This window comes from Streptomyces sp. NPDC000134, from assembly GCF_042899225.1.
Lineage (GTDB): Bacteria > Actinomycetota > Actinomycetes > Streptomycetales > Streptomycetaceae > Streptomyces.
Window position 1 is genome coordinate 113540 of record NZ_JBIAZN010000014.1, and the last position, 55646, is coordinate 169185.

A 55646-nucleotide genomic window follows, 5' to 3' on the forward strand; every position below is an offset into this window, starting at 1 on the left:
CCGTGGTCGGGCGCGGGGGTGCGGACCACGGCGTCCGCCAGGGTGTGCAGTTTGATGTTCGACTGCTGCGAGACGGTCTTGAGCACCGTGAACGCCTCGTCGGTGCCGGACAGGGCGTACCGGCGGACCAGCAGGTCCTGGGCGCGGGCCACCCCGGCGTGGCCGAGGTGCCGGTTGCGCGCGTCGAGTTCTTCCTGCGGCCGGCGGAGGTCCTGCGGGGCGGCGGCTTCTTCGTCGGGGTGCGGGGGAAGCGGGCGCATAGAAAGGATCTCCAAAGCGGAACGGCGGACAGCGCGGTCCCCGCGGCCGGCCTACCGCTCCGGCCGCGGTCAGCACCTGCTTCCCAAGCGCTTCCACCGAGCCTAACCGGAGCCCCGCGCCGCACAAAGCCCCCCTCGCGCGGACCTCTTGATCGCGGAAGGGGGTTGGAACCGGGGCCCGACGTGCCTAGCCTTGCCCCGTGGATGCCCCGACACTGTTCGCGATCAGCGACCTGCACATCGCCTACGCGGAGAACCGCGAGATCGTCGAAGGACTACGGCCCGAGCACGACGGCGACTGGCTGATCGTCGCCGGTGACGTCGGGGAGGTCTTCGCCGACGTCGAGTGGGCGCTCGGCCTGCTCGCCGACCGGTTCGCCAAGGTGATCTGGGTACCGGGCAACCACGAGCTGTGGACGCCCCGCGAGGACCCGGTCCAGTCACGCGGCGAGGCCCGGTACCGGCAACTGGTGGCACGGTGCCGCGAACTCGGCGTGGTCACACCGGAGGACGAGTACCCGGTGTGGACGGGACCGGGCGGCCCGGTGGTGATCGCCCCGCTGTTCCTGCTGTACGACTACTCCTTCCGGATGCCGGGCCTGGCCACCAAGGAGGAGTCGCTGGCCCGCGCCTACGACGCGGGCGTGGTCTGCACCGACGAGTTCCTGCTCCACCCCGACCCGTATCCCGGCCGGGAGCACTGGTGCTGGGCACGGGTCGCGGAGTCGGAGCGACGACTGCGGGACATCGACCCGGCGCTGCGGACGGTGCTGGTCAACCACTGGCCGCTGGTCCGCGAACCCACGCAGGTGCTGCGCTACCCGGAGTTCGCCCAGTGGTGCGGCACCGACCGGACCGCCGACTGGCACGTCCGGTACCGGGCCGCGGCCGTCGTCTACGGGCATCTGCACATCCCGCGGACCACCTGGTACGACGGCGTCCGCTTCGAGGAGGTGTCGGTCGGCTACCCCCGCGAGTGGCGCCGCCGGACCACCCCGCCGGGCACCCTGCGCCCGGTACTGGACCGGGTCCTGGACTGACGTGTGCGGCACGGGGGCGCGGGCGGCGGGTTCGGCACCGGATGCCCGCGGTCGCCCGCACCATGACGTCGGACCGGCCGATGAACTGAGGAAGAGGCCATCGGTGTGGTGTGCGGACGGTTCCGCAACCGCGCGGGCGCCCCGGTGACTCTTCTCCGGTGTTCGGCACCCTCGTGGAAGGAGCCCCCGTGAGCACCACCGCCTTCGAGCACGGACCGGCGCACACCTACGTCGACCCGTACGCCTGCGACGACGCGGCGGACTACCTGCTGCCGCCGCCCCGCCCGGCCGACCGGATCGCCCCCGGCATCGCCCCGCGGGACCGCCGGAAGCTGGACCTGCACGCGGCGCTCACCGCCGCCGGGGTCCCGCCCCGCCCCGAGGACCGCGAGGCCATCGAGCGGCTCAGCGCCCTTCCCGGCGAGGTCAGCGACAGCATCCGGCGCTGGCTGCGGCACACCGCCCGGCAACCGGCCGTCTGAGCCCGCCGCACCACCAAAATCCGGTTGACCGCCATGGCGTACGACGGGTCGGATGACGCTCCATGGACAGTGAGCGGACACCCACGGTCGACGCCGGTCTCGTGCGGCGCCTGGTCGCGGGGCGGTTCCCCGGCTGGGCGGGGCTGCCGGTGGAGCGGTTCCCGTCCGGCGGCACGGTCAACGCGGTGTACCGGCTCGGCGAGGACCTGCTCGTACGGCTGCCGCTGTCGGCGGCGGGCGCCGGGGACGTGGCGCTGGACCGCAAGTGGCTGCCCAGGCTGGCGCCGCACCTGCCGACGGCCGTGCCCGAGGTGGTCGGGGCCGGGGAGCCCGCCGAGGGGTATCCGTGGCCGTGGTCGGTGTACCGGTGGCTGCCCGGGGAGCACCCGCGGGCCGGGGCGCTGAGCGATCCGGTCGCCCTCGCCCGGGACCTGGCCGGGTTCGTGTCGGCGATGCGGGACATCACCCTGCCGGGCGCGCCGCGGGCCCACCGGGGCGGACCGCTCGGCCTGCTGGACGCGGCGACCAGGGCGGCCGTCGACCGACTGCGGCTGCTCCCGGAGGAGGGCGTCGACTGCGACGCCGTGACCGCCGTGTGGGAAGAGGCCCTGCACGCCCCCGAGGGGGACGGGCGTGAGGTGTGGCTGCACGCCGACCTGATGCCGGGCAATCTGCTGGTGACCCGGGGCAGGCTGACGGCGGTCATCGACTTCGGCTGTACGGGGCGGGGCGACCCGGCGTGCGACCTGTTCCCGGCGTGGAACCTGCTGCCCGCCGGCGCCCGCGAGGTCTTCCGCGAGCGGCTCGGCGTCGACGGCCCGACCTGGCGACGCGGCCGGGCCCGCACCCTCTCGCAGGCCCTCGTGGCACTGCCGTACTACCGCACGGGCAACGAGGCGATGGCCGGTAACGCCCGCCATGTGATCCGGGAGGTACTGGCGGAAACGGGCTGAGACAGGCCGGGACCGCCGGGCCGGGCGGCCGGTTCACGGCTGCCGGTCCGGGCGGGCGGTCGAGACGGCCGGTCCCGGGCCGGGCGAACCGTCCCGGGCGGCGCGGACGTCAGTCCTCCCGGTCGAGGCCGGGTTCGGGGACGGCGCCGACCGCGCGGGCGGGTTCGGGGCGCGTGGCGCCCGCCGTCGCGACGGGGGCGTCGGCCAGTGCCACCGCGGCCCTCGTGCGCTTGCCCACCGATGCCGGCTCCGAGACGAAGTTCTCGCAGACGGCCATGACGATCTCCAGGCCGTGCTGACCCACCCGGCCGGGATCGGGGTCGCGTGCCACCGGCAGTGTGGGGGCGGTGTCCCAGACCGTGACCAGCACCTGTTCTCCGGTCAGCTCCAGGTCGAGCAGGGTCGGGCCCGGCGCGTGCTTGCAGGCGTTCGTCAGCAGCTCGCTGACGACCAACTGCACGACGTCCACGGCCCGGCGTGACACCGGCAGGCCGCGGTCCGACCGCAGCCGCAGCAAAAAGGCGCGCGCCATGTCCCGCGCACGCGCGATGTCACCCGGCACTCCCTCGTACGCCGCCGACATTCTGACCGGTCCCTCCTGGGGCCGGTCGTCATTCCGGGCAGCCTTGTCCATCCGATCCGCCCACTTCCCGAGCTACGACCGTTACGGCAGCCGTCTACCCAGAAAACCATGAACCAACGGACCCGGGCCCGTCCGATCGGGTGGCCCTGGTCACCCTGGGCCCGGCGGACCCCCGGGCGGGACGGCCCGAACGGTGGCCGCTCCACTGAACCATAACTAAACTTAACCGGTTTGGACACCACTGTTGTCAGCCCCCGGGTCTCGTCCTAGCCTCTTTTCCGATTGCCGGTCCGGGCGAATTACGGCGATCCGATCTCCCCTTTCCATTTTTTCGGCGCCATGGATTTCCGCTGCCCGCCCGGAAGAGGAACGCGCCGCATCGTGACGACCCTTCGGGAGCGACATTGAGAAAAAGACTGGCCACCCTGGCCGGGGCGCTGTTGACCCTGGCGGCCGCACTGACCGCCGCGCCCGCCGCCACCGGCGCCGCCGAGGTGCCGGGGTTCCGGGTGAGCGACGGAAGGCTGCTGGACGCGAACGGCAGCGACTTCGTCATGCGCGGGGTGAACCACGCGCACACCTGGTACCCCGACCGGACCACCAGGGCCCTGCAGGACGTCAAAGCGCTCGGCGCCAACTCGGTGCGGGTCGTGCTGAGTACCGGCGACCGCTGGACCAGGAACGACGCCGCGGACGTGGCGTCGGTCGTCGACCGCTGCAAGCAGAACCGCCTCATCTGCGTGCTGGAGGCGCACGACACCACCGGCTACGGCGAGCAGAGCGGCGCGGCCACCCTGTCCCGCGCGGTCGACTACTGGGTCTCCGTCCAGGACGCGCTGCGCGGGCAGGAGAAGTACGTCCTGATCAACCTCGGGAACGAGCCGTACGGAAATTCCGGGTATGCCGCGTGGACGGCGGACACCAAGAACGCGATCACCCGTATGCGCGCCGCCGGATTCGACCACACCCTCATGGTGGACGCACCGAACTGGGGACAGGACTGGACCTTTACGATGCGGGACAACGCGGAACAGGTCGCCGCCGCCGACCCCGACCGCAACACGGTGTTCTCGATCCATATGTACGGCGTCTTCGACACGGCGGCGGAGATAGAGGACTACCTGAACCGGTTCGTGTCCCGGAAGCTGCCGATCGTGGTCGGCGAGTTCGGGGACGCCCACTCCGACGGCAACCCGGACGAGGACGCGATCATGGCGACCGCGCGCCGGCTCGGCCTCGGCTACCTCGGCTGGTCCTGGAGCGGCAACGGCGGCGGTGTGGAGTACCTGGACATGGCCACCGGCTTCGACGCCTCCCGCCTCACCCCCTGGGGGCAGCGGATCTTCAACGGCACCGACGGCATCCGGCAGACCGCCCGGGAGGCCACCGTCTTCGGCACCGGGGGCGACACCCGGCCTCCCACCGCGCCCGGCACGCCGGCCGCCACCGACGTCGGCGCCACGAGCCTGCGGCTCACCTGGCCGGCCGCCACCGACGACACCGCCGTCACCGGCTACGACGTCGTCCGGGTGAACGGCACCCAGGAGACTCCGGTCACCACCAGCACCTCCACCGGCGCCACCCTCACCGGGCTGTCCCCGTCCACGGCGTACGTCTTCGCCGTCTACGCCCGCGACGCGGCCGGCAACCGTTCGCCGCGCTCGGGCGAGGTGCGGGTGACCACCGCCGCGGGACCGGACACGGGCAGTTGCGCGGTCGGCTACCGGCTGAGCGACTGGGGCACCTCGTTCAACGCGGACGTCACCGTCCGCAACACCGGCGGCACCGCCGTCAAGGGCTGGAAGCTGGAGTTCGCCTTCCCCGGCGACCAGAGGGTGAACTCGGCGTGGAACGCCAAGGTCACCCAGGAGGGCCGCCAGGTGCGGGCCACGCACGAGCCCTGGACGGAGACGATCCCGGCGGGCGGCTCGGTGAGCTTCGGCCTGAACGGCTCCTCCGGCTCGGCCAACGGCGTCCCGGCCGCCTTCACCCTCAACGGCGTCCGCTGCGCCACGCAGTGACACCACCGCCCCGCCGCGGGGGCCACGGCCTGCGGCGGGGCACGCGATCACGCGTCTCTCCCCCGTTTTCACCGGGCACAGGGCGGGAACCCGAGGCCACCGGTCCCCGACCAGGACCGCGAACGAGGAAGGCAGAGACCGTGAACCAGCCGCAGAACCCCGCCCACCGGCATCCCGAGCCCGAATTCCCCGCCCAGGACCAGCCGCATCCCGGCTGGACCGGACCGATGGACCCGCCCCCGGACCACGGCGAGGAGACCTACCGGGGCAGCGGCAAGCTGGAGGGCCGCAAGGCCGTCATCACCGGCGGCGACTCGGGGATCGGGCGGGCGGTGGCCCTCGCCTTCGCCCGCGAGGGGGCCGACGTGCTCTTCACCCACCTCGACGCGGAGAAGGAGGACGCCGAGGAGACCGTGCGGCTGGTGGAGGACGCCGGCCGGCGCGCGGTCCCGGTGTCCTGCGACATCCGCGAGGAGGCCAACTGCCGGTCCCTGATCGAGCGGGCCGTGGACGAGTTCGGCCGCATCGACATCCTGGTGAACAACGCCGCCTACCAGATGTCGCAGCCCGACGGCATCGAGGCGATCTCCACCGAGCAGTTCGACCGCGTGCTGCGCACCAACCTGTACGGCATGTTCTGGTTGACGAAGTTCGCCCTGCCGCACATGCCCGAGGGCGGCAGTGTCATCAACTCCGCGTCCGTGCAGGCGTACCAGCCGAGTCCGCACCTGCTGGACTACGCGATGACCAAGGGCGCCATCGTCACCTTCACCCAGGGGCTGGCCCAGATGCTGGCCGAGCGCGGCATCCGCGTCAACGCCGTCGCCCCGGGGCCAGTGTGGACGCCGCTGATCCCGGCGACGCTGCCGGACACCGTGGAGTTCGGCAAGCAGGCACCGCTCGGCCGGCCTGCCCAGCCCGCCGAGATGGCGCCCGCCTACGTGTTCCTGGCCTCGCAGGAGGCGTCCTTCATCACAGCGGAGATCGTCAACGCGACCGGTGGAACTCCGCTTCCCTGACGGGGCCGGTCCGATGGCGACGCTGTCCGAGACCGTCCTGGTGCCCACGGAGTCCGCCGCGCTGCCCGGCGACTTCGTCTCGCCCGAGCCCGCGCGGGCGGTCGTGCTGTTCGCGCACGGCCAAGGCAGCTCACGGCGGAGCCCGCGCGACCGGAGGGTCGCCGCGGAACTGCGCGAGGCCGGGTGCGGGACGCTGCTGGTGGATCTGCTCGGCGAGACCGAGGAAGGCCGAGGCCCGCGCCCGGCCGAGGAACCCGCCGGCATACCGCTGCTCGCCGGCCGGCTCGTCGCCACGATCGACTGGCTGGCCGACTGGTCGCACGGGCGGGGCCTGCCGGTGCTGCTCTTCGGGGCGGGCACCGGGGCGGCGGTCGCGCTGGCCGCCGCGGCCGACCGGCCGGAGCGGGTCCTGACCGTCGTCTGCCGGGGCGGGCGGCCCGATCTGGCCGGCCCCGCCCTGGAACGCGTACGGACCCCGGTCCTGCTGATCGCCGGCGGGGGTGACACCGAGGTGCTGCGGGCCAACCACGGGGCCGCCCGGCGCCTGCGCGTCCCGCACACGCTGCACGTGGTGCCGGACGCCACCCGCCGCTTCGAGGAACCCGGCGCGCTGGAGGAGGTCGCCGACACCGCCCGGCGCTGGTGCGAGCGGTTCCTTCCCGAGCCGGAAGGACTTCCCGGTCCGGGAGGACTTCCCGGTCCGCGATGAGAGGATGACGCCGATCCCGACGGACGGGGAGACAGGGGGATGGGCATGGCCGTGCTCGTCATGTGCGGGGTGGCCGCGGTGACCCCGGCGGCGGGCGAACCGGCCCGCGCCGGTTCGAGCCGGGCCGGACGCGACCGCGACGACGACGCCTAGATGGGCGGCGAGGGGCGGGAGACGCCGGCGCGTGTACTGGTGGTGCAGCACACGCCCGGCGGCGGGCCGGGCCGGCTCGGTGACTGGCTCACCGCCGACGGGGTCGGCCTCGACGTGGTCCGCGGATACGCCGGCCCGCCCCTCCCCCGGCGCCTGCGGCACGCGGGTGTCCTGGTGCTCGGGGGCGGCTACCTCCCGGACGACGACGCCTCGGCGCCCTGGCTCGCGCCCACCCGGGCGCTGGTCGCCGAGGCGCTGGAACGGGCCGTCCCGGTGCTGGGGATCTGCCTGGGCGGGCAGCTCCTCGCGCACGTCGCGGGCGGCACCGTACGGGCCCGGCACGGCCGGCCCGAGGTCGGCAGCACGCCGCTGACCCTGCGCGCCGAGGCGGAGTCGGACCCGCTGCTGCGGGGGCTGCCGCGCCCGGTGACCGCCGTGGAGCACCATGTGGACGCCGTCACCGCGCTGCCGCCGGGAGCGGTGTGGCTGGCCGAGAGCGAGCACTGCCCGTACCAGGCGTTCCGGGTGGGCGACGCGGCCTGGGGCGTGCAGTTCCACCCCGAGGCGGACGCGGCCCGGGTCCGGTCCTGGGACCCCGGGCGGCTCCGGGCGCGGGGGCTGGACCCGGCGGAACTGGTGCGCACCGCGGAGCGGGACGAGCCCGCGGCCGCGGTGGTGTGGCGCGAGACGGCCCGCCGGTTCGCCGGGCTGGTGCGCCACCGGGGGTGACGGCCGCCGGCGCATACCCGGTGGCGTGGGCGGGGACGCCGGTGGCAGGCTGGCCGGTCATGGCCGACCGACAGTTCTCCGAGGCGCGGCTCGCCGCGCTGTACGACCTCTTCTCGCCGTGGGAGGACCGCGACGACTTCGCGTTCTACCTGCCGCTGGTCATGTCCGCCCGGTCCGTCCTGGACGTCGGCTGCGGCACCGGCACCCTGCTGCGCCGGGCCCGGCGGGACGGGCACACCGGCCGGCTGTGCGGCCTGGACCCGGCGGCCGGGATGCTGGACGTCGCCCGGCGGGACCCCGCTGTCGAGTGGATTCACGGCGACCTGACCTCCGTACCCGGCTGGGACCGTGAGTTCGACCTGGTCGTGATGACCGGGCACGCCTTCCAGGTGCTGGTGACCGACGAGGAGCTGCGGGCCGCCCTCGCCGTGATCGCCGCGGCCCTCACCGACGACGGGCGCTTCGTGTTCGAGACCCGCAACCCGCTGGTGCGGGCGTGGGAGGAGTGGCACGTCCGCTACAGCGGCGAGGTCGTGGACGGCACCGGCGCGGTCGTCCGGGCGGTGTGCGAGGTGGACCGGCCGGTCCGCGGCGACCTGGTCTCCTTCACGCACACGTACACCAGCCCCGGCTGGGACGGCCCCGAACGCAGCTTCAGTACGCTGCGCTTCCTCGACCGGGCCGGGGTGGCGCGGTTCCTGGCCGGGGCGGGTCTGGCCGTGGTGGAGCAGTACGGGGACTGGGACCGCGGCCCGTGCACCGGATCGGCTCCGGAGATCATCACCGTGGCCCGTGCCGAACGGCCGCCGGTCACGGGCACGGGGTGACGCCGGGTCCCCGGTCGGGCTCGGCGCGCACGCCCGGCGGGCCGGCGGCCAGGTGGTCCGGGACCGGCTCGGGGTCGATCAGCCGGTTGAGGCGGCGCGGCACGTCCAGGCCGATGAGCAGGATCACCGTCAGGGTCAGCACGGAGGTGAGGACGGCCAGCGCCCGGCCCAGGGACATCACCGAGGCCAGTTCCGCGCCGAGCACCGGGGCCACGGCGCCGCCGAGCGCGCCCACGTTGTAGGTGAAGCCGAGCGACGCGGCCCGGTTCTCGGTCGGGAAGTGCCCGGCGATGTACCTGGGCAGCAGGCCGGAGATGCCCTGCATGCAGGCGAGCATCAGGAAGAGCAGCACGCCCAGGCCGACCAGGCTGTCGCGGACCGCGAAGACCGGGAACACGAAGGCGAGGCCGACCAGCAGGGTGCAGGCGTACGCCGTGCGGGTGCCGAACCGGTCGCCGAGGAACCCGGCGGCGACGCAGCCCGCCATGGTGCCGAACCCGGCCCAGTACAGCGCGTCGCTGACCTGCTCGGGCGTGAAGCCCAGCTCGGTCTTGAGGTAGGTGGGCAGCAGGGCCTGGACCGGCCAACTGTAGAGGAAGGCGCAGAAGACGGTGACGCAGAGCGCGACGAGCAGCAGCCACCGCCGGCGTCCGCCCGACTGCACGGCGAACGCCAGCAGACAGCCCGCCGCCAGCACGGACAGCACCGGTACCGCGCCCGCGCCGAGCGGGGTGAACACCGCGAACAGCGCGGCGGTGGCGACGGCCGCCAGCACGGAGTTGACGACCGCCCGGCGGCGGCCGGCGAACAGCGGCCGGAACGGGTTCGGCCGCTCGCCGGCGGTGCCCACCCGGGCCGCCCAGTCGTCGGCCTCGGGCAGCGCCCGGCGCACCCACAGGGCGACGACCACCGGGAAGAGGCCGATGTAGAACAGCCAGCGCCAGCCGTGGCCGGGCACCACGTGCTCGTACACCTCGGCGGCCAGCACACCGCCGAGGGAGAAGCCGGAGATGAGGAAGCCGGAGGCGCGGTTGCGCAGGCGGGCGGGCCAGCTCTCCAGGACGTAGGTGGCGCTGGCGCTGTACTCGCCGGCCATGCCCAGGCCGATGAGCAGCCGGGCGGTGAACAGGCTGGTGTAGTTCCAGGCGAAGCCGCAGGCGAAGGTGCCGACGGAGTACAGCAGGATGCTGGCCACCATGGCGCTTCTGCGGCCGAACCGGTCGCCGAGGGCGCCGAGGACGGCCCCGCCGAGCCAGCGGGTGATGAAGGCGCCGGAGACCAGGCTCGCGGACTGCACGGGCGTGAGCCGGAAGTCGTCGGCTATCTCGGTCAGGACGAGGGTGATCAGGACGAAGTCGAAGCCGTCCAGGAGGTAGCCGATCCAGGCGGCGAAGAAGGACTTCGCCTTCCGCCGGGTGATCTCGCGGTACCAGGGGGCGGTAACGGACGCGGTGGGCATGGCGGCTCCCATGCGGGGTGGGGGGCCGGGCGGTGGGCCCGGCGGGGGTCACAGGAGTCGGGCCTGGGTGAGGTGGGCGCGGACGCGGGCCACGTCCTGCTCGTCGAGGGGGATCTGCGGGGCGGCGGTGGCGGGGCAGTCGATGAGCCCGAGCAGATGGGCGGCGGTCTTGAACGCGCCGAGCGCCGAGGAGTTGGGGCCCATCCTGGCGGGGTCGCCCGCCTCGGTGAGGGCGAACAGGGCGGCGAGCCGGTCCTGTTCGGCCCTGGCGGCGGTCCAGTCGCCGGCCCGCGCGGCGGTGTACAGCCGTACGTAACCGCGGGGGTCGACGTTGCCGAGTCCGGGGACCACGCCGTCGGCGCCCGCCAGCAGGGCGGCGTCGACGGTGAGTTCGGAGCCGGTGAGCACCGAGAGGCCGGAGGTGGTGCGGCGCGGGTCGACCAGCAGGCGGCGCAGTGATCCCTCGTCGCCGCTGGAGTCCTTCAGCCCGGCGAGCGTGCCGTCGGCGGCGAGGCCGAGCACCGCCTCGCGGGGCAGCTTGGTGTGGACCGCGGCGGGGATGTCGTAGGCGAACAGCGGGAGGCCGGCGGCGGCGCGGACGCGCCGGAAGTGGGCAACCGTCTCGGCGGGGTGGGTGCGGGCGTAGAAGGGCGCCGTCGCCACCAGGGCGTCGGCGCCCGCCCGGACCGCGTCGGCGGCCCGGTCCAGTACCCGGGGTGTGGTGGTCTCGATGATCCCGGCCAGCACGGGGACGCGGCCCGCGACGGCGTCGACGGCCGTCTCCAGGACGGTGCGGCGCTGGGCGTCGGTGAGGTAGGCGGCCTCGCCGCTCGACCCGAGCAGGAACAGGCCGTGCGCCCCGGCCCCGATCAGATGGCCGACCAGGCGGCGCAGCGAGGCGGTGTCGACCTCGCCCGCCGGGGTGAGCGGGGTGATGACCGGCGGGACGACGCCTCTGAGGGGCGCGGGAAAGCTCATGCGGCCTCCAGGTCGTGCGGGTCGCGCGGGTCGTGCGGGTCCCTCCGCGGCCCGCGCGAAGGGGCGACAAACCGGACGTAGGACGTCCTGCGTCCGGTTTAGAGTGATTCACGGCCCAGCAGCGGTGTCAAGCGTGGAGAGGGGTCGGCGGATGCGATCGGTCGCCGCCAGCGCCGAGGAGAAGATCAAGGAACTGATCGTCGAGCGGGGCCTCGGTCCCGGCGACCCGCTGCCCGCCGAACCGGAGCTGATGGCCCGGTTCGGCGTCAGCCGCAACTCGCTGCGCGAGGCGCTGAAGTCCCTCCAGGCCATGCGGATCGTGGAGGTCCGGCGCGGCTTCGGCACCTATGTCGGCAGCATGTCGCTGGAGCCGCTGACCGAGGCCCTGGCGTTCCGTACGGTGGCCGGTCACCGGCGCGGCCGGGGCAGCCTGCTCGAACTGCTGCAACTGCGCGAGGCGCTGGAGGCGGGGCTGATGTACCGGCTCGCGGGCCGACTGCCCGAGGAGGACCTCGCCGAACTCGACGCGCTGGTGGCGCGGATGCGCTCGGAGGTGCGCGAGGGCGGCGGGATCGCGGCCCGCACCGACCGCGCCTTCCACCGCGTCCTGCACCGCAGCCTGGGCAACGAGTTGCTCAGCGAACTCCTCGACGCGTTCTGGAGCGCCTTCCACCAGGCGCGGGCGCGAGGGCTGGGCACGGCCGCCGACGGGGAGGAGCTGACCCGGATGCACGCCCGGATCGTGGACGCCGTCCGCGCGGGTGACGCGGAGGCCGCGGAACGGGCCGTGCACCGGCACTTCGACGACATCCGCGGACGGCTGTCCGGCGACTGAGCGGAGCCGCGACGGCCCCGCGGCCGGCCGTTCCGTCGGCGAGCCGTCCTGCGGCGCCGCGCGGGGCCGGCCGGCCCGGGAGGCGCCGCGCGCCCGGCCCGTGAGGTTCCCCGGCGCCGGGCATTGACCCCGGCGCTCCCGCCCGTTGATCATCTTCTCGGACCCAGGGCGGCAACCCGGCTCCCCTCCCCCGGCGCGCCGGGGCGGCGGGGCAGGTGCCGACCCGTCATCAGAGAGGACTCCACCATGTCCCGGACCGTTCCCTCCCGGACCGTCGCCGTACTCGGCCCCGGCGGCGTCGGCGGCCTGCTCGCCGCGCTGCTCTCCCGGGCCGGCCACCGCGTGATCTGCCTGGCCGGCGAGGACACCGCCCGCACGCTGCGCGAGGACGGCGTCAGGGTGACCAGCCGTCAGTACGGCACCTTCGAGGCCCGTGTCGAGGCGGACACCGTGCTGCGCGAGCCGGCCGGCCTGTGCCTGGTGTCGGTCAAGCACGGCGCGCTCGGCGCGGCCCTGGAGCGGGTACCGGCGCCGCTCCTCGGCGACGGGCTCGTACTCCCCTTCCTCAACGGCGTGGACCACATGGCCGTACTGCGTGGGCACTTCGGCGCGGACCGGGTCGCGGCGGCGGTGATCCGCGTCGAGTCCGCCCGCACCGCGCCGGGCGTGATCGAGCACCGCAGCCCGTTCACCGACATCGACCTGGCCGGGTCCGCCGAGCGCCTCGACCCGACGGTCGCGCTGCTCTCGGCCGCCGGGACGCGGGCCCGGGTGCTGCCCGACGAGGACGCCGTGCTGTGGGGCAAGCTGGCCTTCCTGGCCCCCTTCGCGCTGCTGACCACCCGGTACCGGCTGCCCATCGGCGCGCTGCGCACCGAGCGGCGCGGGGAGCTGGTCGCCCTGGTGGAGGAGACCTGCGCCGTCGCCCGCGCCTGCGGCGGCACCACCGGCGCCGACCGGGTGCTGGCGGGCTACGACGGCTTCCCGGCCGACGGCAGGTCGTCGATGCTGCGCGACGCCGAGGCGGGCCGGCCGCTGGAACTCGACGCGATCGGCGGGGCCGTCCTGCGGGCCGCCGCCCGGCACGGCGTCCCGGCCCCGGTGACGGAACGGCTGGTGGCCGAACTCGCCGCCGGCTGAGCACGCCGGGCGGCGACAGGCGGGCCCCGGAACGACCCCGGCCCGCCCTGTCCGGCCCGGCGGCGGGCCGGTCCCGACCCGCCCTCGGGGCGCTCCCGGTCGACCCGTACGCCCGATCCCGCTCCCGGGCGTACGGGTCGCCCCTCGCGTCAGTCCACGATCACCCCGCCCCGCGGCGCCGGGGCGGAATTCGCCGTGAGGACGCCGCCGAAGTTGGCCTCGACCTCGGCGCGTTCCGCCGCGTCCGGGTAGGGGTTCGTGCACGCGGTGCCCGCGCTGGACCCGGACATCAGGCTGGAGCAGGGGCCGGGCTTGCGGTCCGGCAGGCCGAGGATGTGGCCCAGTTCGTGGGACGAGATCCGGACCGTGTTGTAGCCCTGGTTCACGGCCTGCCGTCCTATGTAGACGGTCCCACTGCCGAGCGAGGTGGGCAGGGCGCGGGGCCAGCCGTTGTCCGCCAGGACCCGGACGTTGGCGCGCTGTCCGGCCGCCACCGGGCGCAGTTCGACGGCGTCGACGCTCTCGTTCCAGATCGCCGCTCCCCGGTCCACGGCGGACCGGAACTCCGCGGCACCGCTCGCGTCGTAGGTGACGACCCGGGCGGCCGCCGCGGCGGGCTCGGCGGGGGCGGCCAGGGCCTGGCCGCCCACCAGCGGGAACGTCACCACCACGGCGGCGGCGAGTCCTCTGGTCAGGGTACGGATGTGCATGGTCGACCTCCTTGTGGGGGAAGGCAGTCGTGCTCATGACAGTTCAGGTTCCAGAGCACCCTGCCCGCCGGAGCCGGACGCCAATCCGTCAGTCCGGACGACCGTCGTATCGCGTACGGCGGTTCCGGCCGCCGGCGGGCACACCGCTGCCCGGCGCCGTCGGGTCCGTGGACCGACCGCGCCGGGCAGGAGCCGGGGCCACTCAGTCCCGGTCGGTGTGCTCGCGTACGACATCGCCCTTGGCGGCGTCGATGTCGTACGTGGTCTTGTTCCAGTTGCCGGTGTCGACGATGTCGACGGACCAGACCAGGCGCTTGTCGTCGTTCTCGTCGAGTTCGACGGAGGTGACGGTGCCCTTGGTCTTGCCGGTGGCCGTCTTCACGGCCTGCTGCGGGGTCTGCCGGGCCTTGCCGAGCCGGTCGGCGATCTCGCGCTTGTCGTCCGCGTCCTGGTCGGCGAGCTGGGAGCGGAAGACCTTGCCGGTGACCGCGTCGATGTCGATGTCGTGCACGGTGCCGTCGGGGGCGGCCACCTTGGCCGCCCATTCCGGGGCGCCCGAGGACGGGGCGGGGTTGGGGGTGGACGGACTGGCCGTGCCGGACGCCGAGGGCGACTCGTCCGGGACGCGTTGCAGCTCCAGCTCGGTGAGCTTGCCTTTCGGTACCTCCTTGACGGCGGTGTCGGCCGCCTTGTCCCAGGTCACCTTGGCCTGGGGAACCAGGGCCTTGCGCTCGGCCCGGTCCTCGGTCATCGAGGATTCACCGGCCGACGGACTGCTGGACGAGGGACTGGCGGTGGACGATCCGCTGGCGGACATGCCGCTCGCGGAGGGGCTGGTGGGGGCGGCGGCGGCCACGTCGGCGCGGGTCGTTTCCGCGTTCCCGCAAGCGGTCAGCAGCAGGGCGGAACTTCCCAGGGCGCAGATCAGGGCCGCCGGACGGGCGGAGAGGAGACGTCGCACGTAACTCATGTGATGGTCGTTAACCGTGCTGTCCAGTCGTCACGCCGGGCGCCGCCGGAAACCACCTCAATGGCCGGGTGGGGACCACCCGGCCGGTCCTCAGGCGCAGGCCCAGGCGGACATGCCCTGGATCGCGGCGAGTCGCTCGGCCACCGCGATCTGCTCCGCGCGGGTGGCCAGATCGGCCCGCGGGGCGTACTTCAGCCCGCCGGCCGCGGCCCAACTGGAGGGCTTGAACTGGAGCCCGCCGTAGTGGCCGTTGCCGGTGTTGGCCTTCCAGTTGCCGCTCGACTCGCACGCCGCGATGGCGTCCCAGTCGGTGCCGCGGTACCCCGGCGGCGAGGCGGCCGAGGCCACGGCCGGGGCGGTGCCGAGCGCGATCGCGGTCGTGACGGTGACCAGGACCGTGCGGACGGAGCGGCGGACGAGGGCGCCGCACTGGGTCGTCTCAGGGTTGTGTGACCACATCATGGACAGACTGTTGCACGGCGTGACGTAGAGTGCGGGGACGGGAGAGGCGGTGGTACGCCGGATGGCGGCACGGCACACCGGAACCTGTCGGCGCGGGCCGAGACGTACGTCCGGCAGCGTCCCGTCCATGCGGATCACATCCAGGGCCTGTCGTGGCCCCGGACCCCGGCCATGACGCCCCTGGAAATGACCGCCGTCCTCCTCTCCGGCGCGGTCGGCGGCGCCCTCAACACCGTCGTCGGCTCCGGGACGCTCGTCACCTTCCCCGTGCTGCTCGCCGTCGGGCTGCCGCCGGTCACCGCGACGGTCTCCAACGCCCTGGGCCTGGTGCCCGGTTCGGTCGGCGGGGCGATCGGCTACCACCGGGAGCTGACCGGCCAGCGGCGGCGGGTGCTGCGGCTCGGTGCCTGTGTGCTGCCGGGCGGACTGGCGGGTGCGGGGCTGCTGCTGGCACTGCCCAGCACGGCGTTCGACCTGATCGTGCCGGTCCTGGTGGGCCTGGCGCTGCTGCTGGTCGCGTTCCAGCCGCTGATCAACGCACGGGTGCGGCGGCGACGCGGACGGACCGGCCGTGCCGTACGCCGTGACGGCGGTCCGGCGCTCGGGGCCGGGCTGGCGCTGGCCAGCGTCTACGGCGGGTACTTCTCCGCCGCGCAGGGCACGGTGTACCTGTCCCTGATGGGCGTGTTCCTCGACGAGTCCCTGCAGCGGCTCAACGCCGTCAAGACCGTCCTGGTCGGCGGCGTGAACGCGGTCGCGGCGGTGTTCTTCCTGTTCGCCGCCGAGTTCGACTGGACGGCCGTGGTGCTGGTCGCGGCCGGGTCGGCGGTCGGCGGGCGACTGGGGGCGGGACTCGGCCGCAGGCTGCGCCCGGCCGTGCTGCGGGGCGTGGTGGTGGGGTGGGGGATCGTCGCGCTGGTGCTGCTGACGCGCTGACCGGACGGCCGGCGGTCGTGACAGATGCCGGTCGTGGGGGCCACACTGGTCGTGGCCACACTGGTGGGCCGAAGAGGGGGTGGTCCGGTGGGCGACGGCCGGGAATCCGCGCGGAAGGTGGACCGGGGCCGGGAGCGGCCGGGCTGTCCGGTCGGCCGGGCGCCGGACGGGACGTGGCAGGTGCGGGACTACGCCGTGGCGCGGGAGGTGCTGCGCGCGCCGGGCACCGTGCAGGCCGGGCTCGGCATCGAGACCATAGAGAAGATGCCGTCGCGCATCCGCCGGCCGGTGCTGTACCGCGACGGGCCCGAGCACCGCGAACACCGCCGCCAGACCGCGCGGTTCTTCACCCCCCGCCGGGTCGACGAGCACTACCGCGGCCTGATGGTCCGGGTCGCCGAGGAGCAGGTGGCGCGGTTGCGGGCGGCGGGCGAGGCCTCGTTGTCGGACCTCGCGTTCGACATGGCGGTCCGGGTGGCCAGCGAGATCCTCGGGCTGCGGTACGGCCGGCCCGGTATCCACCGCAGGCTGGAGCGGTTCTTCCCCGAGGAGTTCGGCGAGCCGGGGTTCACCAGCGTGCGCGGCCTGTACTGGTTCTTCCGGCAGAACGCCAACTGGCTGCGCATCCACCTCGCCGACGTCCGCCCGGCCATCCGCGCGCACCGCCGGACGGAGCACGACGACCTGATCTCCCATCTGCTCGCCGAGGGCTGCTCGGACGCCGAGATCCTCAATGAGTGCCTGACGTTCGCCGCGGCCGGGATGATCACCACCCGGGAGTTCATCTCGCTGGCCGCCTGGCACCTGTTCACCGACGAGGCGCTCATGGCGCGCTACCGGGCGGCGGCGGAGCCCGAACGGCTGGTGATCCTCCAGGAGTTGCTGCGGCTGGAGCCGGTGGTCGGCACGCTGCGCCGCCGGGCGACCACCGCCCTGCGGCTGCCGACGCCCGACGGGCCCGCCGAGATCCGCCCCGGCGAGTACGTCGAGGTACTCCTCGACGACGCCAACACCGACCCGGAGGCGGTCGGCGCCGATCCCCTGCTGGTCCGCCCGGACCGGGACATCGAGTCCGGGCCGGGGCGGGCGGGGCTGTCGTTCGGTGACGGGCCCCACCGGTGTCCCGGGGCGCACATCGCCGTACTGGAGACCGATGTCCTGCTCAGCCGGCTGACCGCCCTGGACGGCGTACGGATGGCGGCACCGCCGCGCGTCACCTTCCTGAAGCCCATCGGCGGCTACGAGATCCGGGGCCTGACCGTGGCGCTGGGCTGAGCGCCACGGCCGGGGCCCGGTTCAGCGCGCCGGTTCCCGCTCCACCGGGAGCCACAGCTCGGCGTCGGCGTGCGAGCCGTCCGCCGACAGGACCGTGCGCAGGATCTCGGGGCCGGGACGGCCCCGGTAGGGATTGGACGGGAACCACTGGGTGAACACGTCCGCCCACAGAGCCTGGATCGCCCGCGGCGCCGGTCCCGAGGTGGTGAAGACCGCCCAGGTGCCGGCCGGGACGGACAGCGCGGCGGTGCCCTCGGGCGGGTCCGCGGCGGTGATCACCCCGTGGTAGTAGTCGAGTTCGGTGCCCTCCGCCCGGCTCGGGTCGAGGTCGTCGCAGACGGCGACGATCCCGTGCGGCTCCTGGTCCGACAGCTTCTCCAGCCGTTCCAGGGTTTCCGGTCCGATGCCGCGGACGAAGTCGATGATGGCCTGGTTGGGCCCCGAGTGCACCAGGGGCACCCTGGCCCTGGGGCCGACGACGGTGAAGGCCGGCTTGTCGGTGACGCGGTACTTCATGCTGCTGCTCCCTTCGACGGTGAGGCGGAAGGCCATCCGGGGCTGGGAGCTGAGCGCGGCTCCGGTGCGGCGGGCCTCGCCGGGCCCGACGCCGTGCACGGCACGGAACGCCCGCGCGAACGCCTCCCCCGAGCCGTAGCCGTAGCGCACCGCGATCTCCAGCAGTGTCCTGTCGCCCGCGAGCACCTCCGCGCCCGCCAGGGTCAGCCGGCGCCGCCGGACGTACTCCGACAGCGGCATGCCCGCCAGCGCGGAGAACATCCTGCGGAAGTGGTACTCCGAGGTGGCCGCGACACGGGCCAGCGCGGCCGCGTCGAGGGTCCCGTCGAGGTGCTCCTCGATGTGCTCCATCGCCTGATTGAGCCGCTCCAGCATGCCCGTCCCCTTCTCCTTCTCGCCGTCCGCCACGCTAGGCGGCGGGCATGACGGCGGACCCGACATTCTGTGCCGGGTCCGGTCGGGTGGCCGGGGCGGGGCCGGGAGGTGGGTGGCGGGGTGCGCAGGTGGCGGCGCGGCCGTCCCTTGCCGCGCCGCCACGCCCCTGCACCTTCCCGCGGCAGGCGAGTGCCCACCGCACGGCCGCGCACACCCGTGTTTCCGAGGGACTCGGCGGACGACCGTCCGATGGGCGAGGGCGCGGGACGCGCCCGGATTCCCGGCGGCCTCGCACGAGCACCCGGGCCGGTCCGCGGCGCTCGTCGCCGAGTCCGGCCCGGAGGGCGGCTCCGGGCAGATCCACCGGCTGACGACCGGTTGCCGACCGGCTGAGCCGGGTCGCGGGGACGCCGCCCGACGGCGAACGCCCCGCCGGGGACGGCGGGGCGTTCGAGGGGGTGCCGGATCAGGCGTTCAGGGCGGCGAGTACGACTTCCTTGGCCTCGTCCTGCACCTGGCGGAGGTGGTCCGGTCCCCGGAAGGACTCGGCGTAGATCTTGTAGACGTCCTCGGTGCCGGACGGGCGGGCCGCGAACCAGGCGTTCTCGGTGCCCACCTTGATGCCGCCGATGGACGCGCCGTTGCCCGGCGCCTCGGTGAGCACCGTGGTGACCGGCTCGCCCGCCAGGGTGTCGGCGGTGACCTGCGCCGGGGAGAGCTTGGCCAGCTTCGCCTTCTCCTCCCGGGTCGCGGGCGCGTCGATGCGCGCGTACGCCGGTTCGCCGAACCGGGCGGTGAGGGCGGCGTAGTGCTCGGAGGGCGTCTTGTCGGTGACGGCGGTGATCTCCGAGGCGAGCAGCGCCAGGATGATGCCGTCCTTGTCGGTGGTCCACACCGAACCGTCCCGCCGCAGGAAGGACGCCCCGGCGGACTCCTCGCCGCCGAACCCGAGCGAGCCGTCGACCAGCCCGTCCACGAACCACTTGAATCCCACGGGCACCTCGACCAGCCGGCGGCCGAGGTCGGCGGCGACCCGGTCGATCATCCCGGAGGAGACCAGCGTCTTGCCGACGCCCGCGTCGGCGGGCCAGTCGGTGCGGTGGGCGTAGAGGTAGGAGATCGCGGTCGCGAGATAGTGGTTGGGGTTCATCAGCCCGGCGTCCGGGGTGACGATGCCGTGCCGGTCGGCGTCGGCGTCGTTGCCGGTGGCGATCCGGAACCGGTCCCGCTGCTCGATCAGCGAGGCCATCGCGTACGGCGACGAGCAGTCCATACGGATCTTGCCGTCCCAGTCCAGCGTCATGAACCGCCAGGTCGGGTCGGTCAGCGGATTGACCACGGTCAGGTCGAGGCGGTGCTGCTCGGCGATCCGGCCCCAGTAGGCGACGGACGCCCCGCCCAGCGGGTCGGCGCCGATGCGCACGCCGGCGGACCGGATCGCGTCCAGGTCGAGCACGGCGGGCAGGTCCGAGACGTAGGTACCGAGGAAGTCGTAGCGGCCGATGCCGGGCGCGGCGAGCGCCTTGGCGTACGGCAGACGGCGTACGTCCTTCAGGCCGCCCGCGATGATCTCGTTGGCCCGGTCCTGGACCCAGGAGGTGGCGTCCGAGCCGGCCGGGCCGCCGCTGGGCGGGTTGTACTTGAAGCCGCCGTCGGCGGGCGGGTTGTGCGAGGGGGTGACCACCACGCCGTCGGCGAGGCCGGAGGTGCGGCCCCGGTTGTGGGTGAGGATGGCGTGCGAGACGGCGGGGGTGGGCGTGTAGCCGTCCGCCTCGTCGATCAGGACGGTGACGTCGTTGGCCGCGAAGACCTCCAGGGCGGTGATCCTGGCCGGCTCCGACAGGGCGTGCGTGTCGGCGCCGAGGAACAGCGGACCCGTGGTGCCCTGGGCCGCGCGGTACTCGCAGATGGCCTGGCTGGTCGCCGCGATGTGGTCCTCGTTGAACGCCGCCGCCAGCGACGAGCCGCGGTGCCCCGAGGTGCCGAACGCCACGCGCTGTCCCGGCTCCGCCGGGTCCGGGTGCAGCGCGTAGTACGCCGTCACCAGCCGGGCGACGTCGATCAGGTCTTCGGCTCCGGCCGGCTTGCCGGCCCGGTCATGCTGCATGCGCCCACTCCTCCGCATCGTCGTACATTCGCTCGCTGCCCCATCTTCCCCGGACCGCCGGTCACCTGCGCGTCCGGGGGCCGGGGCCGGCCGGGGCGGGGCGGAGGCACGGACCCTGCCGGCGCCGGCCGCGCGCCGGCCGGCCGGCGCCCGTACCGGCGGGCGGACGCGTGCCGCGCGGGGCCGGTCCGCGGGTCAGATGCGGCCGCCGGTGAGCCGGGTGAGGGGACCCTGGGGCTGGCGTCCCGCGCGTCGCCCGGCCGCGTAGGAGGCGGCGGTGAGCACGGTCAGACCGGCACCGACACCGGCGGCGACGGCCTTGCGGTGGGCGATGACCGTCCAGGCCGTCTTGGCGGTGGCGGCGACCTGACCGGAGGTGGTGATGATCGCCTGCCGGCCCACCTCGACGCCCTTGGCGGCGGTCTGCACGGCACCGGTGGCCGCCTCGGCGGCACGGCCCGCGCCGGACCCGGCGGCTGACGCGGCGTCACCCGCGGTCGACGCCGTCTTGTCGGCCGCCTTGCCCGCGGTGTCCCCGGCCTTGCCCGCGGCGTTCCGCGCGGCGCGGGACGCCGGGGCGGTGGCCTTGTCGGCGGTCTTCTGCGCCTTGGACTCGGCGGTCCGCTCGGACTGCTGGCTGTTGTTCTTGGTCGGTTCAGTCATGGACATCGCGTTGCCCCTCACCGCGTACGCAAACGCCCGTGTCGACGAGTGTTTCGGCCGAAACCTGACCGGAAGACGGCCGGACCGCGCCGGGCCCGGCCGGGACGGGTAGAGGCCGGGCAGTGGATGCGCCCGCGTGTTCGCACCGGACCGCGGGCCAGGGGCAGGGGGCCGGCTCCGATGGCATCGTGGCGCGGCACGACCGGCGGGGACGGCTCGCCGCGCGCCCGACGGCGGCGCGCGGTGCGGCTGTTGCGGGCCGAGGGGCGGCAGGGGCGGCAGGGGCCACGGTTCCGCGAGGTGTTCCCCGCGCTGGCCGGGCTGGTGCTGGTGCTGTGCGCCGGGGTGGCGGGGCTCGCGGCGGGCTACCGCGCCCTCGGCATCGGCGTGCCGCTCGCCTTCCTCGCCCTGCTCGCCCTGGTCGTCCCGCTGGCCGCCCGGAAGCTGCGCCCACCGGCCCGGCGCCGGCGCGGCTACTACACCGCGCGGGAGATCGCCGAACTGGACGCGCAGCACCTGGCGTTGGCGGTGGCCCGGATGCTGCGCCGGGACGGCTGGTCCGTCCGCCCGCCGACCGGCGAAGGCGTACGCCCCCGGGTGCGGGCCCGCCACAGCCGGGGCCTCCGTCTGGAGGTGGCGTTCCGGCCCGTCGCCGAACCCCTGCCCGACGAGGAACCCCGTCCGCCACCCCCGGGCGCCGGGCCGCCATGCGTTCGACTCGTCGTCCACCGGGGCGTGTTCGCCGAGCGGGACCTGCGGTGGGCGAGCCGGAGGAGCGGGGTCCGGCTGATGGACGGGGCGGTGCTGCGCCGTTGGGCGCAGGGGACGCCGCTGGAGCGGCTGATCGATCTGGACGGGGAGCGGGGGGCGGGACAGGCGGGTGACGGGAGGTGAGCGGGGAGGGTGCGGATGGCGGCGGACCGGCCGGTGCGGGCCGGGCCGGGCCGGGCCGGCGTACCGCTCAGGTCGGCCGGGCGGGCGTGCGGGGCAGCGCGCGGTGGACGGCCCGGTGCACGGCTCGGGCCAGCCTGGCGCCCCACTCCGAGCGCGGCCCGGCGAAGGCGTGCGCCTCGGTGCCGGGACCCGGGGCGCGGGCCGCGACGCACACGGCGTCGGTGGGCGTGCCGGAGCAGTCGTACCCCGCCTCGACAAGTGCCTGCACCTTGGCCTCGGTGGCGGTCAGCACCGCGTTGACCAGCGCCGCGTCGGTGAGGGCCACGGGCACGGCGACGACGGTGTTGATCGTGCCGGGCGCGGGGACCCCGACGGCCCCCGGGGCCGGGGAGGCGGCCCAGTTGCGTACCGAGACGCCCGCGGTGACGACGGCCTCCACTCCCCCGTCGGCCGCGCGTCCGGGCCGGGTGACGTCGGCCGCGGTCATCAGGCCGACGCCGGGGCCGTCGGTACCCGCGGCGCGGGCCAGCGCCGCCAGGTGCCGCGCGGGGTCGGTACGCCGGTAGCCGTGCGCCACCTGGGCGTTGAGCACCCAGGCGCGGGCGCCGATGCCGCCGCCCAGGACGGCGCTGCTGACCATCCGCCAGGCGGGCCCGGCCCGCCACAGCAGGGCGTGCAGTTCCTCCCCGTCCTCCCGGCGGCCCAGGCACTCCCCTTCCAGCAGGCGCGGCGGGCCGGTACGGGCGGGCGGCAGGACGGCGGACACCGGGGACGGCTCCTTGCGACGGTCGGGCGACGAACCGGACGATCATACGGGGCCCGCGCGCACCGACCGGGAACAAGCCATTTCCGCCCCGGCGTAATCGAATTCATTGATCCCTTCATCGGTATTTCACCGGAATCGCTAACATTCACTCGCGCTCAGCACCCCACTCACCGACCACACCACCGGCTTTTCCCGCCCGCACGCGGGCGGGCCGGTCAAAGGGGGAAAACAACGATGCGTCGCATGACATCGACCGGCCGCTTCGGCAGAGGGCTCTTGGCCCTCACCGCCGCGGCCGCCTCCGCGACGGCCGCCATGGGCCTTTCCGCCTCACCGGCCACCGCGGCACCCACCAGCACGACGGCGCTGCGGCCCGGCGACAACTGCACGGCGGCCGACCTCGGCACACGCCACCCGTACATCAAGACGACCGAAGTCGTCCCGGAGATCACCCACTTCAAGGGCTGGTACGTCACCCAGGGCTCGACCGGCAACCAGAACGTCACCACCAGCACGCAGACCACGATCACGGTCGCCGTCGGCCTCAACGGCAACGTCCAGGGCAACTTCCCCGTCGAGGCCCTCGGTACCGTCGGCGCGACCCTCGGCCTGAACGTACAGGTCAACTACTCCTCCACCAGCAGCGAGTCGAACACCGTCACGTGGAATTTCGCCCAGCCCGGCTACTACGGCGTCTACAAGGGCACCAAGAAGGTCACCGGCACGTACGGGAGTCTCAACTGCAACCGTGTCCAGCAGAGCGGCGGCGGATGGGCGTTGAAGTGGGTCGAAGGGGGCGGCAGCGGCAGTTTCACCACCTACACCACCCTTGAGGAAGGCGCGGTGCGCTGCGAGGACACGGTGCCGGCCAACAGCGTCACCGCCAAGGCGCAGGCCCTCCTCGACTGCGGCTCGCCCGCCGCGAAGGCCGAGCACCCGGCGGGTGCGGTGGCTCCGACGGCGAAGCAGACGCGGGACCGCCTCGCGCAGCGCCCGGCCTCCACCAGTGGCACGTCCGCCGAACGGCCCGCGGCCACCGGGCGAAGTGCGCGGGCCGCGCTCGACTGCCAGTCCGGCGCCTACCGGATCGACGTCCCCGGCAAGCCCCTGAACTGGAGCGGGCCGCTCCTGGCCGGCGACGGCGTCCGCCTGCGCGAATCCAACTTCTTCAGCGCCCACCTGGACAACTGGCGCCTGTGCAACGTGACGGAGAGCAACGGGGTCCTTGAGGCGTCCCTGTGGAACTGGGGCAACGGCGGATGCGCGACCGTCCCGGCGAACACCGCCAACCAGGAGCAGGCGTACCTGACCACGGCCACCTGCGGGGAGGACGACCTCCAGCGGTTCTACATCTACCGCGATGTGCCCGGCAGCTCGAAGATCGGTGTGCAGAACAAGTACACCGGCTCCATGATGGGCTACGACCGGTACGCGGACGGGGAGTTGATCCGCCAGTACTCCAGCGGCAGGCAGGACGGTACGGGTACGTTCGCCCTGACCGGGGTCTGACGTCCCGCACTCCGCCCCCCTTCACGGGAACGACCCAGGGCCCGGTCGGCGCAGTGCGCGGTCGGCGCAGTGCGCGGTCGGCCTCGGTGGCCTGTCGTTCCGCCTGGTCGAGGGCGTGTGCCGCGGCGCGGTGGCGGTGTTCGGCGCGGTCCCGGTCCTCGTCGGCCCGCCGCAGTTCCTCGCGGGCCTCGCGCAGCGCGCGGCCCAGTTCCAGCAGCTTCGCGGACTCCTCGGGCCGGCAGCGCAGCAGCAGGTTCGCCGCCCAGGCCGCCAGAGTGGGGCGGCGGGCGGCCCGCGGCGCGCACTCCCGCGCAGCACGGCACCAGGCTCCCCCGGTCCGTCCGCCCGCGCACGCCGTACGCGGGTGAACGGTCCAGTACCCGGACGGCCCGGCGAGAACATGGCGCATGCACCTACCGTGCGGTGCGGACGATGTCGTCCGTACCCGAGAGGAGTTCGCGCATGGCCGGGGAGACAGCACAGCACGCGACGGACGGCACGGCGTCGCCCGTCGTCCGGCTCCGGGACGTCAGCGTCCGCCGCTACACCACCGGCCAGGTGATCCTGGACGCCGTCGACTGGACCGTCCGGCCCGGCGAGCACTGGGCGCTGCTCGGGGCCAACGGCGCCGGCAAGACCACCCTGCTGCGGCTGCTCGGCGCGCTGATGCACCCCACGGCCGGCAGCGTCGAGGTGCTGGGCAGCACCCTCGGCCGGGTCGACGTGCGGGAGCTGCGCGCCCGCATCGGGCACGTCACCTCGGCGCAGCGGGTGCCGGAGGACCTCGGCGCGCACACCGTCGTCCTGACCGGGCACACCGGCACGGTGCAGCCGCTGTGGCGGATGTACGACGAGAGGACCCGGGAGCGGGCCCGTGAACTCCTGGCCGAGCTGGGCATCAAGGAGTTGGCCGACCGGCCGTACGGGGTGTGCTCGGGCGGGCAGCGGGCCCGGGTCCTCATCGCGCGGGCGCTGATGGCCGACCCTTCGCTGCTGCTCCTGGACGAGCCGTTCAACGCGCTGGACCTGCCGTCCCGCGAGGACCTCATCGAGGCCGTGCACCAGTTGGCCGAGGGGCGTCCGCACCTGGCCACCGTGACGGTGACGCACCATCTGGAGGAGTTGTCCCCGGCCATCGGTCACGCGCTGCTGCTGCGGGAGGGCCGGGTGCTCGCCCGGGGGCCGGTCGAGGAGGTCCTGACCGGCGACCGGCTCACCGAGTGCTTCGGCCGACCCGTCACGGTGGCCCGGCGCGAGGGCCGCTGGGCGGCCTGGTCCGGCCGGTCCGGGAGTACGGCGTACCCGGCGGCGCCGACGGCCGGGTGAGCGACCGCCGCGGCGGCCCCGGACCCCGCGTCCTGCGGCGGGTTACTCGGACCGGCCGAGCCAGAGGTCGGGGCCGAACACCTCGTAGTGGACGCGCTCCGCGGGCACCCCGCGGCGCAGCAGGTCGCCGCGGACGGCGCGCATGAACGGCACCGGGCCGCAGAGGTAGACGGTGAGCCCCGGGGGCAGGTCCAGGCCGCCGAGGTCGGCGCGGCCGGCCGCCGCTCCGGCCGGTGCCGCGTCGCCGGGCTCCTCGTAGAAGAGGTGGAGCCGGGCGTCCGGGAGGGCGGCGACCAGGGCGAGGTGCTCGTCGCGGTGGGCGTGGTCGGCCGGGGTGCGGTCGGCGTGCACGACGGTCACCGGGCGGCCGTCGCCGGTGGCGGCGAGGTGGTCCAGCATCGACAGCATGGGCGTGACGCCGATGCCGGCGGAGGCCAGCAGCAGCGGGCCGTCGCCGTCCGCCAGGGCCAGGTCGCCGAAGGGCGCGGACACCGTGAGGACATCGCCGACGCGGGCGTGCGCGTGCAGGTACGACGAGACCTCGCCGTCCGGTCCCGCCTCGCCGCGGACCCGCTTGACGGTGATCCGCCAGTCGTCGCGGCCGGGGGCGGTGGAGAGGCTGTACTGGCGTATCTGCCGGGCGCCGTCGGGGAGTTCGGCCTGGACGCTGACGTACTGGCCGGGGCGGAAGGGGCGCGCGGGGCTCCCGTCGGCGGGGCGCAGCGCGAAGGAGACCGCGTCCGGGGTCTCCTCGCGGCGGGCCACGATCCGCATGGGCCGCCGGACGTCGCCCTCGGCGGCGCCGGCCTCCTGGTAGAGGCGGCCCTCGATGGCCGTCAGCGCGTTGGCCATCAGCCAGTAGACCTCGTTCCAGGCGGCGGCGACCTCGGGGGTGACGGCGTCGCCGAGCACCTCCGCGATCGCCTCGAACAGATGCTGGTGGACGATCTCGTACTGGCCGGCGGTGACGCCGAGGGAGGCGTGTTTGTGCGCGATCCGCGACAGCAGCGCATCGGGGCGGGCGTCCGGCCGCTCCAGCAGCAGTCCGGCGAAGGCGGCGATGGAGCCCGCCAGGGCCCGCTGCTGCTCCCCGTTGGCCTGGTTGCCCCGGTTGAACAGGTCCCTCAGCAGCTCCGGGTGGGCGTCGAACAGCTTCCGGTAGAACAGCCGGGTGATGTCGTCGATGGCGGCGCCGACGGCGGGAAGGGTGGCCCGGACGACCGGGACGGACTGTTCGGAGAGCACAGCGACTCCTCTGTTCGGCTTTAATTGGTAGATGATCTTCGTGTTTAGTTGTATCGCGGGACGCCCGCCGCGGGGGCGGGGTGTCCGTCGCGGGGCCGGGGCGTCCCGGCTCGCGCCGGGTGTCTCAGGCGGGCGGGCAGTCCATGAGGCCGATCAGGACCGGGCCGGTCGGCGAGGCGACCAGGTCGGTCACGGTCAGCGGGTCGAGGGCGGCGTAGAACGCCTCCTGGGCGGCGCGCAGCGCACCGCGCAGTTTGCAGGCGGCCCGCAGCGGGCAAGGCGGATCGTCGTCGCAGCCGACGACCTCGACATCGCCCTCCAGCTCCCGCACCAGCCAGCCGACCGAGGCGCGCCGCCCGAGGTCGGTCAGTGCCAGTCCGCCGCCGCGCCCGCGCCGCGCCTCGATCACGCCGAGATGCTGGAGCCGGGTGACGGCCTTCGCCGCGTGGGTGTAGGGCGCCCCCATGGCGTCCGCCACCTCACGGGTGGTCAGCGGGGCGTCGCCGTCTCTCACGACCGCCAGGCGCATCACGGAACGGAGGGCCAGGTCGGTGAACTTCGTCAGCCGCACCTTCCGGACGGTAGCAAACACGCATGTAGCATTCGTCTTTGGGTGCCGGGTTCCGACCTGTGGGGTGTGTCACGCGGGCGGCCCGGCGGTGGAGCGAACGAGGGACGGTGACCGGGGATGACGGGACAGGACGGCGACGCGCCGCACCCGGCGGCGGGGGCCGCCGACCGGACACCGGCGGCCCGGGTCCTCACCGACGCCGCCGCCCTCGCGGCGCTGCCCGAGGCCCCGCCCGGCGCCCTGTGGAAGCTGGCCGAACCCGGTCGGCAACTGGACGCCAACGTCGTCCGCCTGCCGCCCTCGGCCCGGGTGGCCCCGCACACCGAGCCCGACCTCGACGTCCTGCTGCTGGTGCTGGCCGGCGCCGGCACCCTGCTGGGCACCGGCGATCCGCGCGGCCTGCGCGCCGGTGAGCTGGTCTGGCTGCCGCACGGCGCCGTGCGCGGCATCGAGGCGGGCCCCGACGGGCTGACGTACCTGACCACGCACCGCCGCCGCCCCGGCCTGACCATCCGACGAGCCCCGGGCGCCGGGCCCACGGGGGACGCAGGGGATGCGAAGGACGCGGAGGACGCGGCGGGCTGAGCGCGGCGGCCGGGGTTCACTGCCCGCCCGGCGCCGGCCCTTCCGCATCGCCGTCACCGTCACCGTCCGGGCCGGGGAGCCCCAGGGCCAGGTTGCCGACGTGCAGCAGTTCCTCGTGGCGGTGGGCGAGGAAGCCGATCCGGGCCGTGGGACGCATGGTCCCGGTGGGACAGGCGCCCAGGCCGAGGTCCGTCGCGGTGAGGCACAGCGTCTGCAACAGGCACCCGGTGTCGCGGTAGATGAGGCTCAGCGCCAAGCCCTCGTACTTCCAGCCGGTGCGGGCCGCGTGCGAGGCGAGCAGGAGGCTCGCGGGCGGCGGCTGCGTCATGTAGGCCGGCAGGGTGACCGTGGCGTCCAGCACGGCCGCCAGTTCGCCGTCCCAGGGGGCCAGTCGGTGCAGGGCGTGGTCGAACGGGTCGTAGTGGTAGGCCCCCGGGGCCAGTCCGGAGACCTCCCGGGCGATGACGTACGCCTCCACGCTGTGCCGTCCGCCGCCGGACGGCGAGGGGCGCCGCGTCTGCTGGAACCAGAGGGGGCCGAGCGGGCCCCGGACGCGGGCCGCGCGGGCGAGGAACACCCCGAGGCGGTCGAGCGGCAGCGGTGCGGGGGCGAAGCCGCGGACGCAGCGCCGGTCGGCCAGCACCTCGCGCAGCGGGCGGCTGGGCAGTTCGTCGGCGTCGGTGAGCCGGACGGTCTCCGTCGCCTCGGGGTGGCGCAGCCGGGCCGGCGGCGGCTGGCCCTGCTGTGCGCCGGGGGCGGGCCCCTGTCCGGCGCGGGCGTGGGCGGCGAGTTCGTAGGGCGTCAACCCGTGGGCCGCGGGGGCGGGACGGTTCGTGGAGCGGATGATCCCGGCAGCGGCGAGGTGCTCCAGCGCCTGCCGGGTTCCGCCGGCGTCCTCCTGCGCGCCCGCGTCGCCGCCGCCCGGGGCCGCCGCGCCGCCGCCCCATCGCGCATGGGCCTCCTCGGCCGTCAGCGGGCTGTCCAGCAGGTCGAGGAGGGCCAGCAGGCGGGGGCGCGCGGTGAACTTGCGCCATCGGCGGCAGTCGACGAGGACGGGCCCCGCGCCGTCCTGCCATTCGAGGAGCAGATCGGGGTTGCGCCGGTAGCGCACGGGGCCGGAGGTGCCGGTGTCGTCGGGTCCGCTGTCGCCGGTGCGGTGCGCTGCGGGTGCGGGGGTCCCCGCGGCACGGGTCTTCACCATTCCTCGGTGCCTCTCTGTCGGTGCGCGCGGTGCGCGGTGCGCGGTCTCGGTGCCGGTGGGCGGCGCGGGGCTCACAGGAAGGGCAGGGGCAGCGGGTTGAGCCGCGCCTCCGTCAGCGGGATCCGGCGCACGCCCATGGCGACCGGCGCCTGGAACACCCTCGGCCCGCCACGGCGGTGGAAGTCGCTGCGCAGCGTGATCGGGCACAGTCCGGGCACCACCGTCCTGACGACCGTCACCCCGCACTCGGCCACGTCGATGGGGGTGATGTCCACGGCCACCGCCTCGTGCCCGCGCGCCGCGAGCCGCCGTACGGCCTCCGTGACGTCCGCCGGCAGCCCGGCGGAGGGGCGTGGCGCCGGGACGGGGCGCAGCGGCCCCTCGTCCCAGAACGCCAGGTGCGCGAGCCGGTCGGGCGACCAGTAGAAGAGGGAGAACTCCTTCAGGGAGCTGAGCACGTCGTCCGGTCCGGGGATCGTCTCCCCCGCGTCGAGGTTCTCCTGCCACAGCCGGGCGCCCGCCCAGCCCAGGCACCCCTCCTCCAGGGCGCCGAGCAGGGCGGCATGGGGGTCGAGGTCCGCACGCGCGGAGTGCGTGACCACGGGCCGGCGGTCGGTGTGGCGGAGGAAGCGCACGCCGACCGCCGGGATGCCCAGATCCGTGGTCAGGTCCTTGGCGGTGACCGTCACGCCCTGGGCGCGCATGCGCTCCACGATGCGGCGGGCCGGTCCCTCGGGCAGCCCGTCCAGGTCGAGGGTGGGCAGGACGAGCCGGTTCTCCCAGAAGACCACGGAGGCGTCTCTCTCGACGGTCTCCATCAGGCCGCCGTGCACCGCGTGGTGGTAACTGCCGCCCGCCGCGAGGCCGGTGGAGATCGGGTCGTACCAGGCCCGGTGGCCGGGCGGGAAGCGGTAGGGCAGGTAGACCGCGCAGGCGGGGACGTACCGGGTCCGGCCGGTGGCCAGCGACCGGCCCGGCACCCAGTCGATCTCCGCTTCCGGGTCGTACGGGGCCAGTCGGTCGTGCCGGTCGTACTCCGCCGGCGAACCCAGGGGCAGCGAGCGGGGGTCGACCGCCTCCTCGCCCAGGGCGGCGGCGGAGGCGCGGACCAGCTTCGCCGGGTCGTAGACGCCCGCCGCATACCGTTCCAGGGTCTCGCCCACGGCGCAGACCCGGGCCGTCACCGGGTCGTTCTTGACCGCGCCGCCTCGTGCCTCGGCCGTGACGGGGGAGAACCAGTGCGTCTTCGTCATCCCGGCCGTACGCGCGTACGTCGCCTCCCCCAGCGCGTCGTCGCGCTCGTCCACCAGGAGGCGGAGCACGATGCCGGTGAGCGGGTCCACCGCGCCGCGCATCCGCTCCCAACTGACGGTGTCGTCGATGCCGTCGGGCTCGTCCTTGTGCCGGGGCTGCGTGGCGTGTCCGGCGCAGGCGGGGCAGCCCGGCAGGTGGAACAGGTCGTGTTCGGTGCGGGCCAGCGAGCCGTGCTCGACCTCGGTCAGGGTCGCGCGCCGGTGCGGGTTCGCGTCCTCCGGCGCCGCCCTCGGTCGCGGGTACGGGGTGCCGGGGCTCAGGAAAGTGAGCACCGCGTGGGCGAGCAGTCCCGCGGCGACCGTCGTGCTCGGCCAGGTGCCGGTGTCCGCCTCGCCGAGGAGGACGTCCAGGGGCAGGTCGGCGATCGGCTGCCAGACGTGGTTGGCCCGCAGCCGGCGCACCAGGCACACCGGACAGGGAGTACAGGGCGGGCTGAGGGTGGCGAAGAACAACCGGGTGGGCGTGTCGAGGTAGGCGACCAGCGGCGTCCCCGTCTCCAGCGCGCAGGCCACCCGCCGTACCAGTCGCTCCTCGGGCAGCGAGAGCGGCAGCACCGCGACGGCTGCCGGTGACATCCGGTCGTCGGGCACCACGGTCAGGCCCACGCGCTCCAGCAGCGCGCCCACCTCGCCGCCCGTGCCCTGGGGGGCGACGGCGACCGGCCGGTCGCGGAGGGCCGTCATCTCCCCGTAGAGCGGGTGGACGAGCCGGCCCGGCTCGTGCGCGAGTCCGCGTGAGCGCAGGCCGTGCACCACGTCCTCGGGAACGGCGTCGGCCGGCACCGCCTCGCCGCCGGTCCCGGGCGCGGGCACCCGGGCGGGGACGCGCAGGGTACCGGTGCTCGCGCAGACGTAGAGGTGGTCACCGCGCGGGACCAGGCGTACGTCGGGCCGCAGCTCGGTGCGGGCGTGGACATCCAAGGGGGCCGCCTTCCGGGAGGGCAGGGATGGGGGACGACGCTCGGCCCGGCGCCGGACGGCCGGGCCCGCGGCCGCGCGCCGCGACGCGCGGAGCGCCCCCGGCGGCGCTCGCACGCGGCCGGGGGCGCGGAGCCTCAGGAGGCTGCCGGCGCGGTGGTCACCAGCTCGGTGGGCTGGGGGGCCGCCCAGGACAGACAGCTATGGCCCGCGAATGCCTCCTCCGACTCCGGAATCGTCATTTCCTCGAACAGCGATTCGCCGTCCGTGTCGACGGGGTGTTTCGTCTGCTGCGTCATTTCCACCCTTTCGATTACGTGTCTCTTTTTCCTCTTTCGCTGAGCACTGCGACCGCGGAATCACCCCGGGGGCGGTTCCGCGATTCCATTGCAGGTGGCCGGGTGCCGGAAAAACAAGAGAATGCGGAAATAACCCCCCTAGCAGGTGGAAAGGAAGCTTTCGGGGCGCGCGGGGCGGCCAGGGGGCGCACTGGAAACCTCCCGCCGTGGCGCGGTGACCGACACCACAGCCCGCGGCCGGCGCCGGAAGGTTTGCCTCCGGTGGGAGTGGTGAGGCGGCAGGGATGTCCACCGCCTTCCTCAGCCCCGTGATCCAGGTAAGACGTGTGAGCGCCGGTGCGCGTTGTCCGGGAGCCGCGGTGGGGGCGATGTGACACAGACCACACACGCCGCGGCGGTCCCCACCGCGCCCTCCCGCCCCGCCCCCCGTCCCGCGACCGGCACCCGGGCCGAGCCGGCCGCCCGGCGCGACGCGTTCTTCGACAACGCCAAGTACCTGGCGATCGTGCTCGTGGCCGTCGGACACGCGTGGGAGCCGCTGCGCGACGGCAGCCGCGCCGTCACCGCGCTCTACACGCTCGTCTACGCCTTCCACATGCCGGCGTTCATCGTCATCTCCGGCTACTTCTCCCGGAACTTCGACGCGAGCCCCGGCCGGATCAAGCGGCTGGTCACCGGGGTCGCCGTGCCGTACGTCGTCTTCGAGACGGCGTACACCTTCTTCACCCGGTGGTCCGACGGCGAACCGGACCGGCCGATCAGCCTGCTGGACCCGCTGTACCTGACGTGGTTCCTGGCCGCGCTGTTCGTCTGGCGGCTGACCACGCCGTTCTGGAGAAGCGTGCGGTGGCCGCTGCCGCTGGCGCTCGCCGTGGCGATGCTGGCCACCCTCTCCCCCGACATCGGCGCCGACCTCGATCTTCAGCGGACCCTGCAGTTCCTGCCGTACTTCGTGCTGGGCCTGGCCCTGCGGCCCGAGCACTTCCGGTGGGTGCGCCGCCGGGCGGCGAGGCTGCTGGCGGTGCCGGTGTTCGCCGGGGCGCTGGCGGCGGCGTACTGGCTGGTGCCCCGGTTCGAGTACGCCTGGCTGTTCCACCGCAGCAGCGCCGAGCAGTTCGGGGTGCCCGCCTGGTACGGGCCGCTGATGACGCTGGCCCTGTTCGGCTGCTCGCTGCTGCTCGTCGCCTGCTTCCTGGCCTGGGTGCCGGGGCGCGCGACCTGGTTCACGGCACTGGGCTCCGGCACGCTGTACGGGTATCTGCTGCACGGCTTCGTCGTCCAGGCCGCCAACCACTGGCACTGGAGCCACGCCGCGTGGGTGAAGCAGCCGTACGGCGAGATCGCGGTCACCCTGGTGGCCGCCGCGGTCGTCACCCTGCTGTGCACGGCGCCGGTGCGGCGGGTGTTCCGCTGTGTGCTGGAGCCGAGGATGGACTGGGCGTTCCGGCGGCCGGCCGGCTGACCGTGGCGGCGCGCGTTCCCCCGGGCGTCCGGCTAGGTTGGGGGGACCGGCCCGGCCCGGACGGCCGCGCCCACGAGCCGCCCCGAGGACCGCCTTCGAGGAGAGCGCCCGCGTGAACCGGTTCCTGCGTCCGTTCCACTCCCTGTGGGACCGGCTGGCCGCCACCGCCCTCGTCCGGCGCGGCCGGGAGCTGGAGCTGATGCACCGGGCCATGGGCTTCGCCACGATCGCCCTGGTCACCCTGGCGCCGCTGCTGATCGTGGTGGCCGCAGCCGATCCGCTCGGGCGGGGCGGCTTCGCGGCCTGGCTGGCGGACGGCATGGGGCTGTCCGGGCGGTCCGCGCGGGTGCTCACCGACATCATCAGCCCGCCGCGCGAGGTCATCGGCACCACCAGCGTCTGGGGCGGTCTGCTGCTCGCCGTGTTCGGGGTGTCCTTCGCGGCGAGCGTGCAGAACGGGTACGAACGGATCTGGGGCCTGCCGTCGGGCCCCTGGCACCGGGTCTGGCGGCAGCTCACCTGGGTGGTGGCGCTGACCGCGTACCTCTATCAGGAGGTGCAGACGCGGACCACGCTGCACGGATCGGTGCGGATCGTGCTGTCGACGGTGACCGGCGTGCTGTTCTTCTGGTGGGGCCAGTACTTCCTGCTGGGCCGTCAGGTCCGCTGGCGGGACCTGCTGCCGGGGGCGGTCGCCACCATGGTCGGGCTGGTCGGGCTGCGGGGCTTCTCCTACCTGGTGTTCACGCCGCTGATCCTGGACAACGCGATCAGCTACGGCACGGTCGGCATCGTGCTGGTGGTGGAGTCCTGGCTGATCGGGGTGGGGTTCGTGGTGTTCGGGGGCGCCCTGGTCGGCCACTGGTTCCACGAGCACCACTGGTCGACCCGGGGCGGCCGCAAACGCGTCGCCTGACCGCGTCGCCGGGGGCCGTCCGGGACGGGCGGCGGGGTGGTCAACTCGCCTTCCCGGGCGGGGGCGTGAGCGGTCGCAGTACGATGATCGTCCACCCCGCGGTGCAGCGTCACCCCGGACATCGGAGCGTGCCATGACGACGGACAGTCCCCGGTCCCCGCAGCTCGACACCAGCAGGGCCCATCCCGCGCGGGTCTACGACTGGCTGCTGGGCGGCAAGGACAACTACCCCGTCGACGAGGCGGTGGGCCAGACCCTGCCGCCCGAGGCCCGGGACGCGGCGCGGCAGAACCGGGCGTTCATGCACCGCGCCGCCGCCCACCTCGCCGCCCAGGGCGTCGACCAGTTCCTCGACATCGGCACCGGCATCCCCACCGAGCCCAACCTCCACCAGATCGTCCAGCGGACGGTGCCGACGGCCAAGGTCGTCTACGCCGACAACGACCCGATCGTCCTGCGGCACGCCGAGGCCCTGCTGGTCAGCCACCACGAGGGCGTCACCGACTACATCCAGGCCGATGTGCGCGCCCCGGACGAGATCGTGCGGCACGCCCGGGGCGTCCTCGACTTCGACCGGCCGATCGCGCTGTCCCTGATCGCCCTGATGCACTTCGTCCCCGACGACCAGGACGCCCACGGCATCGTCCGCAGGCTGGTCGCCACCCTCGCCCCGGGCAGTCACCTGGTCCTCTCGCACGCCGCGATCGACCTCTTCCCGGAGCTGGCGGAGCAGGTCGTCGCCCAGTACGCCAAGGGCGGCATCCGGCTCGGCTTCCGCACCCGCGCGGAGGTCGCCCGGTTCTTCGACGGACTGGAACTGCTGCCGCCGGGCCTGGTGACGGCGACCGAGTGGTACGGGCCCGGACAGCGGCCGGCCGAGCCGGAGGACAGCGGCATCTACGCGGCGGTGGCCCGCATCCCCTAGCCACCGGGGAGGGCCTGTCGTCCGGATCACACCGCGGACGCGGGGTCTGGCACGACGAAGGCGCAGCCGGTTCCCCGCGGCCCGATCCGCACGACAGGTCCTAGCGCAGGAGGACGATCCCGGTCAGCGTCACCGCGCCGGCCATCAGCCGCAGGCGTCCGAAGGGTTCGCGGAAGAACACCGTGGCGATGACCGCGGCGACGAGGATGCCGGTCTCGCGCAGCGCGGCGACGGTGGCGACGTTGCCGTGCGCCTGCGCCCAGATCACCAGGCCGTAGGCGGCCATCGAGAGCGCCCCGCCCGCCAGCCCCGTACCGAGTACCGGGCGCATCTGGGCGAGCAGCGTCCCGCGCCGCCGGGCCAGCGCGATCAGCGGCAGGACGGGCCCCTGGCACAGGAAGAGCCAGCCGACGTAGGACAGGACGTCGCCGCCCTGCCGCACCCCCACGCTGTCCACCAGGGTGTAGGCGGCGATGATCAGACCGGTGCCCAGCGCGGCGCCCACGGCCGGGAGCCGGGCGCGGCCGATACCCCCGGATGCCAGGGCCAGGGCCCCGAGACCTCCGGACACCAGCAGTACGCCCGTCCCCTGGACCGGCGTGAGGGTGCCGTCCAGCAGCGTGACCGAGACCACCGCCACGAGGAGCGGGGCGACGCCCCGGGCCAGGGGGTACATCTGGCCGAAGTCCCCCAACTGGTAGGCCCGGAGCAGGAACAGGTGCGAGGCGACCTCCAGCGCGGCGGACGCCGCCAGGAACGGCCAGGCCCCGGCCGGGGGCAGCGGGGTGAAGCAGACCAGGAGGGCGGCGCAGCCGGTGTAGGCGCAGTTGATGAGCGCGAATCCGACCAGCTTGTCGGGGATGCGGTGGGCCATCGCGTTCCACACGGCGTGCAGCACGGCGGCGGTCAGGACGGCGGCCGGCACACCGACGGAGGCGGATACGGGCATGGCGGAGCGACCCCTTGAGAGGAGGGCGGGAACGAAATTCCACGCTAGGCTATGCCCATGGAACAGAATTCCGCGAGTGGGGGGCGCCTCTCCGCGCAGATCAGGGCGAAGCTGCCGGAGCTCCGCGACACCGAGGCCCGGGTGGCGCGGGTCGTCCTCGACCAGGGGGCCGCGCTGGTCCATCTGAGCGTCAGCGACGTGGCCGCCTTGGCCGGTACCGCGCCGTCCACGGTGGTGCGCGCCTGCCAGCGGCTGGGCTTCCGGGGCTTCCAGGAAGTGAAGATCGAGGCGGCCCGGCAGGTCACGCCGCCGCCTTCGCCGGCGCCGGACGACCCGGCCGCCCGCGCGCTCGCGGAGACCGTCCGGGCCTCCCGGGACGCGCTGGACGGTGTCGCCGCGACTCTGGGTCCCGCCGTGCTGTCCGCCGCCGCGGACGCGGTCCACGCGGCGCCGCGGATCGTCGTGGCGGCGGCCGGCCTCTCCAGCGCCGTGGCCCTCGACGCGGCCTACCGCCTGCGCGCCCTCGGCTGCGCCGTCGACGCTCCCGCCGACCCGCTCACCGCACAGCTCGCCGCCGCCCAGCTCCCCCCGGACGGGGTCTGCCTCGCGGTCAGCCATACGGGCGCCACGCGCACCACCGTCGACACCGCCCGCCGGGCCCGCGGGGCCGGGGCCGCCGTGGTGGCCCTCACCAGCTACGCCCGCTCACCGCTCAGCGAGACCAGCACCCATGTCCTCGTCGCCGGCGGCCAGGACCTCGTCTTCGGCCTGGAGACCTCCGCCAGCCGCATCGCCCACCTCGCCGCGGTGGACGCCCTCACCCACACCCTGATGGCGCTGCGCCCCGCGACGGCCCGGCGCCACCTCGACCTCTCCGCCGACATCACCGCCGACCACGCCTACTGAGACCGCGTGGGGGCCCGTCCGGGTCGCCGACGCCGCGACCGGCGTCGGCGACCTTCGAGAAGGCACCCGTCACGGCCGAACGCTTCCGGTCCTCAGCGCCGGCGGCCCCGCGCCGCCCAGCCGCTGCCGATCCCGGCGACGTGCAGGGCCACCAGGGCCAGCCCGACGAGCATGAAGTTGGTCGAGGTGAAGACGTCGTTGGTCGAGATGTCCGCGGCATTGATCAAAAAAGCGATGAGGAACAGAACCGCTCCGACTATGGCGAGCACGAGTACCTCCTCTGACGGACGGCGCCCTTCGCCGTCGTGACACCCGTATGCCCCGGGCCCGGCCCGGAACACGGCGCCGTCGGAACCCTCGGCACAGCCCGTACAGTGGAGTAACGGTCCTTTCCGGACATACCTCACGCCGCGGAGCCCCGATGCACCACCCGTCCATCCCCGAGGACAACGGCTCCGGCACGCTGTTCGAGCTCGACGCCCTGACGGAGGCGGCCGAGGAGGGGCCCTCGTTCCGCGACTCCCCCGCCGCCCGCAGGCTGCTGCCCGTGCGGGAGATCCACGCCGAGCCCGCGGCGGCCCGGTCGGCGCGCGGCCGGCAGATCCTCGCCCGCTTCCCCGGCGCCCGGCTGATCACGGTCGACTCCCACTGGCGCATCCCCGGGCTGCACGGCAACGAGGGCAACGTCGACCGCTGGGTCCGCGTCAAGGGCGAGACGCTGGTCCTCGGCGAACGCAAGACGCTCACCACCCGCCCCAACGGCCGCTCCGCCGACTGGATCGCGCCGGGCGCCTCCAACGGCTGCGCGATGGCCTGCGCGTACTGCTACGTACCGCGGCGCAAGGGGTACGCCAACCCGATCACCGTCTTCACCAACATCGACCGGATCGTCGCGCACCTCGGCCGGCACCTCGCCCGGCTCGGCCCGAAGACCGAGCCCAACCAGTGCGACCCGGACGCCTGGGTGTACGACATCGGCGAGAACGGCGACTGCTCGGTGGACGCCCTGATCAGCGACAACACCGCGGACCTGGTGCGCGCCTTCCGCCACTGGCCGACGGCCAAGGCCTCCTTCGCCACCAAGTTCGTCAACCCCGACCTGCTCGCCCTCGACCCGCGGGGCCGCACCCGCATCCGTTTCTCGCTGATGCCGCCGGACGACTCCCGGCTGCTGGACGTGCGCACCTCGCCGGTGGCCGAGCGGATCGCCGCCGCCGCGGACTTCCTGGACGCCGGGTACGAGGTGCACTTCAACCTCTCCCCCGTGGTCGTCCGCCCCGGGTGGCGGGAGGCGTGGGCACAGTTGCTGCGCCACCTCGACGACGTCCTGCCCGAGCGGGTGAAGCGGCAGGCCGCCGCCGAGGTGATCATGCTGACGCACAACCGGGACCTGCACGAGGTCAACCTGGGCTGGCACCCCCGCGCCGAGGAGGTGCTGTGGACGCCGGACCTCCAGCAGGCCAAGCGCTCGGAGAACGGGGCGCTCAACGTCCGCTACCGCAACGCGGTCAAGGCGGAGGCGGTGCAGACGCTCCGGGCGCTGATCGACACCCACGCGCCCTGGCTGCGCGTCAGGTACGCGTTCTGAGCGACCTCGCGTGACGAGCGGCGGCCCGGCCGGGCACGCCCCGCGAGCGACCTGGTTAGGTGAGGCGTACCTAACGTCGGATAATGTTGATCGCGCAACCACCTTCGCACGACATCCCGGGAGCCGGCCTTGCCGCACACCACCGACACCGCCGGCCGCGTCACCGGCGAGGGCTGGGCCGAACTGCGCTCGCGCGAGGAGTTGCGCGCCCTGCTGGGCGAGCCCTGGCCGATCGTGATCGACAAGGTGCACGACCGGCTGACCGACGAGGACCTGGACATCCTGGCCCGCTCCCCCTTCTGCCTGCTGGCCACCTCCGACGCGGACGGCAACTGCGACGTCTCCCCGCGCGGTGACGCCCCGGGCTTCACCCACGTCCTCGGCCCCGGCACCCTCGCCCTGCCGGACCGGCCCGGCAACCGGCGCGGGGACAGCTTCCACAACATCCTCGACAACCCCCACGCGGGACTGCTGTACCTGATCCCGGGCGGCAAGCAGGTGCTGCGCGTCAACGGGCGGGCCCGCGTCCTCACCGACGCCCCGTTCTTCGACGCGCTGGCCCGCGACGGGCGCCGCCCGGACTTGGCCCTCGTCCTGGACATCGACGAGATCTACCTGCACTGCCCGCAGTCCCTGAACCGCTCGGGCCTGTGGAAGTACCGCTCCACGCCGACGAGTTGAGACCGCCGCCCGGTCCCGCGGGCAGCGGCGCGGCGACGGTCCGGGGGGCCGCCGCTACCAGCACTTCTTAGGTTAGGCTAACCTTCGTATCGTGAGATCAGGTGAACAGGCGACCGGCGGCTCCCGACTGCGCGGTCATGAACTGACGGCCACGGACGTGACCGTGTCCTACGACGGCGTCGACGTCGTCCACGGCGCGGCGGTCACCCTCCGGCCCGGCGAGGTGACCGTCCTGGTCGGCCCGAACGGCAGCGGCAAGTCGACCCTGCTGCGGACCATCGCCCGCCTCCAGCGCCCGCGCAGCGCCACGCTGCGGATCGACGCGGACACCGACGCACTGGCACTGACGTCCCGTGAGTTCTCGCGGCACGTCGCCCTGCTGACCCAGAGCCGGCCCACGCCCGGTGGGCTGACCGTACGGGACGTCGTCGAGTTCGGCCGCTACCCCTACCGGGGACGCTGGGGCCGGCCCGACCCGGACGGCCCGGCGGCGGTGGACCGGGCGCTCGCCCTGACCGGCGTGTCGGACCTCGCCGACCGCGGCGCCGACCATCTGTCGGGCGGCCAGTTGCAGCGGGTCTGGCTCGCGAGCTGCCTCGCCCAGGAGACCGGAGTGGTGCTCCTGGACGAGCCCACCACCTATCTCGACCTGCGCTACCAGGTCGAACTCCTCGACCTCGTCCGCGACCTGGCCGACGACCACGGCATCGCCGTCGGCGTCGTCCTGCACGACCTCGACCAGGCGGCGGCCGTCGCCGACCGGATCACGCTGCTCCAGGCGGGCCGGATCGTCGCCGACGGCACGCCCGAGGACGTCCTGACCCCGGAGCGGCTCACCGCCGTCTACGGCATCCGCATCGAGGTCGGCCCCGACCCCCTCACCGGCCGTCTGCGCACCCGCGCGATCGGCCGTCACCACACCCGACGTGAAAGGCTCGGCACCACCACATGAGACGCGCTCTCCTCACCGCGGCCACCGCCACCGCCGCGGCGCTCACCCTCGCCGCCTGCGGCTCCACCGAGCCGGCCGCCGACAGCGCGGACAAGCCCGCGAAGGCCATCACCCTCACCGACGGCACCGGCGCGAAGGTGAAGCTCGACGGCCCGGCCACCAAGGTCGTCGCCACCGAGTGGAACGTCGTCGAGAGCCTCGTCTCGCTCGGCGTGGAGCCCGTCGGCGTCGCCGACGTCAAGGGCTACCGGGCCTGGGACTCCGCCGTCCCGCTGACCGACTCCCCCAAGGACATCGGCACCCGCGGCGAGCCCAGCACGGACACCGTCGCCGCGCTCGCGCCGGACCTCATCGTCGCCACCACCGACCTGCCGGCCTCCGCCGTGAAGCAGTTGAAGAAGATCGCCCCCGTGCTGTCGGTGAAGTCCGCCGACGGCACCGGCCAGATCGACCAGATGCTCGAGAACGTCGACCTCATCGCCGAGGCCACCGACACCACCGACCGGGCCGCGACGGTCCGCGAGGACTTCGAGGCGAAGGTCGCCGAGGGCAAGAAGGCCCTCGCCGACGCCGGCCTCGCGGGCACCGACCTCGCCTTCGCCGACGGTTACGTCACCTCCAACCAGGTTTCCATCCGCCCGTACACCGCCACCTCGCTCATCGGTGAGGTCAACGAGGCGATCGGCCTGAAGAACGCCTGGACCGTCAAGGGCGACGCCGCCTACGGCCTCGGCGCCACCGACGTCGAGGGCCTGACCGGTCTGCCCGAGGACACGCAGTTCGCGTACATCGGCAACGACCAGGACAAGAACGCCACCCCGTTCACCGGCGCGCTCGCCGAGAACTCGGTGTGGAAGTCCCTGCCCTTCGTGAAGGCCGGCGACGTGCACCGGCTGGACGACGGCATCTGGATGTTCGGCGGGCCCGGGTCGATGTCGACGTACATCGACTCCGTCGTCGACGCGCTGACGAAGTAGCTAGGCCATGGCCGTCACCGCAACGAAACCCGCCGTCCGGCCGCCGGCGGCTCCCACCCCCCGGTCGGGCGCGTCCGCGGTGACGGCCGTGCTCGTCCTCCTGGTCGCCGTCCTCGCCGTGCTGGACCTCACCCAGGGCACCTCCGCCGTGGGACCCGCCGAGGTGTGGAAGGCGTTCACCGGACGGGCCGACGCCTCCGACGCGTCGGTCGTCGTCGCCTCCCGGCTGCCCCGGGCCGCCGCCGGACTGCTGGTCGGCGCCGTCCTCGGCGTCGCCGGCGCCGTCCTTCAGACGGTCAGCCGCAACGTGCTCGCCTCGCCCGACACCCTCGCCGTCAACGCCGGTTCCTACCTGGCGCTCGGCCTGGTGGGCGCCACCGGCGTCTCGCTGCCGCTGCTCGCCTCCTCCGGCGTCGCCTTCGCCGGCGGACTGGCCGCGGCGGCGATCGTCCTCGGCCTGTCCGGCCTGGGCACCGGCACCGTCCGGCTGGTCCTGGCCGGCACCGCGCTGATGCTCGGCCTGAACTCCGTCACCGAGGGACTGCTCCTGCTGTTCCCCGAGCAGACCGAGGGCCTCTACCAGTGGAACCAGGGCAGCATCGGCCAGAACGGCTTCGACGGCGTCCTGCAGATGCTGCCCGTCGCCGCGGCCGGCCTCGTCGGACTCCTGCTGACGGCCCGCCGGATCGACGCGCTCGCCCTCGGCGACGACGCGGCGCGCGGCCTGGGCGTGCCCGTGCGGGCCACCCGCGTCACCGTGGTCACGCTGGCCTCGCTGCTGTCCGCGGCGGCGGTCACCCTGGCCGGGCCGATCGGCTTCGTCGGCCTGTGCGCGCCCGCCCTGGTACGGCCGCTGGCCCGCCGGTTCCGCGGCTTCGCCCGCTCGCGCGGCAGCCTGCCCGCCGCCGCGCTGACCGGCGCGGTGCTGGTCCTCGGCTCGGACGTGCTGCTGCGGGCGCTGGTCCCGGACGACCTGTCGGTGGCGGTGCCCACGGGCGTGGTCACCAGCCTGGTCGGCGCGGTGTTCCTGGTCGCGACGGCGCTGAGGCTGCGGGACACCGGCGGTGCCGGGGCGCCGGACCGGTTGCGCGTCCCGGGCCGGGCGGCGTTCCTGACCGCGCTGGCGGTCCTCGTCGTCGCGCTGGCCGGCGTCGCGGTCGCCGCGGTCCTGATCGGCGACAGCAAGCTGCTGCTGGGCGATGTCGCCAACTGGGCGCAGGGCCGGGCCGGGCGGACCGTCTCCTTCGTCCTGGACACCCGGGTGCCCCGGGTGCTCGCCGCGCTGTGCGCCGGTGCCGCGCTCGCCCTCGCGGGCACGCTGGTGCAGGCCGTGACCCGCAATCCGCTCGCCGACCCGAGCGTCCTCGGCGTCTCGGGCGGCGCGGCGCTCGGTGCCGTACTGCTGGTGACGACCGCGCCCGTCGCGGCGGGCTGGAGCATCGCCGGGGCCGCGTTCGCCGGGGCGGGCGCCGCCGCGGTGGTCGTCTTCGGGCTCGCCGCCCGGGGCGGGTTCCAGCAGAACCGGCTGGTCCTGGTGGGCATCGGCGTCGCCTCCGGCACCACCGCGACGATCAGCCTGCTCATCGTGCTGACCGACCCGTTCAACGCGACCAAGGCGCTGACCTGGCTGTCGGGTTCCACCTACGGGCGGTCCCTGCCGGACGTGGTGCCGGTGGCGCTGGCGCTGGTCCTGGGCACCGCCGTCGCCGTCGCCCGGCGCACCGAGCTTGACCTGGTCTCGCTGGACGAGGACACGCCCCGGCTGCTCGGACTGCGCCTGGCACCGGGCCGCCTGGGGTTCCTGGTGGTGAGCGTGCTGCTCAGCGCGACCGCCGTGGCCTGCGCGGGCACCATCGGCTTCGTCGGCCTGGTCGCCCCGCACGCGGCCCGCGCCCTGGTGGGCCGGCGCCATGTGCGGGTGATCCCGGTCGCGATGCTGCTCGGCGCCACACTGGTCTGCGCCGCCGATCTGCTGGGCCGCACGGTGATCGCCCCGGCCCAGGTGGGCGCCGGTCTGATGACCGCGGTGATCGGCACGCCGTACTTCCTCTACCTGCTGGTACGCAGCCGCCGCTGAGGGCGTCCGGGCGGGCTTGTTAGACGGAGAGTCAAGTTACTGAACCGTAATATGCCGGGTGCTACCCAGGGTAACCCCTGTCTCGGTACGGTCCCGTCACCCTCACCGGTGCAAGCGCTTCCCCAGGAGGTCCGCCATGCCCGTACGCCCCACCCTGCTCGCCGCGGCCACCGCCGCCGTCGCCCTCGCGCTCGGCGCCCAGGCCGTTCCCGCCACCGCGGCCGACGTCTCGGCGTCGGTGGTCTCCCGCGGTGTGGAGATACCCGAGTTCTACAACCCGCCGTCGACGCTGCCCGAGGCCGACGGCGCGCTGGTGCGCAGCGAGCCGCTCCGCCTCGCCCTGAGCCTGCCGAGCCTGGGCGGCCCGCTGCCGGGCCGGGCGACCCGGCTGATGTACAAGTCCACCGACGCCGGCGGCGGCCCGGTCGCCGTCACCGGCGCCTACATCGAACCGACCGCCCAGTGGCGCGGCGACGGCCCGCGCCCGCTGGTCGTGGTCGCCCCCGGCACCATGGGCCAGGGCGACCAGTGCGCCGCCTCGATGGGCCTGGAGCACCCGCTGCGACTCAACGGCGAGACGGTGTCGGTGGGATACGAGGACCTGTCGGTCTACCGGCTGCTCGCCCGGGGCGTCGCCGTCGTCGTCACCGACTACGTGGGCCTCGGCGCCACCGACCGGCTGCACACCTACGTCAACCGCGTCGACGGCGCGCACGCCGTACTGGACGCCGTCCGCGCCGCCCGGTCCCTGGCGTCGGCCTCCGTCACCGACGACTCGCCGGTGGGCCTGTTCGGCTACAGCCAGGGCGGCGGCGCGGCCGCCGCGGCGGCCGAACTCCAGTCCAGCTACGCCCCGGACGTGGAACTGGCCGGCACCTACTCGGGTGCGCCGCCCGCCGATCTGACCGAGGTCACCGCGGGCATAGACGGCAGCGACCTGGCGGGCGCGCTGGGCTGGTCGCTCAACGGCTTCCTGCAGACCGAGCCCGCGCTGCGGCCGATCGCCGATCGCTACCTCAACCAGGCGGGCCGGGAGGCGCTGGCGGATCTGTCCACCGCGTGCGTGGGCGACGCCCTGTTCGGCTACGCCTACCGGCGCAGCAGTTCCTGGACCACCACCGGGCAGTCGCTGGGCGACATCATCAAGGCCGAGCCCACCCTCCAGGCGTTCCTGGCGAAGCAGCGCATCGGCACGAAGAAGCCGGCGGGCCCGGTCCGGGTGGCCACCGGCGTCAACGACAATCTGGTGCCGCACGGTCAGGCCCGCCGGATGGCCGCCGACTGGTGCGCGCTGGGCGGGAAGGTCAGCTACGACCCGGTGCTGCTGCCCAGTGTGGGCAACGCCCTGCTCAACCACTTCGGGCCGCTGCTGAGCGACCAGGGCGACGCGATCTCCTGGCTCACCGACCGGCTCTCGGGTGAGCCGGCCGGGTCCAACTGCCGCGTCCTTCCGCTGCTGCCCTGAACCGCTCCCGGCTCACTTGGTGGTGAGCATGCCCTCGCGCAGCTTGGCGAGGGTGCGGGAGAGCAGCCGGGAGACGTGCATCTGGGAGACGCCGAGACGCTCGCCGATCTGGGCCTGGGTCAGCTCCTCCACGAACCGCATGTGGATGATCTGCCGGTCGCGGTCGGCGAGCTGGGCGATCAGCGGGGCGAGCGCGTGGAAGTCCTCCACCAGCTCCAGCGCCGCGTCCTCGGTGCCGATGAAGTCGGCGAGCACGGTCTCGCCGTCCTCGCTGCCGCCGAGCGCGGCGTCCAGGGAGGAGGAGTTGTAGCCGTTGGCGGCCAGCCGGGCCTCCACGACCTCGTCCTCGGACAGGCTCATCAGCTCGGCCAGTTCCCGCACGGTCGGGGTGCGACCCAGGCGGCTGCGCAGCTCGTCGGTCGCCTTGGCGAGTTCCACCCGCGCCTCCTGGAGCCGGCGCGGCACGTGCACGGCCCAGGAGGTGTCCCGGAAGAAGCGCTTGATCTCGCCGACGATGTACGGCACGGCGAAGGAGGTGAACTCCACCTCGCGGGTCAGCTCGAACCGGTCGATCGCCTTGATCAGGCCGATCATGCCGACCTGCACGATGTCCTCGCGCTCCTCCGGGCCCCGGCTGCGGAACCGGGAGGCCGCGTACCGCACGAGCGACATGTTCATCTCGATCAGCGTGTTGCGCGCGTACTGGTATTCGGGGGTGCCCTCCTCCAGCACCGCGAGCTGGTCGAAGAAGAGCCGCGACAGCTCGCGGGCGTCCTTGGGGGCCACCTTCGAGGGGTCGGCGACCGTGGGCAGCCGGACCGCTTCCTCCTGGACGTCCGTCGTCCGCGTCATCGCCGCCGTCATGATGTGCCCTCCCGAGTCGTCCGGTCCCCGTACCTGCCGGTCCGAACCGGCAACAGGTCGCTTACCCCGACTTCGCGCCGGCACTCCTGGTGACGCTCGTCACACTCCGGTCCCCGGTCGGTACGATCGCGGCGGCGGGCGAGGGAGGAGCGGGCGTGGCGGCCAGACCCAGGATCAAGGACGTGGCGGAGTACGCGGGCGTCTCCCCCAAGACCGTCTCCAACGTGATCAACGACTTCGAGCATGTGTCGGAGCGGACCCGGGCCGCCGTCCGGGAGGCCATCGAGGCGCTCGGCTACTGCGTCAACCTCGCCGGGCGGCAACTGCGCCGGGGCCGTACGGGCATGATCACGCTGGCGGTGCCGGAGCTGGACGTCGCCTACTTCGCGGAGCTGGCCAAGCATGTGACGGCCGAGGCGGACCGGCGGGGCCTGACGGTGCTGCTGCACCAGACCGGCGGGGTGCGCGAGCGCGAGCTGGCCGTGCTGCGCGGGTTCGACGCGCAGTTCTCCGACGGGGTGGTGCTCAGCCCGCTCGCCCTGCTGCCCGGGGACCTGACCGGCCGGGACCGGCGGCTGCCGGTGGTGCTGCTCGGGGAGCGGCCCGCCGAGGAGGGCACCGACCACGTCGGCATCGACAACGTGCGGGCCGCCCGCGAGGCCACCGAGCACCTGCTGGCCCGGGGCCGCCGCCGGATCGCCGTGCTCGGCGGCGCGGCCCGCGGCCGGCAGGGCACCGGCAGGCTGCGCACCGACGGCTACCGGGAGGCGCTGGCCGCGGCCGGGCTGCCGTTCGACCCGGAGCTGGTGGTGCCGGCCGCGGAGTACCACTGGCGGGACGGCGCCCGGGTCGCGGCCGGGGTGCTGCGCTCGCCCCGGCCGCCGGACGCGCTGCTGTGCATGAACGACCAGCTCGCGCTGGGGGCGCTGCGGGCGGCGCACGAGAACGGGCGGCCGGTGCCGGGCGACCTCGACGTGGTGGGGTTCGACGACATCGAGGCCGCGCGGTTCAGCGTGCCGACGCTGACCAGCGTCGCGCCGGACAAGCGGGGGATCGCGCGGGCCGCGGTGTCGCTGCTGCTGGCCCGCGTCGACCGGCCGGAGGCGGCGCAGGCCCGGCACGAGGTGGCCGGGCACCGGCTCGTCGTCCGGGAGAGCAGCGGCGGCGGACGGCCCCGGGCCGGCTCGTAGCCGTTCCGGCGCGGCCGCACCGACTTCCCGCTGTCGTTCCGGCGCCCCCCGCCGTCGCTCCGGCGCGGCGCACCGACCCCCCGCTCCCCTCCCCCGCCACCTGTTCGGCCCTGCTCCCGCCGTCCCGTCCGCCCGTCGTGGTCCGGCGCACACCACCGGCCCCGTGTGGGTCGCGCGCAGCCGGGCAGCAGCCCTGGCGTGCGCCGGACGATCAATGCGGCGCAGAATTCGCTTAGGCGAAAACGGTGAACGGAACGAAAGGCGGCAGTGTGGTCGACGCCAAGCCCGACGGCCGGTCGGGTCCCCTGGGCCGGATCAAGACGCCGAAAGCAGTCGCGAAGCTGCCCCGGCAGGTCCGGGATGAGCTGACCCGTCGGCTCCGGCGGAACAAGGGCGCCTTCCGCGAGGAGGACGTACAGGTCGTCGAGGCCCCTCTGCTGAAACGCGCGGTGGGCGCCTCCGCGCTCGGCAACTGCATGGAGTGGTTCGACTTCGGGGTCTACAGCTATCTCGCCGCCACCATCGGCAAGGTGTTCTTCCCCGGCGCCTCACCGGGCGCCCAGCTCATCTCCTCGTTCGCGACCTTCGCCGCGGCGTTCGTGGTCCGTCCGCTGGGCGGTCTGGTCTTCGGCCCGCTCGGGGACCGCGTCGGGCGGCAGAAGGTGCTCGCCACCACCATGATCATGATGGCGGCCGGCACCTTCGCCATCGGTCTGATCCCCAGCTACGCGACGATCGGCATGGCGGCTCCGGTCCTGCTGCTGCTCGCCCGGATGGTCCAGGGCTTCTCCACCGGCGGCGAGTACGGCGGCGCCACCACCTTCGTCGCGGAGTACTCGCCGGACCGCCGCCGCGGCTTCCTGTCCAGTTGGCTGGATTTCGGCACCTTCGTCGGCTACGCCCTCGGCTCGGCGCTGGTCACCGTGCTGAACCTGGCGCTCAGCGACGACCAGATGCTCTCCTGGGGCTGGCGGCTGCCCTTCCTGATCGCCGGTCCGCTGGGCGTCATCGGCCTCTACATGCGGATGAAGCTGGAGGAGTCCCCCGCCTTCCAGCAGCAGTTGGACGAGCACGAGAAGAGCCTCGCGCAGGAGTCGGCGGGCAGCGAGTTCCGGACCATCGTCAAGCGGCACTGGCGGCCCCTGCTGATCTGCATGGGCCTGGTGCTGCTCTACAACGTCACCAACTACATGGTCACCGGCTACCTGCCGACGTACCAGACCGAGACGGTGGGCCGCTCCAGCGGTTTCGCCGACATCCTGGTGCTCATCGGGATGCTGTGGATCGTGCTGCTGATCACCTTCCTCGGACGGCTCAGCGACCATGTGGGCAGGCGCCCGCTGTACGCGGTCGGCGCGGCGGCGATGATCGTGCTGGCGGTGCCCGCGTTCCTGCTGCTGAAGTCGGACGGCACGGCCGGTCCCGTCCTCGGGGTGCTGCTGCTGTCCACGCTGCTGGCCTGCTTCGCCGCGCCGAGCGCGGCCACGCTGCCCGCGCTGTTCCCGACGGCGGTGCGGTACGCGGCGATGGGCATCGGCTTCAACCTCGCCGTCGCCGCGTTCGGCGGAACCACCCCGCTGTTCACCGAGGCCCTGGTCAACGCCACCGGCAACGACCTGGTCCCCGCGTACTACCTGATGGTGGCCGGGGTGATCGGGCTGATCACCGTGAAGTTCCTGCCGGAGAGCGCGCAGGTGCCGCTGCACGGCTCGCAGCCGATGGTGGGGTCGCGGTCCGAGCAGCGGGAGCTGATCTCCACCTCCCAGGAGCTCTACCGCTTCTCCAAGGAGCGCTCCAAGGCCCGCTGACCCCCGCCCGGCGCGGCGCCGCGGCGCCGGGACAGCGCGCCCGAGCCGAGAGCGACCCCGGCGCAGACCAGGGCGCTGCCCGCGAGCTGGGCGGGGCCGTAGGCACCGGTGCCGGCCAGCGGGGCGGTGCCGGCGGCGGCGACCGGGATGAGCCCGGAGAACAGGGTGGCGCGCTCGGCGCCGATGCGCTGCATCCCGGCGTACCAGCAGACGAAGCCGACGACGGTGACCACGACCGCCTGCCACAGCAGCGCCGCCGCCTCGGTGGCGTCCGGCGGGCGCAGCCATCCGGTGCCGTCGGCCAGCACCCCGGCCGCCGCCGACTCCGCGGCGGCGATCCCGCACACGGCGGCGGACAGCAGCTTCGGCCCCAGCGGACGTACGACGGGCACCGCGAGCACGGCGAACCCGACCTCGCCGAGCAGGGCGCACGCGGAGAACGCGAGCCCGGCGCCGTCGGTGCGGCCCCAGCCCTGCACGGTGAACGCCCCGAAGGCCACCAGCAGCGCCCCGTACAGCACCGGGCGCCGGGGCCGGCGGCCGTCCAGCAGGGGCACCAGGACGGCGACCACGACGGGCGCGCAGCCGACCAGCACGCCGGGGACCGCCGGTTCGGCGGTGCGCTCGGCGGCCAGCACGGCGAGGTTGAAGCCGACCATGCCGACGGCCGCGAGCAGCGCCAGCCGCACCCACTGCCGGGGCCGCAGCGCGGCCAGCCTCCTCCTGGCGTCGGTCCGGTCGAGCAGCGGCACGAGCAGGACGCAGGCGAGGGCGTAGCGCAGGAACTGGCCGCCCGCGTACGGGTAGTCGCCGAGCAGGCTGTTGGCGGTGAAGGAGCCGCCGACGAGGACACAGGCGAACGCGGCGGACAGGGCGCCGCGCGTGGTGGTGGCGTTCATGGCAGTGACGTTAGGCAGCGCGGTGGTCCCCTTCGAGGGCCACTGGCGGGGCGCTGTCGGGGACCAATCGGCAACCGGGGACGGTCAGATGTCGTGGCGCGGGGACCGGTCGGAGGCGGGCCAGAGGTAGGGCAGGTCGTCGGGGACGCCGGGGAAGAGCGGGGCGTAGGTGTCGGGGTCCTTGCGGACCAGGGCCGAGCGGTGGCTGACGTGGAAGGCGTCGTCGCCGAGCCAGGGCGGCAGTTCCCCGGCGCGGGCCAGTTCCGCCTGGTCGCGGACGGGCGCGCCGGGGTGGAGGTCGGCGAGCCCGGCGACCAGGGAGGCGGCGACGCTGTCCTGGTGTCCCAGGTCCCGCCAGACCCGGCAGATCTCCAGGCCGTAGCGGACCAGGGCCTCCTCGTACCCGGTCCACATCCGCACCGCCGGGTGCCGGCGCCAGCCGTAGCCGGGGACGGTCAGGCCGCGCAGGACCTGGAGGGCCTCGACGCGCTGTTTGCCCAGGCGGCGGCGGTCCAGGACGAGGGCCGACTCGTGGAAGCCGGGGTGCGGCAGGAAGGTCTGCACGGTGTGCTCCTCGCGGGTCAGCCGGGGAAGAGGCCCCGGTCGAGGAGGTGCCGGCGCCGTTCGGCGTAGGCGAGGTCGTCGCGCCACAGGCGGCCGGCGGCGGCGCTCATCAGGGGCCGCAGGGCGGGCGCGAGCCGCCGGGCGAGGGCGAAGCCGGGCCGGTCGGAGGTGGCGAGGACGGCCTCGGTGACGGCGGTGCGGGGCCGGCCCCGGTCGTCGGGGCCGAGGGGGGTGGCGTGGGTCTCGACGACGGAGCCGGTGCCCTCGCCCTCGGTGATCCGCATGACCACGGTACGGGGGCCGGGCGCGGTGAACTCGGCGCGGACCGGGACGACCAGGCGCCGGGTGATCCGGAAGGAGACGTCCACCAGGAAGCGGTCGTCCGCGCCGGTCCCGCCGGGTTCCGCGACGACGGTGAGGTCGGTGAAGGAGTACGGGTGGAACCAGGCGCCGTGCCAGGGGTCGAGACGGTTGGCGATCACGTCCTCGGGGGCGCAGCGGCCCACGCCCCGCCACACGGACCGCACGGCCGAGGCCAGCGGGGGCCGCGGGGGCGGCACGGGGGCGTCGGTGGGCTCCTCGCCGCCCGCCCGGTCGAGGCGGACCCAGGCGAGGACGCCGTCGTCGTGCACGGGGAGGGGTTGCCATCCGGCGTACGGGGTGCCGTCGAGGGCGAGTCCGTGCCAGTGGCAGACGAGCGTGCCGCACCGCACCGGGCTGTCGGCCAGCGGCGCCCCGAGGTGCGGGCAGACGCCCGGTCCGCCGACCAGACGGCCGCCGGCGTCCCGCCACAGGACGACCTCGACGCCCGCGACGGTCTCCGCGAGCGGCCGGCCGGGCCGTGCGCCGGGGGCGGCGCCGACGACGTACCAGTTGCCGCCGCGGCGCGCGCCGGCCCGCTCGAGCGCCGCGGCGATGACGGCCGGCCGGGCCTCGCGCCAGGTCGGGCGCTGCCGCTCCCAGGGCACGGGGCGGCGGCCGAACCGCAGGGGGTAGCGGCCCTTGCGGGGCTCCGTGCTCATCCGGTGTCCTCCCGCGGGTCGTGGGCGCGGCGGGCGCGCAGTCTGGCCGCGAGCACCCGGGTGAGTCCGCCGGCGGCGACGGCCGCGCGGCGCCGGCGCGGGACCACGGCCCGCCGGTGCAGCACCGCGTGCCCGCCCTCGCGGATGGTGTCGAGGATGTTGCGGTAGAGCACGTAGGCGGTGCGGATGCACGGCCGGGCCACCGGGTCCAGCATGGCGAGTCCTGGCGCGGCCCGGCGGTAGACGGACCGGGTGAGGTCCTCGGCCGCCCGCAGCGCAGCGGTGATGCGGGGGTCGTGGCGGCCGGTGCGCCGGCTCCACTCCAGCAGGGCCCGGTCGACGCCGTGCGCGGCCAGCAGGTCCGCCGGGAGGTAGACCCGGCCGCGGTCCAGGTCCTCGCCGACGTCCCGCAGGAAGTTGGTCAGTTGGAAGGCGACGCCGAGGGCGGCGGCGTGCGGGGCGGCGGTGGCGCGGGCGGTGACGGTGCCCAGCACGGGCAGCATCTGCAGGCCGATCACCGCGGCCGAGCCGTGCATGTAGGCGCGCAGGTCGGCGTAGGTGGCGTACTCGGTGACCGTGAGGTCGCTGCGCATGGACGCCATGAAGTCGGTGAAGTGGGCGGGGTCGATGGCGTGGCGGGCGGCGGTGTCGGCGACGGCGAGGACCACCGGTTCGCCGGCCGGGCGGCCGCCCGCCAGGGCCGCGCGCAGGTGGGTGTCGAGCCGGTCGAGGGCGGCGGCGCGCTCGGCGGCGGTGGCGTCCGCGTCGAGGTCGTCGACGATGTCGTCGGCGTGGCGGGCGAACCCGTACAGGGCGTGCACGGCCGGCCGGCGGTCGGCGGGCAGCAGCCGGGTGGCCAGGAAGTAGGTGCGTCCGTGGCGGGCGTTGAGCTGTCGGCAGCGGGTGTAGGCGGCGCGCAGGGACGGGTCGGTGATGCCGGCGGCGTCGAGTTCGCGGCGGGTCATCGGCCACCGCCCGGCCGGCCGGTGACGCGGGCGGCGGCGAGCTTGCCGGAGAGCAGCACGGTGGGCACGCCGACGCCCGGGGTGGTGCCGCAGCCGGCCAGGACCGCGTTGACGGTGCCGCGCACCAGGTTGCGGGGCCGGAAGGGGCCGGTCTGGGCGAAGGTGTGGGCCACGGAGAACGGCGTTCCGGCGGCGTGGCCCAGGGCGGTCCAGTCGGCGGGGGTCACCAGGCACTCCTCCTCGATGGCGGCGGCCAGTCCGGGCAGCCCCCGGCGTTCCAGGGTGGTGAGCAGGCTCGCCCGGTAGCGGGGCCCGAGGGCGCTCCAGGTGTCGGCGGCGGGTCCGATGTCGGTGTTGGGGCAGGGGGCGAGGACGTAGTGGAGGTGCCTGCCCTCGGGGGCGAGCGTGGGGTCGCCGGCCGTGGGGCGGGTGATCAGCAGGGACGGGTCGCTCATCAGGGTGCCGGTGCGGGTGAGTTCGTCGAAGGTGCGTCCCCAGGCGGCGCCGAAGGACAGGGTGTGGTGCGCCAGGTGGGGCCAGGTGCGGGTGGTGCCGGCGTGCAGGACGACGGCGGAGGGCGCGTGCCGCAGGCGGACCGGGCGGCGGGGGCGGCGGCCCAGCAGCCTGTGGACGACCGGGAGGTCGGGGGTGAGGACGACGGCGTCGCAGGGCAGGCGGCCTTCGGCGGTGACGACGGCGGTGACGCGGTCGCCGGAGCGTTCCAGCGCGGTGACGTCCTGGCCGAGGCGCAGGTCGGCGCCGGCCTCGGCGGCCGCGGCGGCCATCGCCCGGGGCAGGGCGTGCATGCCGCCGCGCGGGAACCAGACGCCCGCGACGGTGTCCATGTAGGCGATGACGGCGTACGCGGCCAGCGCGCGGGCCGGTGCCACCCCGGCGTACAGGGACTGGAAGGAGAACACCCGGCGCAGCCTCTCGTCGCGGAGGAACCGTCCGATGCGCGTGTCGAGCCTGCCGAAGCCGCCGAGGGCGGCGAGCCGGGCCAGGTCGGGGGTGAGCAGGCCGAGCGGGGAGTCGAAGTTGGCGTCGATGAACCGGCGGCGCTGCACGGCGTACACCCGGGTCAGCCAGGTCCGCAGCTCGCGGTACCCGGCCGCTTCCCGGGCCCCGGCGAACCGTTCGACCTCCGCCTCCATGGCGGCGGCGTCGGTGTGCACGTCGAGGGAGCTGCCGTCGGCGAAGCGGGCCCGGTAGGCGGGGTGCAGCGGGATCAGGTCGACACGGTCGCGCAGGCGTTCGCCGACCGCCGCGAACGCCTCGTCGGCCAGGTCCGGCATGGTCAGCACGGTGGGCCCGGTGTCCATGCGGTAGCCGCCGCGGTCCAGCCGCCCGGCCCGGCCGCCGGGCAGCGGCGCGCGCTCCACGACGGTCACCCGCCGCCCGGCGCCCAGCAGGTGCAGGGCGGCGGAGAGGCCCGCGAGGCCCGCCCCCACCACCACCACGTGATCGGTGCGGCCCGGCACGGTCCGTGTCATCGCGGCCCCTTGCGGGCGCCGGCCCGGCCAGGGCGGGTCCCCTGCATCCCGTGTCCTCTCGTCGCTGGGCTCGGCGGAACGGTACGGCGCTACGTCTTCCCCGGCCGGGGAAGGCGGCACCGGGGTTGGTCCGATCACGTACGTCACTCACCCGCCCGGCGGACACCCGGCGCGTCGTCCACCGCGTGCCCCGGTCCGGGGCGGGCACGCGCGGGGCATACTCCCGGGCGGCGGAGCGACGGCGAGGAGGCGGGTGTGCTGGACGCGGACATCGTCATCGTCGGTGCCGGGGCGGCCGGCCTGTCGCTGGCGCACCGGCTGCCGGTGCCCGCGCGGGACCGCCCGGCCCCGTCCGTCGTTCTGCTCACCGCGCCCGCCGGGCCGCTGACGCCGCCGTCGCGGACCTGGTGTTTCTGGGAGCCGGGCGCGGGCCGCTTCGACCGGGCGGTGACGGCGTCCTGGGAGTGGCTGCGGGTGCGCGGCCGGAACGGGGCGGTGGTGCGGCGGCACATCGCGCCGGTGCGGTACAAGATGATCCGCTCCGACGACTTCGAGGCCCTGGTCGACCGTGACCTGGCCGGGCGGCCGGGGGTGCGGCGCGTGACGGCCACCGTCGGCGCGGTGACCGCGCTGCCCGGCGGGGACGCGCGGGTGCGGGCCACCGGCGCGGGCGGCGCGCCGCTGGAGCTGCGGGCCCGCTGGGTGTTCGACTCCCGGCCGCCGGAGCGCCCGCCGCCCGCCCGGACCCGGCTGCTCCAGCACTTCCGCGGCTGGTTCGTCCGCACCGAGCGGCCGGTGTTCGACCCCGGGGTGGTCGACCTGATGGACTTCCGCACCGGGCAGCCGGACCGGGGCCTGTCCTTCGGGTACGTCCTGCCCACCGGGCGCCGCACGGCCCTGGTGGAGTACACGGAGTTCGGGCCCGCCCCGCTCCCGGCGGAGGCGTACGACCTGGCCCTGGACGACTACACCGGCCGGGTCCTGGGCGCCGGGGCGGTCCGGGTGCTGGCGACGGAACAGGGCGTCATCCCGATGACCGACGCCGTGTTCCCGCCACCGTCCGGGCCGGTCTTCCGGATCGGCGTGGCGGGCGGGGCGACCCGGCCCTCCACCGGCTACACCTTCGCCGCCGTGCAGCGGCAGTCGCAGGCCGTCGCCGACGCCGTGCGCGGGGGCCGCCGCCCGGTGCCGCCGGCCGCGCATCCGGGCCGGGCCCGGCTGATGGACGCGGTGCTGCTGCGCGCCCTGGACACCGGCCGGGTCGACGGCCCCGATCTCTTCCTGCGCCTGTTCGCCCACGTACCGGCCGGGCGCCTGCTGCGCTTCCTCGACGGCCGGACCCGGCTGTACGAGGACCTCGCGGTCGGTGTCCGCGTCCCCGTCCTGCCCATGCTGCGCACGGCGGCGGAGCTGCCCTGGCTGCGCCGCCGCCCCGCCCCCTGACCCGGGAGTCCGCCATGCCCCCGCACCCGTACCGCCCCGTACCGCACCCGGGCCGCGCCGCGCGAGCGCCGGGCCGGGACCGGCGGGCCCGGATGCTGGCGCCGCCGCCGGGCCGGGAGCGGATCGGCGGCGGCCGGGCGCCGTCCGTGGCGGTGGTCGGGGGCGGGATCGCGGGGCTCGCGGCGGCGGCCGTGCTCGCCGAGCGCGGGGTGCGCGTGGTGCTGTACGAACGCGAGCCCGTGCTGGGCGGCCGGGTCGCCGGGTGGCCGGTCGCGCTGCCCGACGGCTCGCCGGCCACGATGAGCCGGGGCTTCCACGCCTTCTTCCGCCAGTACTACAACCTGCGGGGCCTGCTGCGCCGGACCGACCCCGGCCTGCACCGGCTGGCCGGGCTGCCCGACTACCCGCTCGTACACGCCGACGGCCCCCGGGACGGTTTCCGCCGGGTGCCGCGCACACCGCCGTGGAGCGCCCTCGGCTTCGTCGCGCTCAGCCCCAGCTTCAGGCTGCGGGACCTGGCCGCGCTGCGGCCCGCCGCCGCGCTGCCCCTGCTGGACATCAGCACCGGCACCGTCCACGCCCGCTTCGACCGGCTCAGCGCCCAGGACTTCCTCGACGCCCTGCGCTTTCCCGCCGCCGCCCGGCATCTGGCCTTCGAGGTGTTCTCGCGG

The 55646-nt window shown here is 74.6% G+C and carries 54 protein-coding genes (2 of these 54 running past the window's edge); 30 read left to right on the top strand and 24 right to left on the bottom strand.

What is annotated here, in order from left to right; translation table 11 throughout:
• Window positions 1-260, bottom strand: the 5' end (the start) of a protein-coding gene (locus tag ACFY32_RS21845) for an ANTAR domain-containing protein (RefSeq protein ID WP_359195288.1). The gene continues 586 nt to the left of window position 1, outside the view; 260 of the gene's 846 nt are visible here — the first part of the coding sequence; it begins with the start codon at window positions 258-260; its stop codon lies off the left edge, out of view.
• 200 nt (window positions 261-460) lie between these two features.
• Here ACFY32_RS21845 and ACFY32_RS21850 point away from each other — a divergent pair, with 200 nt between their 5' ends.
• The 3 genes from ACFY32_RS21850 to ACFY32_RS21860 all read left to right on the top strand — a co-directional run bounded on the left by ACFY32_RS21850 (window position 461) and on the right by ACFY32_RS21860 (window position 2735).
• The gene (locus tag ACFY32_RS21850; protein ID WP_390675017.1) at window positions 461-1300 is read left to right on the top strand and encodes a metallophosphoesterase family protein; all 840 of its coding nucleotides are present in this window, start codon (window positions 461-463) and stop codon (window positions 1298-1300) included.
• Between the two features lie 188 nt (window positions 1301-1488).
• Entirely contained in the window at window positions 1489-1782 is a 294-nt protein-coding gene (locus ACFY32_RS21855; RefSeq protein ID WP_359195282.1) for a hypothetical protein, read from the top strand.
• A 62-nt stretch (window positions 1783-1844) separates the two neighbouring features.
• Complete coding sequence (locus ACFY32_RS21860) at window positions 1845-2735, top strand: aminoglycoside phosphotransferase family protein (protein WP_390675018.1); 891 nt, start codon at window positions 1845-1847, stop codon at window positions 2733-2735.
• Between the two features lie 109 nt (window positions 2736-2844).
• On the opposite strand, the gene ACFY32_RS21865 is transcribed toward ACFY32_RS21860, so the two are convergent.
• Window positions 2845-3318, bottom strand: a complete 474-nt coding sequence (locus tag ACFY32_RS21865) for an ATP-binding protein (RefSeq protein WP_359195276.1) — start codon at window positions 3316-3318, stop codon at window positions 2845-2847.
• A gap of 404 nt (window positions 3319-3722) precedes the next feature.
• On the opposite strand from ACFY32_RS21865, the gene ACFY32_RS21870 reads away from it, so the two are divergent.
• From ACFY32_RS21870 to ACFY32_RS21890, 5 genes are all read left to right on the top strand, one after another.
• Window positions 3723-5339, top strand: a complete 1617-nt coding sequence (locus ACFY32_RS21870) for a cellulase family glycosylhydrolase (protein ID WP_390675019.1) — start codon at window positions 3723-3725, stop codon at window positions 5337-5339.
• A gap of 140 nt (window positions 5340-5479) precedes the next feature.
• On the top strand, window positions 5480-6358 hold the full coding sequence (locus ACFY32_RS21875) for an SDR family oxidoreductase (RefSeq protein ID WP_390675020.1): 879 nt from the start codon (window positions 5480-5482) through the stop codon (window positions 6356-6358).
• A 13-nt stretch (window positions 6359-6371) separates the two neighbouring features.
• On the top strand, window positions 6372-7067 hold the full coding sequence (locus ACFY32_RS21880) for a dienelactone hydrolase family protein (protein WP_390675021.1): 696 nt from the start codon (window positions 6372-6374) through the stop codon (window positions 7065-7067).
• Between the two features lie 153 nt (window positions 7068-7220).
• Window positions 7221-7949, top strand: a complete 729-nt coding sequence (locus ACFY32_RS21885) for a type 1 glutamine amidotransferase (RefSeq protein ID WP_390675022.1) — start codon at window positions 7221-7223, stop codon at window positions 7947-7949.
• A gap of 59 nt (window positions 7950-8008) precedes the next feature.
• Window positions 8009-8776 carry a class I SAM-dependent methyltransferase gene (locus ACFY32_RS21890; protein ID WP_390675023.1) on the top strand — a complete coding sequence of 256 codons (768 nt, stop codon included), beginning with the start codon at window positions 8009-8011 and terminating at the stop codon, window positions 8774-8776.
• On the opposite strand, the gene ACFY32_RS21895 is transcribed toward ACFY32_RS21890, so the two are convergent.
• Window positions 8760-10235, bottom strand: a complete 1476-nt coding sequence (locus tag ACFY32_RS21895; protein ID WP_390675024.1) for a sialate:H+ symport family MFS transporter — start codon at window positions 10233-10235, stop codon at window positions 8760-8762. The two genes, ACFY32_RS21890 and ACFY32_RS21895, sit on opposite strands and share 17 nt — an antisense overlap.
• A gap of 48 nt (window positions 10236-10283) precedes the next feature.
• On the bottom strand, window positions 10284-11213 hold the full coding sequence (locus ACFY32_RS21900; RefSeq protein WP_390675025.1) for a dihydrodipicolinate synthase family protein: 930 nt from the start codon (window positions 11211-11213) through the stop codon (window positions 10284-10286).
• A gap of 151 nt (window positions 11214-11364) precedes the next feature.
• Here ACFY32_RS21900 and ACFY32_RS21905 point away from each other — a divergent pair, with 151 nt between their 5' ends.
• Window positions 11365-12048: a FadR/GntR family transcriptional regulator gene (locus ACFY32_RS21905; RefSeq protein ID WP_359195259.1), complete on the top strand. Its 684-nt coding sequence runs from the start codon at window positions 11365-11367 to the stop codon at window positions 12046-12048.
• Window positions 12049-12294: 246 nt separating this feature from the next.
• Window positions 12295-13188: a 2-dehydropantoate 2-reductase gene (locus ACFY32_RS21910; RefSeq protein ID WP_359195256.1), complete on the top strand. Its 894-nt coding sequence runs from the start codon at window positions 12295-12297 to the stop codon at window positions 13186-13188.
• A 149-nt stretch (window positions 13189-13337) separates the two neighbouring features.
• Here the strand turns inward: ACFY32_RS21910 and ACFY32_RS21915 are convergent, their stop codons facing one another.
• From ACFY32_RS21915 to ACFY32_RS21925, 3 genes are all read right to left on the bottom strand, one after another.
• Window positions 13338-13898, bottom strand: a complete 561-nt coding sequence (locus tag ACFY32_RS21915) for a snapalysin family zinc-dependent metalloprotease (protein WP_359195253.1) — start codon at window positions 13896-13898, stop codon at window positions 13338-13340.
• A 202-nt stretch (window positions 13899-14100) separates the two neighbouring features.
• Entirely contained in the window at window positions 14101-14868 is a 768-nt protein-coding gene (locus tag ACFY32_RS21920) for a PepSY domain-containing protein (RefSeq protein ID WP_359195250.1), read from the bottom strand.
• A 90-nt stretch (window positions 14869-14958) separates the two neighbouring features.
• Window positions 14959-15330, bottom strand: a complete 372-nt coding sequence (locus tag ACFY32_RS21925; RefSeq protein ID WP_359195247.1) for a transglycosylase family protein — start codon at window positions 15328-15330, stop codon at window positions 14959-14961.
• 171 nt (window positions 15331-15501) lie between these two features.
• Here ACFY32_RS21925 and ACFY32_RS21930 point away from each other — a divergent pair, with 171 nt between their 5' ends.
• Both ACFY32_RS21930 and ACFY32_RS21935 read left to right on the top strand, forming a co-directional pair.
• On the top strand, window positions 15502-16266 hold the full coding sequence (locus ACFY32_RS21930) for a sulfite exporter TauE/SafE family protein (protein ID WP_359195244.1): 765 nt from the start codon (window positions 15502-15504) through the stop codon (window positions 16264-16266).
• A gap of 87 nt (window positions 16267-16353) precedes the next feature.
• Window positions 16354-17541, top strand: a complete 1188-nt coding sequence (locus tag ACFY32_RS21935) for a cytochrome P450 (RefSeq protein ID WP_359195478.1) — start codon at window positions 16354-16356, stop codon at window positions 17539-17541.
• A gap of 21 nt (window positions 17542-17562) precedes the next feature.
• Here the strand turns inward: ACFY32_RS21935 and ACFY32_RS21940 are convergent, their stop codons facing one another.
• From ACFY32_RS21940 to ACFY32_RS21950, 3 genes are all read right to left on the bottom strand, one after another.
• A complete protein-coding gene (locus tag ACFY32_RS21940) occupies window positions 17563-18432 on the bottom strand; it encodes an AraC family transcriptional regulator (RefSeq protein ID WP_359195241.1) in 870 nt (289 codons plus the stop codon).
• 466 nt (window positions 18433-18898) lie between these two features.
• The gene (gene pgm, locus ACFY32_RS21945; protein ID WP_359195238.1) at window positions 18899-20539 is read right to left on the bottom strand and encodes a phosphoglucomutase (alpha-D-glucose-1,6-bisphosphate-dependent); all 1641 of its coding nucleotides are present in this window, start codon (window positions 20537-20539) and stop codon (window positions 18899-18901) included.
• Between the two features lie 195 nt (window positions 20540-20734).
• Window positions 20735-21208, bottom strand: a complete 474-nt coding sequence (locus tag ACFY32_RS21950) for a hypothetical protein (protein ID WP_359195235.1) — start codon at window positions 21206-21208, stop codon at window positions 20735-20737.
• Between the two features lie 174 nt (window positions 21209-21382).
• Here ACFY32_RS21950 and ACFY32_RS21955 point away from each other — a divergent pair, with 174 nt between their 5' ends.
• Window positions 21383-22096 carry a hypothetical protein gene (locus ACFY32_RS21955; protein WP_359195233.1) on the top strand — a complete coding sequence of 238 codons (714 nt, stop codon included), beginning with the start codon at window positions 21383-21385 and terminating at the stop codon, window positions 22094-22096.
• Between the two features lie 67 nt (window positions 22097-22163).
• Here the strand turns inward: ACFY32_RS21955 and ACFY32_RS21960 are convergent, their stop codons facing one another.
• Window positions 22164-22862 carry an adenosylcobinamide amidohydrolase gene (locus tag ACFY32_RS21960; protein WP_359195230.1) on the bottom strand — a complete coding sequence of 233 codons (699 nt, stop codon included), beginning with the start codon at window positions 22860-22862 and terminating at the stop codon, window positions 22164-22166.
• A gap of 243 nt (window positions 22863-23105) precedes the next feature.
• Between ACFY32_RS21960 and ACFY32_RS21965 the strand changes: the two genes are divergently transcribed.
• Window positions 23106-24371 (top strand): hypothetical protein, encoded by a 1266-nt coding sequence (locus ACFY32_RS21965; protein ID WP_359195228.1) that lies wholly within the window; start codon window positions 23106-23108, stop codon window positions 24369-24371.
• Between the two features lie 462 nt (window positions 24372-24833).
• Window positions 24834-25697 carry an ATP-binding cassette domain-containing protein gene (locus ACFY32_RS21970; protein ID WP_359195225.1) on the top strand — a complete coding sequence of 288 codons (864 nt, stop codon included), beginning with the start codon at window positions 24834-24836 and terminating at the stop codon, window positions 25695-25697.
• 42 nt (window positions 25698-25739) lie between these two features.
• On the opposite strand, the gene ACFY32_RS21975 is transcribed toward ACFY32_RS21970, so the two are convergent.
• Window positions 25740-26942, bottom strand: a complete 1203-nt coding sequence (locus tag ACFY32_RS21975; RefSeq protein ID WP_390675026.1) for a globin domain-containing protein — start codon at window positions 26940-26942, stop codon at window positions 25740-25742.
• Between the two features lie 124 nt (window positions 26943-27066).
• Window positions 27067-27513, bottom strand: coding sequence for a nitric oxide-sensing transcriptional repressor NsrR (nsrR, locus tag ACFY32_RS21980; protein WP_390675027.1), 447 nt, complete (start codon window positions 27511-27513; stop codon window positions 27067-27069).
• Between the two features lie 117 nt (window positions 27514-27630).
• Between nsrR and ACFY32_RS21985 the strand changes: the two genes are divergently transcribed.
• Window positions 27631-28098: a hypothetical protein gene (locus ACFY32_RS21985; protein ID WP_390675028.1), complete on the top strand. Its 468-nt coding sequence runs from the start codon at window positions 27631-27633 to the stop codon at window positions 28096-28098.
• A gap of 16 nt (window positions 28099-28114) precedes the next feature.
• Here ACFY32_RS21985 and ACFY32_RS21990 read toward each other — a convergent pair whose 3' ends face one another.
• The 3 genes from ACFY32_RS21990 to ACFY32_RS22000 all read right to left on the bottom strand — a co-directional run bounded on the left by ACFY32_RS21990 (window position 28115) and on the right by ACFY32_RS22000 (window position 31829).
• Complete coding sequence (locus ACFY32_RS21990; RefSeq protein ID WP_390675029.1) at window positions 28115-29299, bottom strand: SagB/ThcOx family dehydrogenase; 1185 nt, start codon at window positions 29297-29299, stop codon at window positions 28115-28117.
• A 71-nt stretch (window positions 29300-29370) separates the two neighbouring features.
• A complete protein-coding gene (locus tag ACFY32_RS21995) occupies window positions 29371-31533 on the bottom strand; it encodes a YcaO-like family protein (RefSeq protein ID WP_359195212.1) in 2163 nt (720 codons plus the stop codon).
• Between the two features lie 134 nt (window positions 31534-31667).
• Window positions 31668-31829 (bottom strand): azolemycin family RiPP peptide, encoded by a 162-nt coding sequence (locus ACFY32_RS22000; protein WP_359195209.1) that lies wholly within the window; start codon window positions 31827-31829, stop codon window positions 31668-31670.
• A gap of 370 nt (window positions 31830-32199) precedes the next feature.
• Between ACFY32_RS22000 and ACFY32_RS22005 the strand changes: the two genes are divergently transcribed.
• From ACFY32_RS22005 to ACFY32_RS22015, 3 genes are all read left to right on the top strand, one after another.
• On the top strand, window positions 32200-33291 hold the full coding sequence (locus ACFY32_RS22005; RefSeq protein WP_359195206.1) for an acyltransferase family protein: 1092 nt from the start codon (window positions 32200-32202) through the stop codon (window positions 33289-33291).
• A gap of 112 nt (window positions 33292-33403) precedes the next feature.
• Complete coding sequence (locus tag ACFY32_RS22010) at window positions 33404-34207, top strand: ribonuclease BN (protein WP_390675030.1); 804 nt, start codon at window positions 33404-33406, stop codon at window positions 34205-34207.
• A gap of 133 nt (window positions 34208-34340) precedes the next feature.
• On the top strand, window positions 34341-35132 hold the full coding sequence (locus ACFY32_RS22015) for an SAM-dependent methyltransferase (protein ID WP_359195201.1): 792 nt from the start codon (window positions 34341-34343) through the stop codon (window positions 35130-35132).
• A 100-nt stretch (window positions 35133-35232) separates the two neighbouring features.
• On the opposite strand, the gene ACFY32_RS22020 is transcribed toward ACFY32_RS22015, so the two are convergent.
• Window positions 35233-36081, bottom strand: coding sequence for an EamA family transporter (locus ACFY32_RS22020; protein WP_390675031.1), 849 nt, complete (start codon window positions 36079-36081; stop codon window positions 35233-35235).
• 57 nt (window positions 36082-36138) lie between these two features.
• On the opposite strand from ACFY32_RS22020, the gene ACFY32_RS22025 reads away from it, so the two are divergent.
• Window positions 36139-36987 (top strand): MurR/RpiR family transcriptional regulator, encoded by an 849-nt coding sequence (locus ACFY32_RS22025; protein WP_390675032.1) that lies wholly within the window; start codon window positions 36139-36141, stop codon window positions 36985-36987.
• A 92-nt stretch (window positions 36988-37079) separates the two neighbouring features.
• Here the strand turns inward: ACFY32_RS22025 and ACFY32_RS22030 are convergent, their stop codons facing one another.
• A complete protein-coding gene (locus tag ACFY32_RS22030) occupies window positions 37080-37256 on the bottom strand; it encodes a hypothetical protein (protein WP_190203654.1) in 177 nt (58 codons plus the stop codon).
• Between the two features lie 152 nt (window positions 37257-37408).
• Between ACFY32_RS22030 and ACFY32_RS22035 the strand changes: the two genes are divergently transcribed.
• From ACFY32_RS22035 to ACFY32_RS22060, 6 genes are all read left to right on the top strand, one after another.
• Window positions 37409-38575 (top strand): spore photoproduct lyase family protein, encoded by a 1167-nt coding sequence (locus tag ACFY32_RS22035; protein WP_359195191.1) that lies wholly within the window; start codon window positions 37409-37411, stop codon window positions 38573-38575.
• Window positions 38576-38704: 129 nt separating this feature from the next.
• Entirely contained in the window at window positions 38705-39256 is a 552-nt protein-coding gene (locus tag ACFY32_RS22040; RefSeq protein WP_390675033.1) for an MSMEG_1061 family FMN-dependent PPOX-type flavoprotein, read from the top strand.
• A gap of 91 nt (window positions 39257-39347) precedes the next feature.
• Window positions 39348-40208, top strand: a complete 861-nt coding sequence (locus ACFY32_RS22045; RefSeq protein ID WP_359195185.1) for an ABC transporter ATP-binding protein — start codon at window positions 39348-39350, stop codon at window positions 40206-40208.
• Window positions 40205-41185, top strand: a complete 981-nt coding sequence (locus tag ACFY32_RS22050; protein ID WP_359195183.1) for an iron-siderophore ABC transporter substrate-binding protein — start codon at window positions 40205-40207, stop codon at window positions 41183-41185. The genes ACFY32_RS22045 and ACFY32_RS22050 overlap by 4 nt, the downstream gene beginning before the upstream one ends.
• 7 nt (window positions 41186-41192) lie before the next feature.
• Complete coding sequence (locus tag ACFY32_RS22055) at window positions 41193-43262, top strand: iron ABC transporter permease (RefSeq protein ID WP_390675034.1); 2070 nt, start codon at window positions 41193-41195, stop codon at window positions 43260-43262.
• A gap of 136 nt (window positions 43263-43398) precedes the next feature.
• The gene (locus ACFY32_RS22060) at window positions 43399-44727 is read left to right on the top strand and encodes a lipase family protein (RefSeq protein WP_390675035.1); all 1329 of its coding nucleotides are present in this window, start codon (window positions 43399-43401) and stop codon (window positions 44725-44727) included.
• Window positions 44728-44739: 12 nt separating this feature from the next.
• Here ACFY32_RS22060 and ACFY32_RS22065 read toward each other — a convergent pair whose 3' ends face one another.
• A complete protein-coding gene (locus ACFY32_RS22065; protein WP_390675036.1) occupies window positions 44740-45591 on the bottom strand; it encodes an RNA polymerase sigma factor SigF in 852 nt (283 codons plus the stop codon).
• 155 nt (window positions 45592-45746) lie between these two features.
• Here ACFY32_RS22065 and ACFY32_RS22070 point away from each other — a divergent pair, with 155 nt between their 5' ends.
• Window positions 45747-46781 carry a LacI family DNA-binding transcriptional regulator gene (locus ACFY32_RS22070; protein ID WP_390675037.1) on the top strand — a complete coding sequence of 345 codons (1035 nt, stop codon included), beginning with the start codon at window positions 45747-45749 and terminating at the stop codon, window positions 46779-46781.
• 269 nt (window positions 46782-47050) lie between these two features.
• On the top strand, window positions 47051-48589 hold the full coding sequence (locus ACFY32_RS22075) for an MFS transporter (RefSeq protein WP_359195475.1): 1539 nt from the start codon (window positions 47051-47053) through the stop codon (window positions 48587-48589).
• Here ACFY32_RS22075 and ACFY32_RS22080 read toward each other — a convergent pair.
• The 5 genes from ACFY32_RS22080 to crtI form a co-directional block, all read right to left on the bottom strand.
• Window positions 48553-49488 carry a DMT family transporter gene (locus ACFY32_RS22080; protein WP_390675038.1) on the bottom strand — a complete coding sequence of 312 codons (936 nt, stop codon included), beginning with the start codon at window positions 49486-49488 and terminating at the stop codon, window positions 48553-48555. The genes ACFY32_RS22075 and ACFY32_RS22080 overlap by 37 nt on opposite strands.
• 84 nt (window positions 49489-49572) lie before the next feature.
• Window positions 49573-50052 carry an MSMEG_6728 family protein gene (locus tag ACFY32_RS22085; protein WP_390675039.1) on the bottom strand — a complete coding sequence of 160 codons (480 nt, stop codon included), beginning with the start codon at window positions 50050-50052 and terminating at the stop codon, window positions 49573-49575.
• Between the two features lie 17 nt (window positions 50053-50069).
• Complete coding sequence (locus ACFY32_RS22090) at window positions 50070-51074, bottom strand: DUF5914 domain-containing protein (RefSeq protein WP_359195163.1); 1005 nt, start codon at window positions 51072-51074, stop codon at window positions 50070-50072.
• Entirely contained in the window at window positions 51071-52039 is a 969-nt protein-coding gene (locus tag ACFY32_RS22095; RefSeq protein ID WP_390675040.1) for a phytoene/squalene synthase family protein, read from the bottom strand. The genes ACFY32_RS22090 and ACFY32_RS22095 overlap by 4 nt, the downstream gene beginning before the upstream one ends.
• Window positions 52036-53532: a phytoene desaturase family protein gene (gene crtI / locus ACFY32_RS22100; RefSeq protein ID WP_390675042.1), complete on the bottom strand. Its 1497-nt coding sequence runs from the start codon at window positions 53530-53532 to the stop codon at window positions 52036-52038. The genes ACFY32_RS22095 and crtI overlap by 4 nt, the downstream gene beginning before the upstream one ends.
• Before the next feature lie 255 nt (window positions 53533-53787).
• Between crtI and ACFY32_RS22105 the strand changes: the two genes are divergently transcribed.
• Both ACFY32_RS22105 and ACFY32_RS22110 read left to right on the top strand, forming a co-directional pair.
• On the top strand, window positions 53788-54975 hold the full coding sequence (locus tag ACFY32_RS22105) for a lycopene cyclase family protein (RefSeq protein WP_390675043.1): 1188 nt from the start codon (window positions 53788-53790) through the stop codon (window positions 54973-54975).
• 14 nt (window positions 54976-54989) lie between these two features.
• Window positions 54990-55646 carry the 5' portion of an FAD-dependent oxidoreductase gene (locus ACFY32_RS22110; RefSeq protein WP_390675044.1) on the top strand. The gene runs 948 nt beyond the window's last position, so 657 of the gene's 1605 nt are visible here — the first part of the coding sequence; it begins with the start codon at window positions 54990-54992; the stop codon falls past the right edge of the window.

Bases quoted from the DNA above. Each gene is read 5' to 3' on its own strand.
- ACFY32_RS21885 (WP_390675022.1), top strand. From the start codon at position 7,221: ATGGGCGGCGAGGGGCGGGAGACGCCGGCGCGTGTACTGGTGGTGCAG.
- crtI (WP_390675042.1), bottom strand. From the start codon at position 53,532: ATGACACGGACCGTGCCGGGCCGCACCGATCACGTGGTGGTGGTGGGG.
- ACFY32_RS21900 (WP_390675025.1), bottom strand. From the start codon at position 11,213: ATGAGCTTTCCCGCGCCCCTCAGAGGCGTCGTCCCGCCGGTCATCACC.
- ACFY32_RS21965 (WP_359195228.1), top strand. From the start codon at position 23,106: ATGACATCGACCGGCCGCTTCGGCAGAGGGCTCTTGGCCCTCACCGCC.
- ACFY32_RS21895 (WP_390675024.1), bottom strand. From the start codon at position 10,235: ATGCCCACCGCGTCCGTTACCGCCCCCTGGTACCGCGAGATCACCCGG.
- ACFY32_RS21890 (WP_390675023.1), top strand. From the start codon at position 8,009: ATGGCCGACCGACAGTTCTCCGAGGCGCGGCTCGCCGCGCTGTACGAC.
- ACFY32_RS22080 (WP_390675038.1), bottom strand. From the start codon at position 49,488: ATGAACGCCACCACCACGCGCGGCGCCCTGTCCGCCGCGTTCGCCTGT.
- ACFY32_RS21880 (WP_390675021.1), top strand. From the start codon at position 6,372: ATGGCGACGCTGTCCGAGACCGTCCTGGTGCCCACGGAGTCCGCCGCG.
- ACFY32_RS21940 (WP_359195241.1), bottom strand. From the start codon at position 18,432: ATGCTGGAGCGGCTCAATCAGGCGATGGAGCACATCGAGGAGCACCTC.
- ACFY32_RS21950 (WP_359195235.1), bottom strand. From the start codon at position 21,208: ATGTCCATGACTGAACCGACCAAGAACAACAGCCAGCAGTCCGAGCGG.
- pgm (WP_359195238.1), bottom strand. From the start codon at position 20,539: ATGCAGCATGACCGGGCCGGCAAGCCGGCCGGAGCCGAAGACCTGATC.
- ACFY32_RS21920 (WP_359195250.1), bottom strand. From the start codon at position 14,868: ATGAGTTACGTGCGACGTCTCCTCTCCGCCCGTCCGGCGGCCCTGATC.
- ACFY32_RS22055 (WP_390675034.1), top strand. From the start codon at position 41,193: ATGGCCGTCACCGCAACGAAACCCGCCGTCCGGCCGCCGGCGGCTCCC.
- ACFY32_RS21930 (WP_359195244.1), top strand. From the start codon at position 15,502: ATGACGCCCCTGGAAATGACCGCCGTCCTCCTCTCCGGCGCGGTCGGC.
- ACFY32_RS21985 (WP_390675028.1), top strand. From the start codon at position 27,631: ATGACGGGACAGGACGGCGACGCGCCGCACCCGGCGGCGGGGGCCGCC.
- ACFY32_RS22050 (WP_359195183.1), top strand. From the start codon at position 40,205: ATGAGACGCGCTCTCCTCACCGCGGCCACCGCCACCGCCGCGGCGCTC.
- ACFY32_RS21905 (WP_359195259.1), top strand. From the start codon at position 11,365: ATGCGATCGGTCGCCGCCAGCGCCGAGGAGAAGATCAAGGAACTGATC.
- ACFY32_RS21990 (WP_390675029.1), bottom strand. From the start codon at position 29,299: ATGGTGAAGACCCGTGCCGCGGGGACCCCCGCACCCGCAGCGCACCGC.
- ACFY32_RS22065 (WP_390675036.1), bottom strand. From the start codon at position 45,591: ATGACGGCGGCGATGACGCGGACGACGGACGTCCAGGAGGAAGCGGTC.
- ACFY32_RS21860 (WP_390675018.1), top strand. From the start codon at position 1,845: ATGGACAGTGAGCGGACACCCACGGTCGACGCCGGTCTCGTGCGGCGC.
- ACFY32_RS22060 (WP_390675035.1), top strand. From the start codon at position 43,399: ATGCCCGTACGCCCCACCCTGCTCGCCGCGGCCACCGCCGCCGTCGCC.
- ACFY32_RS22020 (WP_390675031.1), bottom strand. From the start codon at position 36,081: ATGCCCGTATCCGCCTCCGTCGGTGTGCCGGCCGCCGTCCTGACCGCC.
- ACFY32_RS22095 (WP_390675040.1), bottom strand. From the start codon at position 52,039: ATGACCCGCCGCGAACTCGACGCCGCCGGCATCACCGACCCGTCCCTG.
- ACFY32_RS22035 (WP_359195191.1), top strand. From the start codon at position 37,409: ATGCACCACCCGTCCATCCCCGAGGACAACGGCTCCGGCACGCTGTTC.
- ACFY32_RS22000 (WP_359195209.1), bottom strand. From the start codon at position 31,829: ATGACGCAGCAGACGAAACACCCCGTCGACACGGACGGCGAATCGCTG.
- ACFY32_RS22090 (WP_359195163.1), bottom strand. From the start codon at position 51,074: ATGAGCACGGAGCCCCGCAAGGGCCGCTACCCCCTGCGGTTCGGCCGC.
- ACFY32_RS21910 (WP_359195256.1), top strand. From the start codon at position 12,295: ATGTCCCGGACCGTTCCCTCCCGGACCGTCGCCGTACTCGGCCCCGGC.
- ACFY32_RS21970 (WP_359195225.1), top strand. From the start codon at position 24,834: ATGGCCGGGGAGACAGCACAGCACGCGACGGACGGCACGGCGTCGCCC.
- ACFY32_RS21955 (WP_359195233.1), top strand. From the start codon at position 21,383: ATGGCATCGTGGCGCGGCACGACCGGCGGGGACGGCTCGCCGCGCGCC.
- ACFY32_RS21915 (WP_359195253.1), bottom strand. From the start codon at position 13,898: ATGCACATCCGTACCCTGACCAGAGGACTCGCCGCCGCCGTGGTGGTG.
- ACFY32_RS21925 (WP_359195247.1), bottom strand. From the start codon at position 15,330: ATGATGTGGTCACACAACCCTGAGACGACCCAGTGCGGCGCCCTCGTC.
- ACFY32_RS22025 (WP_390675032.1), top strand. From the start codon at position 36,139: ATGGAACAGAATTCCGCGAGTGGGGGGCGCCTCTCCGCGCAGATCAGG.
- ACFY32_RS22015 (WP_359195201.1), top strand. From the start codon at position 34,341: ATGACGACGGACAGTCCCCGGTCCCCGCAGCTCGACACCAGCAGGGCC.
- ACFY32_RS21865 (WP_359195276.1), bottom strand. From the start codon at position 3,318: ATGTCGGCGGCGTACGAGGGAGTGCCGGGTGACATCGCGCGTGCGCGG.